42 protein-coding genes, 1 other RNA gene, 2 pseudogenes and 1 riboswitch (1 of these 46 running past the window's edge) are annotated in these 57,671 nt (G+C 44.4%); of the genes and pseudogenes, 25 read left to right on the forward strand and 20 right to left on the reverse strand.

Features of this window, described 5'->3' with window-relative positions; genetic code table 11:
- Positions 1-471 precede the first annotated feature (471 nt).
- The gene (locus AB6E52_RS07400; RefSeq protein WP_102320230.1) at positions 472-795 is read left to right on the forward strand and encodes a hypothetical protein; all 324 of its coding nucleotides are present in this window, start codon (positions 472-474) and stop codon (positions 793-795) included.
- Positions 796-836: 41 nt separating this feature from the next.
- On the opposite strand, the gene AB6E52_RS07405 is transcribed toward AB6E52_RS07400, so the two are convergent.
- From AB6E52_RS07405 to smpB, 6 genes are all read right to left on the reverse strand, one after another.
- Positions 837-1,997 (reverse strand): GIY-YIG nuclease family protein, encoded by a 1,161-nt coding sequence (locus AB6E52_RS07405; RefSeq protein ID WP_102320231.1) that lies wholly within the window; start codon positions 1,995-1,997, stop codon positions 837-839.
- On the reverse strand, positions 1,998-3,938 hold the full coding sequence (locus AB6E52_RS07410) for a DEAD/DEAH box helicase (RefSeq protein ID WP_102320232.1): 1,941 nt from the start codon (positions 3,936-3,938) through the stop codon (positions 1,998-2,000).
- 1 nt (position 3,939) lies between these two features.
- The gene (locus AB6E52_RS07415; protein WP_102320233.1) at positions 3,940-6,630 is read right to left on the reverse strand and encodes a DNA methyltransferase; all 2,691 of its coding nucleotides are present in this window, start codon (positions 6,628-6,630) and stop codon (positions 3,940-3,942) included.
- 83 nt (positions 6,631-6,713) lie between these two features.
- Complete coding sequence (locus AB6E52_RS07420) at positions 6,714-8,006, reverse strand: site-specific integrase (protein ID WP_102320234.1); 1,293 nt, start codon at positions 8,004-8,006, stop codon at positions 6,714-6,716.
- A 96-nt stretch (positions 8,007-8,102) separates the two neighbouring features.
- Positions 8,103-8,469, reverse strand: a transfer-messenger RNA (tmRNA) gene (gene ssrA, locus AB6E52_RS07425).
- Between the two features lie 66 nt (positions 8,470-8,535).
- Positions 8,536-9,021: an SsrA-binding protein SmpB gene (smpB, locus tag AB6E52_RS07430; protein WP_004735156.1), complete on the reverse strand. Its 486-nt coding sequence runs from the start codon at positions 9,019-9,021 to the stop codon at positions 8,536-8,538.
- Between the two features lie 119 nt (positions 9,022-9,140).
- Between smpB and AB6E52_RS07435 the strand changes: the two genes are divergently transcribed.
- Both AB6E52_RS07435 and AB6E52_RS07440 read left to right on the forward strand, forming a co-directional pair.
- Positions 9,141-9,569: an SRPBCC family protein gene (locus tag AB6E52_RS07435; protein WP_102320235.1), complete on the forward strand. Its 429-nt coding sequence runs from the start codon at positions 9,141-9,143 to the stop codon at positions 9,567-9,569.
- A 3-nt stretch (positions 9,570-9,572) separates the two neighbouring features.
- The gene (locus AB6E52_RS07440; RefSeq protein WP_016796754.1) at positions 9,573-9,881 is read left to right on the forward strand and encodes an RnfH family protein; all 309 of its coding nucleotides are present in this window, start codon (positions 9,573-9,575) and stop codon (positions 9,879-9,881) included.
- A 171-nt stretch (positions 9,882-10,052) separates the two neighbouring features.
- Here the strand turns inward: AB6E52_RS07440 and bamE are convergent, their stop codons facing one another.
- From bamE to nadK, 3 genes are all read right to left on the reverse strand, one after another.
- Positions 10,053-10,412 (reverse strand): outer membrane protein assembly factor BamE, encoded by a 360-nt coding sequence (bamE, locus tag AB6E52_RS07445; RefSeq protein ID WP_010438918.1) that lies wholly within the window; start codon positions 10,410-10,412, stop codon positions 10,053-10,055.
- A gap of 167 nt (positions 10,413-10,579) precedes the next feature.
- Positions 10,580-12,244 (reverse strand): DNA repair protein RecN, encoded by a 1,665-nt coding sequence (gene recN / locus AB6E52_RS07450; RefSeq protein ID WP_017059862.1) that lies wholly within the window; start codon positions 12,242-12,244, stop codon positions 10,580-10,582.
- 294 nt (positions 12,245-12,538) lie between these two features.
- A complete protein-coding gene (nadK, locus tag AB6E52_RS07455) occupies positions 12,539-13,423 on the reverse strand; it encodes an NAD(+) kinase (RefSeq protein WP_017066747.1) in 885 nt (294 codons plus the stop codon).
- 143 nt (positions 13,424-13,566) lie between these two features.
- Between nadK and grpE the strand changes: the two genes are divergently transcribed.
- The 5 genes from grpE (at position 13,567) to dnaJ (ending at position 20,845) form a co-directional block, all read left to right on the forward strand.
- On the forward strand, positions 13,567-14,148 hold the full coding sequence (grpE, locus tag AB6E52_RS07460) for a nucleotide exchange factor GrpE (RefSeq protein WP_102320236.1): 582 nt from the start codon (positions 13,567-13,569) through the stop codon (positions 14,146-14,148).
- A gap of 392 nt (positions 14,149-14,540) precedes the next feature.
- Positions 14,541-15,815, forward strand: coding sequence for a dicarboxylate/amino acid:cation symporter (locus tag AB6E52_RS07465; protein ID WP_017062791.1), 1,275 nt, complete (start codon positions 14,541-14,543; stop codon positions 15,813-15,815).
- 256 nt (positions 15,816-16,071) lie between these two features.
- The gene (locus AB6E52_RS07470) at positions 16,072-17,109 is read left to right on the forward strand and encodes a polysaccharide lyase family 7 protein (protein ID WP_102320237.1); all 1,038 of its coding nucleotides are present in this window, start codon (positions 16,072-16,074) and stop codon (positions 17,107-17,109) included.
- Between the two features lie 389 nt (positions 17,110-17,498).
- Entirely contained in the window at positions 17,499-19,412 is a 1,914-nt protein-coding gene (dnaK, locus tag AB6E52_RS07475) for a molecular chaperone DnaK (protein ID WP_017059868.1), read from the forward strand.
- Positions 19,413-19,696: 284 nt separating this feature from the next.
- On the forward strand, positions 19,697-20,845 hold the full coding sequence (dnaJ, locus tag AB6E52_RS07480; protein ID WP_017059869.1) for a molecular chaperone DnaJ: 1,149 nt from the start codon (positions 19,697-19,699) through the stop codon (positions 20,843-20,845).
- A gap of 186 nt (positions 20,846-21,031) precedes the next feature.
- On the opposite strand, the gene AB6E52_RS07485 is transcribed toward dnaJ, so the two are convergent.
- Complete coding sequence (locus AB6E52_RS07485; protein WP_102320238.1) at positions 21,032-21,463, reverse strand: type IV pilin protein; 432 nt, start codon at positions 21,461-21,463, stop codon at positions 21,032-21,034.
- Positions 21,464-21,565: 102 nt separating this feature from the next.
- Between AB6E52_RS07485 and AB6E52_RS07490 the strand changes: the two genes are divergently transcribed.
- The 7 genes and pseudogenes from AB6E52_RS07490 (at position 21,566) to tadA (ending at position 28,475) form a co-directional block, all read left to right on the forward strand.
- Entirely contained in the window at positions 21,566-22,072 is a 507-nt protein-coding gene (locus AB6E52_RS07490) for a GspH/FimT family pseudopilin (protein WP_102320239.1), read from the forward strand.
- Positions 22,053-22,685, forward strand: coding sequence for a PilW family protein (locus tag AB6E52_RS07495; RefSeq protein ID WP_102320240.1), 633 nt, complete (start codon positions 22,053-22,055; stop codon positions 22,683-22,685). Before AB6E52_RS07490 ends, AB6E52_RS07495 begins: the two co-directional genes overlap by 20 nt.
- Positions 22,682-23,986, forward strand: a complete 1,305-nt coding sequence (locus AB6E52_RS07500) for a hypothetical protein (protein ID WP_102320241.1) — start codon at positions 22,682-22,684, stop codon at positions 23,984-23,986. Before AB6E52_RS07495 ends, AB6E52_RS07500 begins: the two co-directional genes overlap by 4 nt.
- Positions 23,976-24,425, forward strand: coding sequence for a prepilin-type N-terminal cleavage/methylation domain-containing protein (locus AB6E52_RS07505; protein WP_017062783.1), 450 nt, complete (start codon positions 23,976-23,978; stop codon positions 24,423-24,425). The genes AB6E52_RS07500 and AB6E52_RS07505 overlap by 11 nt, the downstream gene beginning before the upstream one ends.
- A gap of 298 nt (positions 24,426-24,723) precedes the next feature.
- A complete protein-coding gene (locus AB6E52_RS07510; RefSeq protein WP_017059875.1) occupies positions 24,724-26,286 on the forward strand; it encodes an AbgT family transporter in 1,563 nt (520 codons plus the stop codon).
- Between the two features lie 215 nt (positions 26,287-26,501).
- On the forward strand, positions 26,502-27,791 hold the full coding sequence (locus AB6E52_RS07515) for a hemolysin family protein (RefSeq protein WP_017067641.1): 1,290 nt from the start codon (positions 26,502-26,504) through the stop codon (positions 27,789-27,791).
- 79 nt (positions 27,792-27,870) lie between these two features.
- Positions 27,871-28,475, forward strand: a pseudogene (tadA, locus tag AB6E52_RS07520) (tRNA adenosine(34) deaminase TadA).
- Positions 28,476-28,536: 61 nt separating this feature from the next.
- Here the strand turns inward: tadA and AB6E52_RS07525 are convergent.
- Both AB6E52_RS07525 and mltF read right to left on the reverse strand, forming a co-directional pair.
- Positions 28,537-28,668, reverse strand: a complete 132-nt coding sequence (locus tag AB6E52_RS07525) for a hypothetical protein (protein ID WP_017059878.1) — start codon at positions 28,666-28,668, stop codon at positions 28,537-28,539.
- Between the two features lie 316 nt (positions 28,669-28,984).
- Entirely contained in the window at positions 28,985-30,553 is a 1,569-nt protein-coding gene (mltF, locus tag AB6E52_RS07530) for a membrane-bound lytic murein transglycosylase MltF (RefSeq protein ID WP_017059879.1), read from the reverse strand.
- A gap of 329 nt (positions 30,554-30,882) precedes the next feature.
- On the opposite strand from mltF, the gene purL reads away from it, so the two are divergent.
- Positions 30,883-34,791: a phosphoribosylformylglycinamidine synthase gene (gene purL, locus AB6E52_RS07535; RefSeq protein WP_102320242.1), complete on the forward strand. Its 3,909-nt coding sequence runs from the start codon at positions 30,883-30,885 to the stop codon at positions 34,789-34,791.
- A gap of 811 nt (positions 34,792-35,602) precedes the next feature.
- A complete protein-coding gene (locus AB6E52_RS07540; protein WP_102320243.1) occupies positions 35,603-36,553 on the forward strand; it encodes a GGDEF domain-containing protein in 951 nt (316 codons plus the stop codon).
- A gap of 311 nt (positions 36,554-36,864) precedes the next feature.
- Here the strand turns inward: AB6E52_RS07540 and dapD are convergent, their stop codons facing one another.
- From dapD to AB6E52_RS07570, 6 genes and pseudogenes are all read right to left on the reverse strand, one after another.
- On the reverse strand, positions 36,865-37,896 hold the full coding sequence (gene dapD, locus AB6E52_RS07545; RefSeq protein WP_017059885.1) for a 2,3,4,5-tetrahydropyridine-2,6-dicarboxylate N-succinyltransferase: 1,032 nt from the start codon (positions 37,894-37,896) through the stop codon (positions 36,865-36,867).
- 258 nt (positions 37,897-38,154) lie between these two features.
- Positions 38,155-38,298, reverse strand: a pseudogene (locus AB6E52_RS07550) (MarC family protein); the annotation flags it as partial.
- 197 nt (positions 38,299-38,495) lie between these two features.
- Entirely contained in the window at positions 38,496-39,485 is a 990-nt protein-coding gene (locus AB6E52_RS07555; protein ID WP_102320244.1) for a GGGtGRT protein, read from the reverse strand.
- Positions 39,486-39,508: 23 nt separating this feature from the next.
- On the reverse strand, positions 39,509-40,201 hold the full coding sequence (locus AB6E52_RS07560) for an iron-sulfur cluster assembly scaffold protein (RefSeq protein WP_102320245.1): 693 nt from the start codon (positions 40,199-40,201) through the stop codon (positions 39,509-39,511).
- A gap of 194 nt (positions 40,202-40,395) precedes the next feature.
- A riboswitch (Fluoride riboswitch) is annotated at positions 40,396-40,479 on the reverse strand.
- A 155-nt stretch (positions 40,480-40,634) separates the two neighbouring features.
- Positions 40,635-40,928, reverse strand: a complete 294-nt coding sequence (locus AB6E52_RS07565; RefSeq protein ID WP_008223840.1) for a YebG family protein — start codon at positions 40,926-40,928, stop codon at positions 40,635-40,637.
- A gap of 88 nt (positions 40,929-41,016) precedes the next feature.
- Entirely contained in the window at positions 41,017-41,913 is an 897-nt protein-coding gene (locus AB6E52_RS07570; RefSeq protein WP_048657887.1) for a LysR family transcriptional regulator, read from the reverse strand.
- Positions 41,914-42,121: 208 nt separating this feature from the next.
- Between AB6E52_RS07570 and AB6E52_RS07575 the strand changes: the two genes are divergently transcribed.
- The 4 genes from AB6E52_RS07575 to recD all read left to right on the forward strand — a co-directional run bounded on the left by AB6E52_RS07575 (position 42,122) and on the right by recD (position 52,970).
- A complete protein-coding gene (locus AB6E52_RS07575) occupies positions 42,122-43,072 on the forward strand; it encodes a TDT family transporter (protein ID WP_017071043.1) in 951 nt (316 codons plus the stop codon).
- 127 nt (positions 43,073-43,199) lie between these two features.
- Positions 43,200-46,676, forward strand: a complete 3,477-nt coding sequence (gene recC / locus AB6E52_RS07580) for an exodeoxyribonuclease V subunit gamma (protein WP_102320246.1) — start codon at positions 43,200-43,202, stop codon at positions 46,674-46,676.
- 409 nt (positions 46,677-47,085) lie between these two features.
- Positions 47,086-50,760, forward strand: a complete 3,675-nt coding sequence (gene recB, locus AB6E52_RS07585; protein ID WP_102320247.1) for an exodeoxyribonuclease V subunit beta — start codon at positions 47,086-47,088, stop codon at positions 50,758-50,760.
- Entirely contained in the window at positions 50,760-52,970 is a 2,211-nt protein-coding gene (gene recD / locus AB6E52_RS07590) for an exodeoxyribonuclease V subunit alpha (RefSeq protein ID WP_102320248.1), read from the forward strand. The genes recB and recD overlap by 1 nt, the downstream gene beginning before the upstream one ends.
- A gap of 81 nt (positions 52,971-53,051) precedes the next feature.
- Here recD and AB6E52_RS07595 read toward each other — a convergent pair whose 3' ends face one another.
- Positions 53,052-53,243, reverse strand: a complete 192-nt coding sequence (locus AB6E52_RS07595) for a hypothetical protein (RefSeq protein ID WP_046224581.1) — start codon at positions 53,241-53,243, stop codon at positions 53,052-53,054.
- A 283-nt stretch (positions 53,244-53,526) separates the two neighbouring features.
- On the reverse strand, positions 53,527-54,864 hold the full coding sequence (argA, locus tag AB6E52_RS07600; RefSeq protein ID WP_017065782.1) for an amino-acid N-acetyltransferase: 1,338 nt from the start codon (positions 54,862-54,864) through the stop codon (positions 53,527-53,529).
- Between the two features lie 161 nt (positions 54,865-55,025).
- Here argA and AB6E52_RS07605 point away from each other — a divergent pair, with 161 nt between their 5' ends.
- From AB6E52_RS07605 to csdE, 4 genes are all read left to right on the forward strand, one after another.
- Complete coding sequence (locus AB6E52_RS07605) at positions 55,026-55,499, forward strand: DUF2850 domain-containing protein (protein WP_017064193.1); 474 nt, start codon at positions 55,026-55,028, stop codon at positions 55,497-55,499.
- Between the two features lie 81 nt (positions 55,500-55,580).
- Positions 55,581-56,693, forward strand: coding sequence for a murein transglycosylase A (mltA, locus tag AB6E52_RS07610; RefSeq protein ID WP_017059898.1), 1,113 nt, complete (start codon positions 55,581-55,583; stop codon positions 56,691-56,693).
- A 113-nt stretch (positions 56,694-56,806) separates the two neighbouring features.
- The gene (tcdA, locus tag AB6E52_RS07615) at positions 56,807-57,616 is read left to right on the forward strand and encodes a tRNA cyclic N6-threonylcarbamoyladenosine(37) synthase TcdA (protein ID WP_017059899.1); all 810 of its coding nucleotides are present in this window, start codon (positions 56,807-56,809) and stop codon (positions 57,614-57,616) included.
- 37 nt (positions 57,617-57,653) lie between these two features.
- On the forward strand, positions 57,654-57,671 hold the start of the coding sequence (gene csdE / locus AB6E52_RS07620; protein WP_017059900.1) for a cysteine desulfurase sulfur acceptor subunit CsdE. It continues 411 nt past the right edge of the window; the window shows 18 of its 429 coding nt (coding positions 1-18); it begins with the start codon at positions 57,654-57,656; the stop codon falls past the right edge of the window.

A 57,671-nucleotide genomic window follows, 5' to 3' on the forward strand; every position in this document is an offset into this window, starting at 1 on the left:
TTTATCGCCCAAACTGGTTAAATTTTAACAGTGACATCTACCCTGCCAGATAGGGGTAATGTAAGGCAGAACTCCATTGCATAGGATTCTAACCTGCGGCCTCTTGAATTATTAACAATTCGCCTGAGGTTAAATTGTTCACCCATCAAAGCAATTCTTTTTGTTGTTGTTTGGTTCCCACAAATACTAATAATTTTGTCAGTGTTTTTATGATTTGCGTGGGTTGTTGATGTCAAATATCTCTCTCGTAGAAATAGCCCTTTGCTTTGCCATTTAACTGACTGTGTTATTACCGTCCAATTGTTCATTTTTATTGAATGTTAATTAAATATAATCAATTCATCAAATATGTTTTGAGGTGGTAGGGTTCAAGATAGGACAAATCGCTTCGCTTTTTTTTTGTCCCTCTTGTTGGGGGTACCCCAAGCCCCTTTTCATGTGGTGAATATTTTACTAGTATTAAAATAAACTATGACTGTTATTGAACAAGCATTTGAACTGCAAAAAAAACATGATTTGGAAGAGCTTTTTGAAAGAAAATTTTTTGAAGGATGTATTAAATCTGGACTAATTACCGTTTCGGAAATAGAAGAAAAAAAAGGTAGATATAACTACTTGAATAAGTTCTTCAAAATTAATAACAGCTCAATAAATTTGTATCATATTAGTGAGTCTCAATCGGAAGAAGTTACGTCTGACGTAGAGCTTGAAGAGAGGCTGTCTAACATTTTCAAGATACTATCTAAAAAGTTGATTGAATCTATTCCTGTAGATGAGTTGTATCGTTCTAATTAGGGGAGAAAAAACGGGTATCTTGCAAGATACCCGTTTATCATTTATCGCTCGACAATATCCTGAGTAACGGCATCAAAGCGATAATTGACGATATCGCCAGTAATCAGCATTTGGATCGCTTGTTTAATAGAAGGTAAGGGAGCAATAAACCATTCCCTTGGAGTATGAGCAATTCCTTTGTGGTCAGCGACTTTTACATCCAAACATGAGTTACCGAAGAAAGTATGTAATAACCCTTCGAACTTGTTTGCCTTCATGTTGTAACACTCAAACTCTGAGACTAATTGAACAGCAGCCATTAAGTAAGTTGGTTCGTTTTCAGCATTCGCGATACGCTGCTTAACTGGCGTAGTTGAATAGCCAATTTTGAAGAGGTTATTGACCTCTCTTATTTCTGGTTCAGAGCTTAATGATTTTAGGATGTAGATGTATCCAGATTTTTGGTCATCTCGGGTAATGTTGAGCAATTCATCTAGTGCTTTATCAGATTTATCCAAAATACGGCGACCAGTTTCATCTTTGTATAACTCTGTCGCAAGAGAACGCAATAACATGTCAGACTCGGTACCGTTTTCAAAAATCAGGTGTAGTCGAGCATTTACCTTACCTTTGGTTTTTGTACGCTCTTCCATATCGGAAACATAGCAAGTCACACCATGAAGGATGAAGAACATACCTTTCTGTATTTGTTGTTCACCAGTAAACTGAACGGCTTCTTTTTCGCCTGTTTTTAAATCGTCATGGCATTGTTTAAACAGTGGTTCGTACTCTTCAAAGTCTTCACACTTTTTCCGCTTAGCAACACGACTAGGCATGTTGAGCGTTTTCTTGACGTGTTTCAAAGTGAAAATACTATCCTCTGGTTGATTTAGGATACCCAACACATCATCGGCAAGAACATCATCAATTGATTCGACTTTCGGTTCTTCATAGCGAGGAAGTAGATTGTGAACATCATGTTCTGCTAAAGCCCGACAATGCTGCTCGTTGGCACGTATTGACTCTAAACTCTTGCTACGCATCAGTTCTATTGGATTGCCTCGATTCGCTTTAGGCTCTCTGTGATGCTTATCAAAAAAGTCATTGATCTGTTTAAATTTGGTCAACAAATGGTCGTCAGCCGTTGGTGCTGACGACTTAGGTTTTGTTTTTAAAATACCCATCTCATCAGATGAAATAATATCTTTTAGCCAGTCTTCCATCTATGAAGCTCCCTGAGCTGCCGCTTGTTCTTGGGCAAGGCGACGTAGATAAATGATACACTGAGCTAGTTCACGCTCTCGACCATTTCTAGAGTTGATATCAGGGTGACGCCCGGCATTCGCCTTTACAAACTCTTGAACTTTAGGCCATAAAGCCATCGCTTCTTCTTTCGTCATCTGCATTCGAGTTGCTTCGATAGACTCTTGAATAAGCTTCAGTGAGTCGGTGTTTACTGACTTAGATAGAATTTCAAAAGCTCGTTGGAATGGATTTACTTGGTCGATCAGGTCAATATGTAATTCATCAATATTGATGAACTTATCAGCCATACGCACAAATTTCTTACCACCTTCTTCTTTGATCTCAGAGGTTGAAATAGCCGAGTCAACAACAACGCGTTGGCGGATCTCTTCAACTTCTTCTTTTGATAAGTCTGGGTACTTCTTCTCAATTAACTTCGGAATAAGTACAGTATTAATTACTTCAGGGTCATGTCCCGCAGCGGATGCTTTTACAATATTATCATCTTGTAAGATTGCAGCCTTGAGGTCATCTAAATCAGTTTCAACGATCTGCTTTGTACGCTTGCTGCTTGGCTCTTTCAAGCCTCCAATACTAATCACGCCCGGTGGATTAGGATCTTTGTCTTCTGGATTTTTAGCTTTAAACTTGAAGTTAGGTGCAAGTACCTGTTCCATCAAAAGTGAGCAGGTTATCGCTTTTAGCATGTTGTTGACGGCATAGTTGACTTGATCATTGCTAGCATCAGGTTCAGCGATTAAGTTGGTAAACTGAGCGTGGGTTTTGTTGCTGCTATCACGAGTGCATCGACCGATGATCTGTACTATCTCTGTTAGCGAGTTGCGATAGCCTACTGTTAATGCATGCTCACAGAATGCCCAGTCAAAGCCTTCTTTCGCCATACCTAAAGCGATGATGATATCAATGTCATCTTCATGCTTAATGTTACGTAGGAAAGCTTGCGTAAGCTCACGGTCTTTTTCATCCCAGACTAGGTCTGCAACCTTAATCGTTTTACCATCTTCTTTGCGCTTAAGATGGATTAGGCCTGTATCTGGGTCTGTGAATAAGTGATCACCAATGATATCGAGTATAGCTGCTACCTGTTCATACTTATCATCTTTTCCTGATTCCGCTGAGTTAACGTTAGGGATGTGTATGATGGTTTTCTTGTCGGTATCCAACACTTCTTCGATGGCGGTTAAGTAATGCCCTTTATAGAAGTGATAGCCCATTCCTAGTGATTTTAAGTATTGATAGCCGTTTAATTGCTCGTAATAGTTAAAAGAAACCTTATCAAATTTCGCTTCATCTTCAGGATTTAAGACGGGCACACTATCACCACGGAAGTATGAGCCTGTCATCGCGACAATATGAGCTGAGCTGTTCTCAATGAGTGCACGAAGAACGTCACCAAGAACATTATCACCGTCCGCTGATACATGATGAAATTCATCAATGGCTAGTAGAGTGTTATTGAACGCTGTGTCTTCAAGCTCTTGGTACGCAAAGCGAAGTGTCGCATGAGTACAGATCAGGATTCGCTCATCACTACCCAAAAATTCTTTGAAGATTTTCACCTTGCTTTGATTGCTTGATGAAGTACATAGATTGTAGTGAGGGTTGATGTCCCAATCAGCAAAAAAACCATATTCTGAAAGTTCTGTATGACTAAAGGAGCCACCAATCGAGCGCTCAGGAACAGCGACGATGACTTTCCCCACACCTTGATTCATGAGTTTATCTAAACCGATAAACATCAACGCACGAGATTTACCAGAGGCAGGTGGCGCTTTAATTAGCAAATATTGACTCGCACGCTGCTCAAACGCACGAGCCTGCATAGATCGCATTCCCATTTTGTTTGTGCTGGTACTTTTACCTGTCTGGGCGTAGGTAACGTGGACTAAATCAGGCATGTTAGTTCTCTTTTATTTTCTTAAAGTAGTGAGCAATTAGACATGACAGTCTTTGGTCGTTGTTATCAAAAGCGGTCTTTGAGTAAAGAGAATCAACTGTTTTATCTAAACTAATATGGGCTTCTCGTAGATCCATTGGCATATTGTCTGGGTCATATAATTCTGAAATGCTTAGTTCTGGGTAGCTCTCTCGTATATCGAGGACATTAAACGCAGCGTCAACTACTAGCTCTTTTTCACTGGCACTTAACTCAGGAATTGGGAATGTGTTGTATGACAAAGCACTCGAGTAGCGGATATCTGATTTTAGTCGACCGGATGTAGCAAGAGTCCAAGTCAAATGCATCTTAGATGACAAAATACCGAAGATATAAGGTTCAGGATCATATAATACCTGAACAGAATGAAGGGTTATATTGTCGGCGGATAGTAAACCTACCGGAATGTACTCCCTTCTTTCCGAGGAAGTACAAGGCATTATCATCATCATCTCTCGAGCTGTGTGTCTATACCTGAATTGATGACTTCGATTGACTAACGAGCGTGCGACCTCTCCTCCAGACTCTCGGAACTCCTTTACGGACTCTATTCTACTTTTAATTGGTGGGATCTTTTGTGCTATTTCTAAGTCTTCATCTTCAATCCAGAGACACCAACGGGTTTGTCCTTTTAAGAATTCACTCCCGCCAATAAGCTGACGGATATAAGGTTTAGATTCAGGGTAGTTAGTCTCTAAGTCCACTTTTTCTTTATCTTCCAATTTAAGAAATCCACCTTCAATAGGCTGATTACCGTACTCCATTTTGGGTATCTTAGATAATGGTTTGCTTCGCTTAGCAATAAAAACAGTCTCGCTATCTGTTAAGTATGGAGATATATTTTTAGCTTCACTTTGATGAACATTATGAAACAGATATTTTTTCGACGTACTTGTGTTTCTTAAACCAATGATGACGCAAATGACTGCTGCTTTTTGCTTTGCATTGTTCGTCCATTTAAATGAATCATATGCAAAATCAATTTCAATGTTGTCATTTAGAATGTGCGGCCATAGTAAAGGTACATGTTCACCTTGTACTATTGAGTTCGTAGTAACAAAACTACACTTGGCGTTTTTGCCTGTTATAAACAGTGATGCTTTGTAGAACCATAAGGCTATATAATCTAAGCTATTTACACCTTTAACAATGCTTAAAACGCTTCTCATATCCTCTTTTTGCGTCTTGGTTTGGTTTCTAGCCCCAAGGTAAGGGGGATTACCCAAAATATATACTTCATCATCGTGCGAAGTGGGACAAACTTGCTCCCACTCTATAACGGCCGCATTTCCAGCAAGAATACGCCCGCTTTGTTTCAACGGTAGAGTTGGAGCTGTATAGCCAAATTCAGTTTCAAAAACCATATTCATTTGGTGTTCAACCAGCCATAGAGAAAGAATTGCCATTTCATGAGCAAAATCATCAAGCTCGATACCATAGAACTGATCTAGTCGAATAGATGAGTGAGATTCATCAAATAAACCCATAGCTCCAGAGTCCGACTCGCCTTCCAATTCTCTAATTCGCTTAAGAATCTCGATCTCTAGTAAACGAATTTCTTTATAAGCGATGATAAGGAAGTTACCGGATCCACAGGCAGGGTCAAAAATCTTTATACGGCTTAGACGTACCTGAAGTTTACGTAGCTTATTGATGTTATCTGTGGACTTCTCAAATTCATCGTAAAAGTCATTAAGAAATAGTGGCTCTATCACTTTCATGATGTTGGTAACAGAAGTGTAGTGCATGCCCATTTTGCTGCGAGTATCTGGGTCGGCAACACCTTGGATCATTGAGCCAAATATATCAGGGTTGATGTCTGCCCAGTCTAACTGCCCTGAATCGAGTAGCATGCGACGGGCTTTTGCATCAAATGCTGGGATTACGAGTTCTTTTTTGAACAATCCACCATTTACGTATGGGAAGCGGCTAAGGTATTGAGGCAAGTCATTACGTTGATGGCCTGCTGTATTCAGCACTTCAAATAGACGTTGGAATGTAGTGGCGACGTCAGAGCCATCTTCACTGGTATGTTGATTAAGCAAATTTGTGAATTGGTTGTCACCGAAGATCTTTGTATCTTCAGCAAAAAAGCAGAATAGAAGTCGGTTTAGGAAAACAACGAGATCATGAAGCTGTTCTTTCGAAGCGTTTGGCGGGTAGTTTAGTTCTTTGATGTGATCAAAGAAGTCGGCCATTTTCTCTGCCGCTTTTACGTCGGCAGGATTTTCACCACGATACACCATCTTTTCCATACCGGCCCAAGGTAGGAAAAAATCGAAGTGTTTGGAAAGTTGGTTTAACTCGATATCGAGAGTGTCTTGAGTCTTAGTATCAACGGCAATGAGTTGATTGAAGTCGGTTACTACAACAAAACGAATTTTATTTGATGAGGTCGTTTTGCTGTTTTTAAGTTCATCAATTTCAGCGAATAAATTGGTAGTACAAGGCTTGAAGTAAAGGTGACGTTTGAGTATCACCTCACCTGAGTTTTTCGATAGGTTACGTTCACCGGATTTGACGCGGCTGACGACAGATTTACGATGCCCATAAGCTAAAAGCAACTCATAGACAAAATCATTGCGAGATACTGATTGGTTGGAGATGTTTTGGACTAAGTCCTTTACATTTTCTTCTATTTGGACGCTGTTCATATTTTATCTAACCTAAGTGACGTTAGTTGCATTCTAATATGAAATCGATATCAAATCTTTAATCTAGCTCCGTATTAATCTCATTATTTGTAAGGTGCAATATTTGATGCGACACTTGCATTAATCAACTCGACGGCTTGTGACATCGTAGATAGATTGATGCTTTTGCCATAGCGGTCATAAGTGATGTTGTTTTGCATATGTCCAAGCAATTCCCCAGCTACGATTGCTGAGACCTCCGCATTCTTCAGTTGCGTAGCCACTGTATGGCGAAATGAATGAAAATCATGTCCACGACCAAAATCAAGCTTACTCTTCAGGCGTCCAAACCACTTAGATGCAGCGGTGCCATACCCATCACGCTCTAGCTTCAGGGAAGGGAAGAGACGTTCATGCTGAACACTGTTGATGTACTCGATAAACCCTAAATCTAGTAATTTACTGTGTATTGGAATTAACCTTCGGCTGCTGTTGTTTTTGAGATGTTGCCCCTGAAGTTTATCGTCAATTCTGATTACCCAAATTTCGTCTTGTTTAAAAATATCTTGTCGATAAAGCTGGCAAAGTTCATTTAGCCGAGCACCAGTAAACAAACCTAGTAGAGGCAACCAGTAGTAGTGGGGATGTTTGTATTTGTTCTGAGTGTGGATGTCTGTGGAGAACAGCTTTTGTAGATTAGTATGGCTGTATGCATTCTTGGCTTCGTTATCCTTGCGATTTTTCCTAAATCTCATCCCTTTAAACGGATTAATATCAGTCAATTCCATTTGTAGACACCACTCAAAGAATGATGAGCATTTTTGGATGTAATCTTTGACGCTTTCAGTGCTGAGTGTGGGGAGGTTATGTTTTTTATTAGCTTCAATGACTTGTAATCCGTTTAGTCCAGCCAGTTGTTTATGCTTTTTTGCATTAACAGGGTACTGAGTTAATAGCTTACGAGCTTCTTCGGCTTGCAGACGGCGAATGTCTCTGATGTCTTCAATATCTAGTAAGGACAGAACAATACTGCACTTGGCATAGGCCATATTTAGACTCTTTTCGCTTACTAAATCTTTTTTTGAGTCTCGGTATTTTTTCAAGCAAGTAAATGGATTTTTAGAAAGGGAGGGGCTGTTTTCTTTTGTTTTTGCAGGTAATGCAGGCTTAGCAGGTGCTATTGATGAGTCAGCGGATGCAGAGAACGGTTGGTTTGAGTCTATTGCGAGGCGAATTTGAAGCTCTAACTTGAGAGACTCTATGATGGCTTTTTGTCGGTCGCAGCTTCCAAACGACTTTTTAACCTCAGAAAGGTCAGAAAACAAGTGGCGAGACTTCGGAGGAATCTGATATCTGAAGTGCCAGTTTCCATTCGGTGTGATTTTTAGATAGCGCATGTTTAGTACCAAGTTTTAGTACAAACAGCCAAGATTTTGCGACTTTAGATAAAAAAAGGGAGGTAAATCATTGATTTACCTCCCTTTCCAAACGTTTGGTGGAGCTGGCGGGAGTTGAACCCGCGTCCAAAAATCATTCATCATTGGTACTACATGCTTAGTCGATCTTTAATTTCACCAGCAACCTGCGAACCGACACGCTAGTTAAAGGCTAACCTGAATTATAATTCGCGCTTTTCCTCTCAGGTGGGAGAAGCCACGCTAGCTAGTTTGGGTTTGATCTCTTATTGGTCCCCGTCTTACGAGCGGAAGCTAGGGTAAGAGAGCTCTGAGCAGGTTATTAAGCTGCTAGTGCGTAGTTTTCGTCGTTTGCGACTATTTTTTTGCGGCTTTTAACGTGGCCAACCGCCCCACGGCATGCACCTCAGACTTCAAAATTCCTGTCGAATCCTAAATCAGCCCCAAGTGTTATTTGCATAGTACCAGAAAAGCTTACCCTGTCTAGCACTGTGCGTTTAAGTGCTTAAAATTAACGCAAATTACTCTTCATAATTCGTGCTTTATCTCTCGCCCAATCTTTTTCTTTCATATCAGTACGTTTATCGTGCAGCTTTTTACCTTTCGCTACGCCAACTTTAATCTTCGCCCAAGAGCGAGACCAGTAAAGTGCGGTTGCGACAAGCGTCATGCCTTCACGGTTAATACGACCGATAAGGTTGTCGAGTTCTTTTCTCGACATTAATAGTTTACGGATACGTGTTGGGTTCGCCACGATATGAGTACTCGCTTGAGTTAGCGGAGTAATCGTCATACCACTGATGAATGCTTCGCCATCTCGGATGTATACGTAGCTTTCTGCGATATTGGTTTTGCCTTCACGTAGGGATTTTACTTCCCAGCCTTGTAGCTCAAGCCCCGCTTCTATCTCATCATCGATGAAATATTCGTGGCGAGCTTTCTTATTAAGCGCAATGGTATTACTACCGGCTTTTGATTTTGATTTATTCTTTGCCATAATGGCCTCATTATACGGATTGCACCCTAGTTGGGGAATCCTTTTTATTTGCGCTCTGGCCCAATACAATTAAAATTGCAGTTTGTGTTAATGTAACGCTGTCTTTAACAGGAGTCTATATGCCAAAGGTTACTCGTTCAGCATTAGTGTCGTTTAGTGCCGACCAGATGTTCAACTTGGTCAATGATGTTGCTCGTTATCACGAGTTTTTGCCAGGGTGTTCTGGTTCACGTGTGATCGAATCTTCAGATTCAACTATGGTGGCTTCGGTTGATGTCTCTAAAGCTGGTATCAGCAAAACATTTACCACATCGAACCGCTTAGCGGATGGTGCTGAGATCTTGATGGAGCTGGTGGACGGCCCGTTCAAAAAATTGCAGGGCGGTTGGTATTTTACTCCGCTCGATGAGCAAGCGTGTAAGGTTGAGCTTAAGTTGGAGTTTGAATTTTCTAGCCGAATGATTGAAATGGCATTTGGCAAGATTTTCAATGAACTGACAAGCAATATGGTCAGTGCTTTTACTCAACGAGCGAAACAGGTTTACTAAGCCATGACTATTGAATCAGATATGATCCACGTAGAAGTTGTGTTTGCGCTTCCACATGAGCAGCGTGTATTTACCTTAGTGGTAAATAAGAACGCGACCGTTGAAGAGATTATTGCGCAGTCTGGTGTTTTAGAGTTGTATCCAGAAATCGACTTGGCGAAAAATAAAGTTGGCGTATACAGCCGCAACGTTAAGTTAGATGCAACCGTTCGAGATAAAGATCGTATCGAAATTTATCGAGCACTGTTAGCCGATCCAAAAGAAATTCGCCGTAAGCGTGCTGAACAAGCGAAAGCGGCGGCTAAATCGTAATACCAAACAAATTTGAATGATAAAGAAGCTCGCATTAGCGAGCTTTTTTTCATCTGTTTGTTAGACAATACAGTCTACAGTCTCATTTGTTAGCAGATATTAAAAAGCCTGCTCATATGAGCAGGCTTTTGCGATTCTTGCTTTTGACTGGAAAGCTTTGTTAGTTGAAAGCTAGCGAAGGCTTTCGAAGAATTCATCACTGGCTTCAAAATCACCATTGATCGTCACTAAGGTGCCCGTTGCATCAAAGTTAACAACAAGATTTTTTTGAATCGAGTCTTCATGGCCTTTTGTGTGGTGGTAAATGTAGTACCACGTATCTGGGTAGCCATTTTCGATAAGCATAGGTGAGCCCATAACGTAACGAACTTGTGTTTTTGTCATGCCAAACTTGAGCTGATCGACAGCTTCCTGTTCAACATAGTTACCCTGATTGATGTCAATTCGATAAACCAACTTCTCTAATAGAGAGCAACCGGTCAACATTGTTAGTGCAAGTGGAACTGCAACTAACCACTTTTTAATTCGCATAGTTTGAGATCTTTTTTCGCTAAAATACTGCCTGATAATAAACAAGCTCCAGCAAGAAGTAAAAAGCTCCTTGCGCTTTGAGCTTGTTATGACTGGCAATTTTGAATTAAGTTGCAAAATTGCCAAGATTTTTCGGTAAATTATCAGAAAGTTGCTGAATATGTAACCTAAGCTGCGATTAATAACTCTTTTGCGTTGGCAAGCGTCGATTCGGTAATCTGGCTGCCACCAAGCAGTCGAGCAAGCTCTGAAACGCGTTGTTGCTCATCAAGCGTGTGCATTTGAGTCTCGGTTTTACCTGATTTCGTGTTCTTCGCTACAAACAGTTGTTGGTGACCGCAACCGGCAACTTGAGGTAAGTGAGTCACGCACATAACTTGTGTCGATTCGCCCAGCTTACGTAGCATTTTTCCGACAACCGCAGCGGTTGGTCCACTGATACCCACATCGACTTCATCGAAAATCAGGCTTGGTGTATCCACTTTTTGCGCTGTGATCACCTGAATCGCTAATGAGATTCGTGATAACTCACCACCAGAGGCCACTTTCGCAATCGGCTGCATCGGTTGGCCTGGGTTGGTCGAAACAATGAAGGTCACGTTATCCATACCCAATGGAGAAGGGTGTGTGTTGGTGTTGTTCACTTCAATGGCAAACTGCGCTTTTTCCATGCTCAGTTCGTGCATGCTTTGCGTGATCAGCTTGTTGAGCTCTTTTGCGTAACGAGTTCGAGATTTATGAAGCTTCTCTGATTTAGCAACGAACGATTGGTATTGGTTTTCCACCTCGTTTGCCAGTTCTTCTAATTTTTCATCAGAGCAATCAAGCGCTTCAACTTGTTGTAGTAAGTCTTGATGGTGCTTATACAGCTCTTCAGGTAACACGTGGTGTTTACGAGACATCGACATCACTTTAGAGAAACGCTCCTCAACGTAAGCCATACGACCGGGATCAACATCAATGCTGTCTAGGTATGTTCTTAACTCGTTGTTGGTTTCTTCAATCTGAATAATGGCTTCAGAAAGCAAGTTCGGTAACTCGGCCAATCTTTCATCGAGCTCAGCTAACTGAATTAAGGAGTTATTGGCCGATTGCAGAATACCAAGCGCATTAACTTCTTCGCCTTCATAAATAAGCTCGATAGCTTGCTGACAGGTTGTGGCCAGTTCTCCGCTATTGGAGAGGCGCTTATGCTCTTGTTCGAGGTCTTCATATTCTTCCTCCCCAATAGACAGCTCATTTAACTCTTTGATTTGGTATTCAAGAAGTTGTTTTTGAGCTTGGTTTTGCTGGCTATTTTCACGTAACTCTTTTAAGTGGTTATCTGCTTGTCGCCACGCTTGGTAAGCATTACGTGTTGATTTCAATAGATTCAAGTGGCCTGCGTATTGATCAAGCATGGCCATTTGGTAATCGCTTTTCATCAACTGGTGATGCGCGTGTTGACCATGAATGTTGATCAATAGTTGCCCTAGCGATTTCAATTGTGAAAGAGGGACAGGGCTACCGTTGATGAATGCACGAGAACGACCTTCTTTTGAGATGGTTCTGCGCAGGATACACTCACTGCCATCAAGCAATTCGTTGTCTTCTAACCAGCGGGTAGCATGCAGATTGTTCTCAAGTAAAAAAGCGGCACTGACTTCGGTTTTTTCTTCACCTTGTCGAACCATTCCTGCATCGGATCTTCCTCCAAGGCACAAGCCTAAAGCATCGATAGCGATAGATTTACCCGCACCAGTTTCACCGGTGATTGTTGTCATGCCTTTAGAGAGTTCTAGCTGTAAAGACTTAACAATAGCGAAATTATTAACACTTAAATGAGCCAGCATTTTTATTTACCTGTATAACTGAACAATACTGTATATAAGCTCAGTATATACTGTTTCTTTATACAGTAAAGTCGGCAGGTGAAAATTTTTTGCGACAGCTCTCAGAATTAAGCTTGTCTGTAGATCACTGAAACCGCTATAGATTCCCAACTCGGTCGTTCCTTCCTCTTGGGAATGACGATGTGGTGGATTGGCGTAAAGACAGAGATGGTGGGCTTTTAATCGGTAATAAAAAAGGCTGACGAATGTCGTCAGCCTTTCAAATTTTCGGTTACCACTGGAGCGTTTATTCTTTTAGAACAGCTTACTCGACCAGCCTAGTTTGTTACGTAGAACATGGTAGTAGTTGTAGTCTTTAGGGTGGATCAGCTTGAGTACATTCGGGCTTTGGTAAATATGGATCTCATCGCCAGGAGAAACCGGTAGCGAGATTTGACCATCACAGCTCACTTCCTGAGTTCCACGGTTATCAGGCGATACGATCAGCTTGATACGACGCTTGCCATCCACCACAAGTGGGCGGCTTGAAAGGGTGTGCGGGAACATTGGCACGAGTGAGATAGCATTTAGGCTTGATGACAGGATAGGGCCGCCGCCAGAAAGCGAGTAGGCGGTAGAACCTGTCGGTGTTGAGACGATTAAGCCATCAGAGCGCTGTGAGAAGGCGAAGCTGTCATCGATATATACTTCGAACTCGATCATGTGAGCAACTTGGCCGGGGTGCAGTACAGCCTCATTAAGGGCTGCATTGTGGCTTTTTATCTGGCCGTGACGATGAATTTCCGTTTCAAGTAAGAAGCGCTCTTCTTCCATGAACTCGCCTTTGAGTACATCAGTAAGCGCACTCTGGAAGTTTTCAGGGTTGAGATCGGTTAGGAAACCAAGATTGCCTCGGTTAACACCAATCACTGAAATGTCGAAACGTGACAAGATTCTAGCGGCACCGAGCATATTTCCGTCACCACCGACCACAATAGCGAGATCGGCGCGTTTACCTAATTCAATCAGGCTAGAAAAATGTTCTTTTGGGATGTCGTCCAAAATAGTGGCGAGTCTGTCATCAACAAACACTTGATAACCCTCAGCACTTAACCACTGATAGAGCTCTCTATGAGTCTGAATTGCTTGCTGATCTCGAGGTTTACCGATAATGGCGATGACTTCAAATGGCTTTTTCATAACGTTTCCAAACGAATTAGGCTTGAATCAAAATTCTTCATCCCCATAATAAAGGCAAGTTGAACGTCTATGCGAGTGTTTTATATCAATTTGGGGCGCAAACACGCCTGTCACTTGCATTGAAAACGAATTCTGGAGATATCATGAGCAACGAAGAAAACAAAGTAACCGAAGCAGAGCTAGATCAGATCATCGCTGAAGCTGAGAAAGTTGAAGAAGCTGAACTGAATGAAGACGCTGCTGATGAGCAGGAAGCAAAAATCGCTCAACTGGAAGCTGCACTGCTTTCTAGCGAATCTAAAGTGAAAGAGCAGCAAGATTCTGTTCTTCGCGCGAAAGCTGAAGTTGAAAACATGCGTCGCCGTAGCGAACAAGAAATTGATAAAGCGCGTAAATTCGCTTTGAACAAGTTTGCTGAAGGTCTGCTTCCTGTAATCGACAACCTAGAGCGTGCAATGCAAGCGGCAGACGCTGAAAACGAAGTGGTTAAGCCACTGTATGAAGGTGTTGAGCTAACGCACAAAACGTTCGTAGACACAGTTGCTAAGTTTGGTCTCAAAGAGATCAACCCTGAAGGTGAAGCGTTCAACCCTGAATTCCACCAAGCGATGTCTATCCAAGAAAGCCCAGATCACGAATCAAACACGGTTATGTTTGTGATGCAGAAAGGCTACGAGCTTAACGGCCGTGTTATTCGCCCTGCAATGGTAATGGTTGCTAAGTAATTGAATGGCCGTTTGCCAAGCAGTTGATTATGGTAATTGTGAAGTAACAAAATAGCGGCGACAAAATAATTCACTGGTTAACGTGAAATGAAAAGAGAGGCATAGGCCTCTCTTTTTTTATGCCTGTAACTTGAGAGTCCACGTAAATAGTCACCAATATGGCATTAAGAATGTCGTTCTTTTTATTTTATCCAGAACAATGATTTAGAGTTTTATATTATGAAACTGGTTGTTATTGAAGAAATGTTTCAATGTCACACTTGTAATGTTTTTGTAAATAAATGCTTTTAATTGTTATCTTTGTATGTAAAATCCACTGCAATATAGCGATTCTGGTCGCATATATAACTATAAAAGTACAAATTTTAAACACAACAAACTGGAGAAGAACGATGGATAAATCGCTCTCAAGTAAGATTTTTGTAGGCTTGTTTGCTGGCCTAATTATAGGTACTGCTATTCAGTACCTATTCAGCGGCATTGCTATTTTTGATACGTACCTACTCGGCGCTGCTGAAGGTGCTGGTGGTATGTTCGTATCACTTATCAAGTTGCTTGTAGTACCTCTTGTATATGTATCTATTGTTTGCGGTATCGTTGAGCTAAAAGATATTCGTTCATTTGGTCGCCTTGGTGGTAAAACCTTTGGTCTTTACATTATTAACACCATCATCGCGATTTCAGCTGCTCTAACGATTGGTCTTATTTTCCAACCGGGTGCTGGTGCGAATCTAGCGGGTACAGTTTCTGAGACAATTGCGCTTACAACAACTGAAACACCAGATATCTTCTCTCTTGTTGTTAACATCGTTCCTAGCAACCCTGTAGAAGCGTTTGCAAGCGGCGACATGCTACAAATTATCTTCATGGCAATTTTGACAGGTCTTGCTATTCAAGCGCTTGATTCTCGTGGTGGCCCAGCCATCAAGACATTCAAGATGGCTAACGAAATCATGATGAAGCTTATCGGCCTAGTAATGAGCTTGGCGCCTTACGGTGTATTTGCTCTGATGATTCAACTGGGCGCAACACTGGATGCAGACACGCTAATGTCAGTTGCTGGCTATGTGGCGCTTGTGGTTGCAATGCTTGTGTTCTGGATTTTCTTCTTCTACCCAATGATGGTTGGTTCATTCACTGGTATTTCTCCAAAGCAGTTCCTACGTGCAACTCGTGAGCAAGTTCTATTCTCACTATCGACGGCAAGTTCGAACGCGACGATTCCAGTAACAATGCGCACTCTAACGGACAAACTGAACGTATCTAAGTCAGTGGCAGGTTTCGGTGTACCACTGGGTGCAACAATGAACATGTCTGGTGTATCTATCTACATCGCACTAGCAACTATGTTCGTAGCAAACGCATTCGGTCAGCCAATCAACACTGCTGACATCTTCACTCTAGGTCTAACTATCTTGCTACTGTCTATCGGTGCTGGTGGTGTTCCGGGCGGTGGTGTTGTAATGGTCGGTGTTTTATTGCACCAACTAGGTTTGCCACCAGAAGGTCTAGCGATTGTTGCTGCTGTTGACCGTATCTGTGACATGTTCTGTACTTCTTCTAACGTTGTTGGTGATACTGCGGTTAACACTATCGTTGCTAAGTCTGAAAACGAAATCGGCGTTGAAGCTAACGAAGAAGCTGAGCTAAAGAAAGCAGAAGCATAATTCTTAATTAAGATTCGATAATTAGAAGCCCCGCTCAATGAGAGCGGGGCTTTTTTGTTTCTGATGATAAGTGCTTTGGGCTATCTGATAACTTAGCTAAAAAGATCTTTGATTGGTGTTAAGTCTCATTTTTTCTTTTTACTCGTGCCGAATTGGCCATCAGTTTTCAATCTTTAATATAGATCACATATAATAATACAATATTATTTTATTGTTCTGACAACCTACATTATGACGACATAAAGGAAACCCAATAATGAAGCTGTCTTACCTTAGCCTACTGACTGCCAACCTTTTAGCCGCTCCCGCTCTTGCTTCTAATCACGATATTGGTCAACAGTTCAATCTTGACCCTGCAAAAGCACCAGCACAAAACTTCGATTTATCTAAATGGAAAATTAACTTACCGGAGCTGACGACTGAAGGGTCTAGAAAAGGTAAAACGCTGGAGATTGGTAAAAAGGAACTGTCGAATGTAGACACGCCTTACGTTCACCCTAAATGGTTCTACACGGATGCCGAGTCTGGTGCGATGGTGTTTGTGGCTCCGAATACAGCTCCAACGACGCCAAACAGTAAAAACACGCGCAGTGAGCTAAGAGCGATGCTAGCGGATAGCTACTCTGCGCCGAGCAACAACTTCGCGATTTCAAGCCATAAGAACGCGGAAGAGTTTGGCTCTATCGGTGGCCAGATGACGGCAACACTTTCTGTTGATCAGGTGAGCACCAGCGGTAACTATAAGAAAACCGGTGCATTCTCTGTGGTTATTGGTCAAATCCATGGGTCGGATAATGAACCTCTGAAAATTGTTTACCGCAAGTTGCCAGAACATGAGCATGGTTCGTTAACGTGGAACTATGAGTTAAACCCGCCGACAGAGATGAAAAACGCGAAGGATGAAAACGGAAAGAAACTTCGTAAAGACATTCGCCATGATGTATTTGGTCAATACAATCTGAAAAAAGGCAGCTCGGACCCTGCTGATGGCATCAAGCTAGGTGAAGTGTTCTCATACGATGTGAATATCAAAGATAACATCATGCACTTAACCTTTACTAAGAATCCAAACTCAGCCGATCCTATTGTGAAGACGTATGATGTTGATTTGGCTAAGGGTAAGTATCAGGGGCATGATATCGACCTTGGTTATGGGCAGGACTGGATGTACTTCAAGGCGGGCGCATACAATCAATGCAACACTAAGAAGTCGAGCTCAGCCTGTGAATGGCGTGGTATGGAAGCGGGTGATTACACTCAAGCGAGCTTCTACCAGTTAGTGCTCAACCAATAATATGGCTGAATCAGTCACCATTTGAACAATATTTAACTGATTAATATCTATTTGAAAAAGACCTTCCACATGAAGGTCTTTTTTTATGGCATCTGGAATAGGGTTGAGGTTTCAATGTGGCGACAAATGCGAGAGTTTCTCAACATTGGAGCCTTAATTGGCAAGGGATCGGTCACTTTTTACCTTTATGTAAAAAGATACGGGAAAAAATAGATTTTTTTTACTTATTCCCTTGAAAACCAGTTTGCAGCCCTTATCTATGGTGCATACGAAAGCAAATTACATTTGCACTTAAATTTTGTGTATTAGGGTTGAATCCCTGATTACCGCCCCCCACATATGTGGGTATAGCAAAAAACTAATATAGATTATATTTCGGAGATAGCCTGATGGGTCGAATCATTGGTATTGATTTAGGTACTACTAACTCTTGTGTTGCTGTTTTAGACGGCGACAAACCACGCGTACTAGAAAATGCTGAAGGCGAACGCACAACAGCATCGGTAATCGCATACACTGACGGCGAGACGCTAGTTGGTCAACCTGCGAAACGTCAAGCAGTTACTAACCCTCAAAACACGCTATACGCAATTAAGCGTCTAATCGGTCGTCGTTTTGAAGATGAAGAAGTTCAACGCGATATCGAAATCATGCCTTTCAACATTGTTAAGGCTGACAACGGTGATGCATGGGTTGAAGCGCAAGGCCAAAAAATGGCTGCTCCTCAAGTATCTGCTGAAGTTCTTAAGAAAATGAAGAAAACAGCTGAAGACTTCCTAGGCGAAGAAGTAACTGGCGCAGTAGTAACTGTTCCTGCTTACTTCAACGATGCTCAACGTCAAGCAACGAAAGATGCTGGCCGTATCGCTGGTCTAGATGTTAAACGTATCATCAACGAACCAACTGCTGCTGCTCTAGCTTACGGCCTAGACAAGCAAGGTGGTGATCGCACTATCGCTGTATACGACCTTGGTGGTGGTACATTCGATATCTCTATCATCGAAATCGATGAAGTAGAAGGCGAGAAGACTTTCGAAGTTCTTTCAACTAACGGTGACACTCACCTTGGTGGTGAAGATTTCGATAACCGCATGATCAACTACCTAGTAGATGAGTTCAAGAAAGAGCAAGGTATCGACCTTAAAGCTGATCCACTAGCAATGCAGCGTGTTAAAGAAGCAGCAGAAAAAGCGAAAATCGAGCTTTCTTCTACTACTCAAACTGACGTAAACCTACCTTACGTTACTGCTGATGCGACTGGTCCTAAGCACATGAACATCAAAGTGACTCGTGCGAAGCTTGAGTCTCTAGTTGAAGACCTAGTTCAACGTTCTCTTGAGCCACTAAAAGTTGCTCTAGCGGATGCTGACCTATCTGTAGGCGAAATCACTGACGTTATCCTAGTTGGTGGTCAAACTCGTATGCCTATGGTTCAAGCTAAAGTAACTGAATTCTTCGGTAAAGAGCCACGTAAAGACGTGAACCCTGACGAAGCTGTTGCAATGGGTGCTGCTGTTCAAGGTGGTGTACTAGCTGGTGACGTTAAAGACGTTCTACTACTAGACGTTACTCCTCTATCTTTCGGTATCGAAACGATGGGCGGCGTGATGACTAAGCTTATCGAGAAAAACACAACTATCCCTACTAAAGCGGATCAAGTGTTCTCTACAGCTGAAGACAACCAAAACGCAGTAACTATCCACGTTCTTCAAGGTGAGCGTAAGCAAGCGACTTACAACAAGTCTCTTGGTCAGTTCAACCTAGAAGGTATCCAACCAGCACCACGTGGCATGCCACAAATCGAAGTAACATTCGACCTAGATGCTGATGGTATCCTGAACGTATCTGCTAAAGATAAAGCAACAGGTAAAGAGCAGAAGATCACTATCCAAGCATCAGGCGGCCTGTCTGAGGAAGAGATCGAAGCAATGGTACAAGAAGCAGAAGCTAACAAAGAAGCGGACAAAAAGTTCGAAGAGCTAGTAACTGCACGTAACCAAGCTGACCAAATGATTCACGGCACTAAGAAGCAAGTAGAAGAAGCTGGTGAAGCTCTACCTGCAGACGAGAAAGCTAAAATCGAAGCGGCTATCACTGCACTAGAAGAAGTTAAGTCTGGTAACGATAAAGAAGCTATCGACGCTAAAGTTCAAGAACTTATGCAAGCAGCTCAAAAGCTAATGGAAATTGCTCAACAGAAAGCTCAAGCTGAACAAGCTGGTGCTGACGCTGGTGAACAACCTAAGCAAGACGACGATGTTGTAGACGCTGAGTTTGAAGAAGTTAAAGAAGACAAAAAATAATTTCGTCGCAGAGTAGCCTGATTTCGTTATCGGAAGTGTCCACCTACTAACGTAGGCTCCGCGCTTCCACTTAGGACTCAAGCTATCTGCTTAGAAATTTGTCTCAAAGACTTATTATTGCGGGCGTCAGAGGTAACTCTCACGCCCGTAAATTTGTATTTAGACTTGTCGATCTAGATAATAGCTTTATTCGGCATTTCAGCCGGCAGAACTTTTATCTAGATTGATACACAGACTACTGAAGTGATCATTCGGTAGTAGCAATTATTTTGGTGACCTAGAACATGTCAAAACGTGATTTTTACGAAGTATTAGGCGTAAGCCGCGATGCATCAGAGCGCGATATTAAAAAAGCGTACAAACGCTTAGCGATGAAATTCCACCCGGACCGTAACCAGGGTGATGAGACCGCAGCAGATAAGTTTAAAGAAGTAAAAGTAGCGTACGAGATCCTAACCGATTCTCAAAAGAAAGCAGCTTACGACCAATACGGTCATGCAGCCTTTGAACAAGGTGGCATGGGCGGCGGCGGTGGTTTCGGCGGCGGTGGTCAAGGTGACTTCGGCGATATCTTCGGTGACGTATTTGGCGACATCTTCGGCGGCGGTCGTCGTGGTGGCGGTCAACAGCGTGCACAACGTGGTTCAGATCTACGTTACAACATGGAACTTTCTCTAGAAGAAGCGGTTCGTGGTGTTTCTAAAGAAATCGAAGTACCAACACTTGTAGAGTGTGATACTTGTGACGGCAGCGGCGCGAAAGCGGGTTCTTCTGCACAAACGTGTGGCACTTGTCATGGCCACGGCCAAGTACAAATGCGCCAAGGTTTCTTTGCGGTTCAACAGACTTGTCCTACTTGTAACGGTAAAGGCAAGATCATCAAAGACCCATGTAACTCATGTCATGGTCAAGGTCGCAAACAGAAGACGAAAACACTTAACGTTAAGATCCCTGCTGGTGTTGATACTGGCGATCGTATTCGTCTATCTGGCGAAGGCGAAGCAGGGGAGCAAGGCGCTCCAGCTGGCGATCTGTACGTACAAGTACACGTAAAAGAGCACAACATCTTCGAACGTGACGGCAACAACCTTTACTGCGAAGTACCAGTAAGCTTCTCTATGGCTGCTCTAGGCGGTGAAGTTGAAGTTCCAACACTGGATGGTCGTGTAAACCTTAAGGTACCAGAAGAGACACAAACGGGCCGTATGTTCCGTATGCGTGGCAAGGGCGTGAAAGGCGTTCGTGGTGGCGGTGTGGGTGATCTAATCGTTAAGCTAGTGGTTGAGACTCCAGTTAAGCTAAGCGCTCGCCAGAAAGAATTACTGCGTGAATTCGAAGAAACCTGTGGTGGTGAAGCGGCAAGCAAGCATAAGCCAAAGTCTGAAGGTTTCTTTAGCGGCGTTAAAAACTTCTTCGATGACCTAACTAAGTAATCAATTTATTGATGTCTTAGGTTATTGATGCCTTGAGTTTTTAATGATTTAAGTTATTGATAAAGTTGGAAAAGCCTGCTCGTTTAGCAGGCTTTTTTGTATCTGTAGATCAGGGGAAAAGAAGCTCGAGAAGAAAGAGTCGAGATTTATCAGATAAATTCTAGAGCCCTTTGGTGGTTGCTCTTGTTACTTCCAACACGTTTCTGGCTCCGAAATACCCGAGTGGTGCAATTCCAACTTATCGGTATTCGAGTCAAAACATTCATCATTTACTTGTTGCGAAAGCGGTTCCGCTTGAATTGAATAGGTGGTGCTACTCGCAGAGATCGCTAGCGTGTATCGGCTAGTATCGGTATCGCAAAACAAGCATGTCCCTCCTGAAATAATATTCTCCGCTGCCGACGCATAGTTCCCTGTGTATAGAGTTTCTATCTCCAGTTGCATCTTGGTTAAGTCGGCCATCGCTGTAACTCGATGTGCCTTGATAACATGGTTGGTATAACTTGGATACGCAATGGCGCCGAGTATCCCCACGATGGCGACAGCGATCAATAATTCGATCAATGTCATTCCTCTAATGCTTAAGTTGTTGTTGTTGCATATATTTCTTCGAATCATCGCGAGTAGTTTCCTTTCATATCTCTGCCCATTTTTCTCTGGTGGTAGCATCGGTGCAAGATTAAATGCAGTTGCGCATTGAGTTACATAGGAATTTGGGAAATGACTCGCGGGTTTACTTTATTAGAGCTGTTAGTAACGGTATCGGTGCTGTCGATACTGATAGCTGCGGCTGCCCCGAGTTTTAGTTCGGTTACTGAAACCGTCAAGATGCAGCGACTCGCCGGAGAGTTGAATGGTTTTCTCATTCAAGCCAAGTCTGAATCGGTTAAAAGGAACCAAGATCTGTGGGTGCATTTCTCTATGGATAAAAATGAGGTGCAATCTACCGGAGAGTGGACTGTGCGGTTAAAGCCTACGGAGGATCTTTCTGGAGAAACATTACTGATGTTGTCAGGCGAACCGTTTCGAGATGTATCGTTTTCCCATAATTACACAGGTGCAAGAATCAGTTTTGAGAGTGTAAGGGGAAGGCCAGCCAGAGGGACGATTTATCTTTCTCCAAACACAGCGTCCACAGACAGATTGTTGGTTAAATTATCCAGCCCTCCTGGGCGAATTAAGGTGTGCGGTGAGTCGAGTGCGCAGTATGGCTATGATGCGTGTTAGACCGATTGTGGTAGCGCCTACTAAACAGCAAGGCACATCATTAATTGAGTTAATGGTGGCGTCTGTGATTGGTGTGTTTGCGATTTCGATTATTGGCAGTGTCTTTATAACAGGGCAGAGAATTGCCAAAGACAAAGGCATTGAATTACTACTGCTGCAAAATCTAACCAGTACCATGCAGGTCATGAAAGAAGATATTCAACGAGCGGGCTACGATGGATCTAATGGTTATTCAATCAAGTTGTCTGGCGCGAGTAACACCATCCAAGTGAGTGGCGGTGTGGCGGTGGGTTTTGTTTACTTCCGAGAGGGTTCGAGCGCAAGTAAAGATCACCGACATATCGTTTACCGTAAGAAAGGTACTCGACTACAAATATGTGAAAAAGGCACGCTTGTTAGCGAGGATCTCCTTTCTTTCAATGAAGTAACCGGATGTTATTCGCTGTTTGATGACAGCCTGATCGAGGTGGACGCATTTAGCGTTGATGCTCATCTGTTAGAGCAGAACTCTATTAAAACCACGCTTACCGATATCAGTATTACGGCCTCAATTCCAACCGCGGGTGTTTCTAAGTCGGTTTCGGTTTCCGTTAAACAGAGGAACTGGCAATGATGATGTTTAGAAAGCAGCGTGGTGTGGTGACTTTATTGATTACATCTGTGCTTTTAATTGGTGCGCTGGTGGTGACGCTAGGTTCATACCGCAGTGCTTTTCATCAGATCAAAGTGGCTCAAAATGAGGTCGAAGGTCGCAAAGCCCACTGGCGATCGGAAGGTGGCTTGGAGTGTGGCTTCACTTACATCGCTGAAAATGATCTGACAGCTATTCCCAATGATTTAATGGATTATTGTCAGCAGTCGAAAGTCGTTACGTTGGGATCAGAAGCACTCACGCCAAATATATTGGTGTCGAGTTCTGAGTCTTTATCGCTGAACAAAGAGATTAGTTTTGTAGACGCTTCGGGATTAGGAGTAATGCAAACCAATTCGAGTTTAGAATTTATTTCTGATCACAATATCGATATTAATCCTGATATTGCTCTTACTGCTGTTGATGGTATTAACGAGTGTGTATCGGTTCGATTTTTAGATAGTGTTATCTATAAGCAAAAGGGAGGAGGACGTTTGAAGACCATTACTCCAGAGTCACCTCCTTTTTCTACGTTTGAGTCTTGCCAACAAACCACCAATATTAGCAATGATGCAACCATCGACTCCGTTGGGGCGCTGCCTTCAAACTCTTTTCAATCAGATTTCAAATTCGATCCGGATATCGATACGTTCTCTAATTATTTTGGCGTGCCAAAGACGTCAGAGAACATTGACCAAATTAAGCTTGATTATCATGTTATAGACCTTATTGATCGGACAGTTGTCCCCCCTAAGCATATTGACTTGGTTGATGGTGAATATGAAGGAAATAAGTGTAGCAAAGCCATTAATGATGCCTTTTCAAGTGGGGAGAATAAGGTATGGGTTATAGGTGATTGCGTCGTTTATTCACCTGCGATTAATGTAGTTGAACCTATCCCAGGGGTTATTACGCCTCGCTCTTTAGTGATTCAGGACGGCATCGTTGCGAATGGTAACGCGAGCGTATTTGACGGGGCTTTTTATCATCTAAATGATATGACCGTATTCGATAACACTAACTCTCCCGATACTGATACCGACCTACTGAGTGGTTTGTGGGCTAAAGTTCCAGATACAATTCCTATTACTGATTTAGTACAGAGTAATTCGGTTTATATTGGATTTGCTTCTTTTTTCCCTAAAGGAGGGATGTTCTTTGATTCTGTTGGTGGGTTATCGACAATTCAGGGTTCAATCAATTTGGATTATACCGGTGAATACAACCCTCATAGCACTCCTTTAAAAGCGAAGTGGAAGCGAGGATCATGGAATGATTTCTAAGAACTCAGGTTTTAGCTTGATAGAGGTTCTTATCTCTTTTCTGTTGATTGGCGTTGCCTCACTAGGGCTGGTTAAATTACAGGTCTACGCTGAACAAAAATCGGATTTTGCGCTCCACAGCGTAGAGGCGCTGCATTTTGCTGAAAGGCAGATGGAGTATTATCGAACTCGGGCGTCTAATGCGAGTGGGGCGGTAGGTTTAATTCCTTTTTCAGAACTAAACCAGGCGAGTCATTGTCTCAACACAGCAAGTTCAGATCCTTTATCCGGTTTGTCGGGGTCTGCCTATGCCATGACTTGTGAAGTGACTAATGCAAACGGTGCTCTGTCTAGCGCATTAAAAAGCATTACTGTCACAATTGCATGGCAAGATCGTATGAACCACGCACAAAGTATTTACCTCGAAACTATGCTCTCCAAATACAGTGAGTTTGATTGACCCTCAAGCAAACGTTTACTGCATGCCAAGGCTCATGCTACCCCTTTTACTGATAATTTTCACTCCTCGGACATTGTTTACGTGCTAGTTAAAACTCTGTATATGGAATGGTGTTTTTTATGTTTTTATATTGTTGTGGTTGTATGGTATTTTTGCAAAATATTTCTCCATTTATGGAAAATTAGGTGGAATCTTGTGCTTTTTAACAACGACTTTAATAGAATATGTGCTGTACCAATAGGCCGTGGTCAAAACTTATATTAGGCCTAAACAAAACAACATCACATATGGAGTTACAATGAGTAACCAAGCCGTAAAAAAAGCACCATCGACTGAGAAGATCAGTGGTATGGACCGCTTTCTAAACTTCATTGAACGCGCCGGCAACAAAATTCCAGATCCAGCAATCCTGTTCTTCTGGGCTCTAGTTATTGTATGGGTAGCATCTGCACTTTTATCGAATCTTTCATTCGACTTAATCAACCCTCAAACGGGTGCTGCTCTTGAAGTAAACAACCTACTAACTGGTGAAGCGCTTGCTAGCTTCCTAGCGAATATGGTTACCACGTTCACAGGCTTCGCACCTCTAGGCATCGTACTTGTTGCTATGCTAGGTGTTGGCGTTGCAGACTCTTCAGGCTTCATTACGACTGGCCTTAAGAAGATGCTTAACTTCACGCCAGCTAAGCTACTAACGCCGATGCTAATCTTGGTTGCTATCGTGTCTCACACAGCAGCTGATGCAGGTTACGTTCTAGTAATCCCTCTTGGCGGTATCATCTTCCACGCTGCGGGTCGTCACCCTCTAGCGGGTATTGCAGCAGCGTTTGCTGGTGTATCAGGTGGTTTCTCAGCGAACTTTATCCCTTCAGGTATTGATCCGCTACTAGCTGGTTTCACTCAAACAGCGGCAAACGTTCTTGACCCTGCATATGTGATCAACCCTCTAGCGAACATCTTCTTTACTGGTTTGTCTTCAATTCTAATTGTGGCAATTGGTTGGTACGTTACAGAGAAAATTATCGAGCCTCGTCTTGCTAATACGCCTGTAGATGAAGATGCAGAACAAGCACCTGATCTAGGTACGTTCACAGCCATTGAATCTAAAGCATTCAAATTCGCTGGTTGGGCAATGGTTGCCGGTATTGGTCTGCTTATCGCGGCTCTAATGCCTGAAAACTCAGCACTTCGTTCACCTGAAGGCGAATTAACGGCGTTCTCAGCACCAGTAATGAAGTCTATCGTTCCTCTGATCTTCATCCTGTTTATTATTCCGGGTATCGTCTACGGCCGTGTAGCGGGTACATTCAAGAATAGTAATGATGTTATCAAAGCAATGTCTGAGACGATGGCAACGATGGGCGCATACATTGTAATGTCGTTCTTCTGTGCTCAGTTCCTATCTGCATTCGCTCAATCAAACATCGGTACTATGCTGGCACTTTACGGTGCTGAAGGCTTGAAAGCGATGGACCTTCCAGGTGAAGCAACGGTTGTTGGTATGATTCTACTAACGGCTGCAGTTAACCTTCTTGTTGGTTCAGCTTCAGCTAAGTGGGCACTGATTGGTCCTATCCTAGTTCCAATGCTAATGGTTGTGGGTATCTCTCCTGAGCTATCTCAAGCGGCTTACCGTGTAGGTGACTCAGTGTCTAACATCATCTCTCCACTAATGGTGTTCTTCCCACTGGTTGTTGTTTACTGTCAGCGCTACGTTAAGTCGACAGGTATCGGTACTCTAGCTTCTCTAATGATGCCATTCTCGATTGCGATGTTAATCGGTTGGTCTATCTTCTTGCTAGCTTACTGGGCTCTTGGTATCCCACTAGGTATCCAAGCACCTTACACTTACACAATGTAAGATTGAACTAAGCAAAACTAAGCTTTATTCATTGCTAAGCCCGCACCGAAATGTGCGGGCTTTTTTTCGCTATTTTTTCCGTTTTTTATATCCAAAACTTTCTATATCCAAAACTTTTTATATTCAAAACTTTCTATATCCCAAATAAACGCACTCAGCTTATACTCCGGATTACGGCTAATTGTTGGCCGGTAAATTTAGGAAATCCAAGCCACATGAAAATTCTGCTTTTAGTAGGGTTAATTGTTTTAAATGGTCTGTTTGCCATGTCTGAGATTGCATTGGTAGCAGCAAAAAATAGTCGGCTGAAACGCTTAGCCGAAAAACACCGCTCCGCTCAGGTTGCTCTTGATCTCAAAGAAAACCCAACCCGCTTCCTCTCTACAATCCAAATCGGTATCACGGTAATCGGCCTACTCAGCGGGATTGTGGGTGAGGCGACGCTATCGGCTCCACTAGCCGTTCAACTTGAACTGTGGGGACTAGACCCAACACAAGCGAACATCTTGTCTACTGCGGTTGTGGTGGTAGGTATTACTTATTTCGCTATCGTTGTCGGTGAGTTGGTACCAAAGCGTTTTGCTCAGTCTCAAGCTGAAAACATTGCTGTGTTAGTCGCGCTGCCAATCTTCTGGTTATCTAAAATCGCGACGCCGTTTGTGTTTGCGTTGTCGGCTTCAACGGAAGGTATTCTTAAGTTGATGGGCCGAGGCGGTGAAGAAGATAGCGTTACCGAAGATGATATCCATGCACTTGTGAAAGAGGGCTCAGAATCGGGTGTGATTGAACGCGGCGAACAAGAGATGATTCGTAATATCTTGCAGCTTGATGATCGTCTTGTGAGCTCATTGATGACTCCGCGTCGAGACATCGACTTTCTGGATGTCGACCAACCCGTTGAGCAGATATTAAAGAAACTGCGTTCATCAAAACACAGTGTGTTTCCATTGTGCCAAGATCACCTCAATAAAGTGGTGGGTACAGTGTCAGCCAAAGCCTTGTTGAATCAGGCGGGCAATCTAAGCATTCAAGTGATCATGGGGCTGTCTCGCTCGCCGATCTATGTTCCAGAATCGATGAAAGCTCTGCGTCTACTTGGCTACTTTAAAGAGTCGGGCACCGAGATGGCATTCATTGTCGACGAGTATGGCGATGTTCAAGGTCTTGTGACTCATTACGATATTCTTGAGGCGATTGCTGGCGAGCTATCGAATAATCCGAACGATCTTTGGACCGAGCAAGTGGAAGACGGTTTGTTGGTGGATGGATTGATTCCTATTAGTGAACTGAAAAACCGTTTAGAGCTATCGGATTTTGAGGGCGAAAGCGAGAGCTTCCAAACGCTGAATGGCCTTGTGACATGGTTAATAGGGCGCTTACCGGATGCAGGCGAAGTTGTTCAATACCAGCAGTGGCAGTTTGAAATTATCTCTGTTGAGAACAATCGCATTGTGAGTATCAAAGCGACGCCAATAGCCGATGACATAGAAGACGCTAATAGCTAACAGTTCGACCAACCAGCAATGGTTCATTGTCTGTTGTTGTCTATTACCTCTTTATTGTTCATTATCTCTAAGATTAGGTATGCTTCACCGCATACCTATTTTCGTTTTTATCCTTTGTTTCTGGAGTTCCCTTTGTCAGACCATCAATTCACCCCTCAAGATGAAATCTTCATGCGACGCGCCATCGAGGTGGCTACGCAAGCAGAGAGCGAGGGAGAGGTTCCTGTTGGTGCAGTATTAGTAAAAGATGGGGAGATTATCTCTGAAGGATGGAACCGTTCGATTGGCAGCCACGATGCTACGGCACACGCAGAAATTGAAACCTTGCGTAAAGCCGGTCAAACCTTAGAAAACTATCGGCTACTCGATACCACTTTATACGTTACGCTAGAGCCTTGCCCAATGTGCGCAGGTGCCTTGCTACACAGCCGAGTAAAGCGCATTGTGTTTGGTGCTCCAGACTTAAAAGCAGGCGCTGCAGGTACAGTGTTGAATTTGTTTGAAAGCCAGGCCTCATACCACTATGCCGACGTTGAACATGGTTTGTTAGAGGAAGAGTGCCGTGAGCAATTACAAGCGTTTTTCAAGCGTCGTAGAAAAGAGATAAAAGAGAAGCGAAAGCAAGAACGTCTGTTGGAAGAGCAGCGTTTAGAAGCAGAGATGAAGGCTGGCAATAAGAAATAGCAGCGTACTTTCGGCACTCTCTATCGCAAGAGTGCCAAGCAAACTGACTGAGTAACTACATTTACTCAGCAATCATCTGCATGAAAGCGCGATTGCGCCAAATGATCTTCTTCTTATTATTTGAAAGCATACGCTTACGACGGTTTGCAGCAACGGTCTTATCAAGGCGTTTCGATTTCAGTTTCTTCATCATTTCAATGATTTCCTATTTGTCGTCTGACTTTTTAGTTTGGACTAACGATTTAATTATAGTGTTATTCGTTTGTTTGGCCTGTCGCACGCTTGGCTTAAATAGAAGAGCAGTTCTAGTCTAAAGCCAGCATTGCAGTGCAACAGAGCATAATCTTGATTGTGGTGTGCCGTTATAAGGTTCGATTGTTACTGCAATATGACACTCTAGATCTCATCATCATTTTCTTGCCTGCTTCCCTTATCCCTTAGTGACGAAAGAAGAGTCGAAAAAAGACAATAAAAAAGAGCAATGCTAGATGGCATTGCTCTTTTGGGTTTTACTGTGAAGGCTCAGAACTGCTTACTGTCGACTGAGCTGCGCTGATACTCGATTCAGCACCTGAGGTTTCTAAAGGTGGGATCACCACCAAACCTTCAAGGGTCGCTTCTTGTTCTTTATTGCGCTTATTTACATGGCCAATAATGCTTTGGTAATAACGGCGAATGTTTTCAACGTAGTTTCTCGCTTCATCACCACGCGCATACCCATATCGAGTTTGGCTGTAGTACTTCTTCTGTCTTAACAGAGGTAATCTGTCTTTCACATCGCCCCAAGCATCAGGATCTCCTCCTTGTGCCTTCGTGAGGCGACGCGCGTCCATCATGTGCCCGTAACCGACATTGTATGAAGCAAGTGCAAACCAGATCTTTTCGTGTTGAGTGATTGAATCTGGTACTCGGTTCACGATACGACGCAGGTACTCAACACCGCCTTGTACCGACTGGTTCGGGTCGAGACGGTTGGTTACCCCAACACTCTTCGCGGTGGGCAGTGTCAACATCATCATGCCACGAACACCCGTTGGTGAGCGCGCAACAGGGTTCCAGTGTGATTCTTGGTAGGCCAAAGCGGCAATCAAGCGCCAATCAAATTCTTGAGAGTACCTTTGAAATAGCGGCGACCATTTTGGCAACTTGCTGTCCAGTGCGCGGATAAAGGCACGAGTATCAACGTAGTCAAAAGTGCCGATGTGGCCGATGTATTTCTCTTCTAGTGAAGCCAGTTCACCAGACTGTTTTAGGTTACCGAAGAACTCAATCAGCAAAGCATACAGGCTTTCATCTTCCGATCTATTTAGGTACCAAGAGATAGGTTGGTCTTCTGTCAGCTCAAATGCCAAGGCAACATCTGGGTACAAACGTTGCGCCAGTGATAGCTCGATAGAGTCGGCCACTGTGAATAAACGTTCGCCTGTTGATACTTCTTTTAGCAGGTCATTGATGTCTGCATTGCCAACCGCGTCATAGATGAAGTCATCGTGCGTTTTCTGCAGCAGTTTGAGTGTTGGTTCAAAGTGCGAGTCTTTCACCACAACCAAAGAGGGCGTCAGCGTCTCGCTTGATACCGCAGCTTCTGATTCAGCTTGTGCTTTTACAAACTCAGCCTGACGCTCATTCTCAAAATTGATCAATTGCTCAAGGTTTCTTGGGCGCCATTGGCCCTTTTTGTACACGACCTGTTGGCTTACATAGTAATAAGCAGGCGCGGCGCGGTAAGCGCGTGTCAGTTTGTTATTTTGCGTTAAGCCGGTCGCGATAAGGTCGATCTCGCCTTTCTTCAACGCAGGGAATAAGCCTGACAAACGGTAAGCGGGTTTAACCTCAAGCTTTACACCAAGCTCCTGCGCAAATTCACGAGCTAATTCGTAATCCAAGCCAGCAGGACCATCAGGACCGATGTAATAAGAGAGTTGGTTATTTAGGGTGCCGACACGAAGAACGCCACGATCTCGTATCTGCTCAAGGACACTTTTAGGTTCAGATTCAATCTGGCATCCAGCCAACCCAAATAGGGCGATGGCGAGCAGAAGGAACTTAGACGAAAAGATGAGCGTAAATTTAGGCATCAAAATGAAATCTCGAAAAGTGGAAGCTCCTTTATACCAAACCCCGCAAGGCTGGCAAAGCAGGTTTAATTAAACAGTTGTAAAAGTGGTGATAAATGCAGCAAAAGTACCATTTACGCAGAAAGATAAAAAAAATCACGCAAACGGTTGCTTTTGGTGTTACGTCACAAAAAGAAATGCTTTATAATGCGCTCGCATTGAAGAGGTGGGATCGGCATAGGTTTTTAAACCTTCGGGAATAGCTTCGAAGAAAACAGTTAGGTTTTTCCTTTAACCCACTGAATTTATTCCAATACTACCTTAATCAACTGCATAAGAGACGTAAGCACATGAGAATTTTGCGTGGCTCCCCAGCTCTATCTGAGTTTCGTGTTAACAAGCTTTTAGAGCTTTGTCGTGAATTAAGCTTACCTGTAACAGGTATTTACGCTGAGTTTGCCCACTTTGCTGATCTAACGGCAGACCTAGATGAGTCTGAAGTTGAGAAGCTAGAAAAGCTACTGACTTACGGTCCAACGATTGAAGAGCATGAACCTGAAGGTTTACTGCTGCTTGCAACGCCACGCCCAGGCACTATCTCGCCTTGGTCTTCAAAATCAACAGATATCGCACACAACTGCGGACTGGCTAAAGTGTCACGTCTAGAGCGCGGTACTGCTTTCTACATTGAAACCTCTGCTGAACTTTCTGAACTTCAACTTGTTGAGCTGAAAGCAATCCTGCACGACCGTATGATGGAAGTGGTTTTCACTGACTTCGAATCAGCGGCGGCACTATTTACCGTTGCTGAGCCTGCTCCTTATGCGGAAGTTGACCTACTAACTGGTGGACGTAAAGCGCTTGAAAAAGCAAACGTTACTCTAGGTCTTGCACTTGCAGAAGATGAGATTGATTACCTTCTTGAAAGCTTCACTGAGAAGCTAGGTCGTAACCCGACGGACATCGAGCTAATGATGTTTGCACAAGCGAACTCAGAGCACTGTCGTCATAAGATCTTTAACGCTGATTGGACTATCGATGGCGTTAAGCAAGAAAAATCATTGTTCAAGATGATTAAGAACACCTTTGAAACGACACCAGAACATGTTCTGTCTGCTTATAAAGATAACGCAGCGGTAATGACAGGTTCTGAAGTTGGTCGTTTCTTCCCAGATCCAGAAACTCGCCAGTACAGCTACCACCAAGAAAAAACACACATCTTGATGAAAGTTGAAACGCACAACCACCCAACGGCAATCTCACCGTGGCCAGGCGCATCGACAGGTTCAGGCGGTGAAATCCGTGATGAAGGCGCAACCGGTATTGGTGGTAAGCCAAAAGCGGGTCTTGTTGCTTTCTCTGTATCTAACCTTAAGATCCCGAACTTCGTTCAACCTTGGGAAACTGACTTTGGTAAGCCAAGCCGTATCGTTACTGCTCTGGATATCATGCTTGAAGGTCCTCTTGGTGGCGCGGCATTCAACAACGAATTTGGTCGTCCAAACCTACTTGGCTACTTCCGTACTTACGAAGAGAAAGTAAACTCTCACGCAGGTGAAGAAGTGCGTGGTTACCACAAACCAATCATGCTAGCTGGTGGTCTTGGCAACATCCGTGATGAGCACGTTCAGAAGAAAGAGATCCCGGTAGGTGCAAGCCTAATCGTTCTAGGTGGTCCTGCGATGAACATCGGCCTTGGCGGCGGTGCGGCATCTTCAATGGATTCTGGTTCTTCTTCTGAAGATCTTGATTTCGCTTCTGTACAACGTGAAAACCCAGAGATGGAGCGTCGTTGTCAGGAAGTTATCGACCGTTGTTGGCAGCTTGGTGATGCGAACCCAATCGCATTTATCCACGATGTGGGCGCGGGCGGTATCTCGAATGCTCTTCCTGAGCTAGTCGACGATGGCGAGCGTGGCGGTATCTTTAATCTACGTGACGTGCCAAACGATGAGCCGGGCATGAGCCCACTTGAGATCTGGTGTAACGAATCTCAAGAGCGTTACGTAATGGCGGTTGCTGATAAAGACTTAGCGACATTTGAAGCGATTTGTAAGCGTGAACGCGCTCCATTCGCGATTGTTGGTAAAGCAACTGAAGAGCGTGATCTTAAATTAGAAGATTCTCACTTCGACAACACGCCAATCGATATGCCAATGGACATCCTATTAGGTAAAACACCTAAGATGCACCGTGACGCGAAAACGCTAAAAGCTAACAACCCTGCGATTGACCGTTCTGGCATCGAGATGAACGAAGCGGTTGACCGTGTTCTTCGCTTGCCAACAGTCGCTGAGAAAACATTCCTTATCACCATCGGTGACCGCTCGGTAACAGGCCTTGTAGCTCGTGACCAAATGGTTGGTCCATGGCAGGTTCCTGTTGCTAACTGCGCAGTAACAGCGGCAAGCTACGACTCTTACCACGGTGAGGCTATGTCTCTTGGTGAGCGTACGCCAGTGGCACTTCTAGACTTCGGCGCATCGGCTCGTCTAGCGGTTGGTGAAGCAATTACTAACATCGCAGCGACCAACATCGGCGATATCAAACACATTAAACTGTCGGCTAACTGGATGTCTCCAGCAGGTCACCCAGGTGAAGATGCAGGTCTTTACGAAGCGGTTAAAGCGGTTGGTGAAGAACTATGTCCAGCTCTGGGTCTAACTATCCCAGTGGGTAAAGACTCAATGTCGATGAAGACTAAGTGGGAAGAGAATGGCGAGCAGAAAGAAGTAACGTCTCCGCTATCTCTTGTTATCACTGCGTTTGCACGTGTTGAAGATGTTCGTAAGACGATTACTCCTCAGCTTCGCACTGACAAAGGTAATACAAGCCTAGTTCTTATCGACCTAGGTAACGGCAAAAACCGTATGGGTGCAACAGCACTTGCACAGGTTTACAAGCAGCTTGGTGACAAGCCAGCAGACGTAGACAACGCAGCGCAACTAAAAGGTTTCTACGAAGGCGTTCAAGCACTTGTAGCGAACGACCAAGTTGTCGCTTACCACGATAAAGGCGATGGTGGTCTATTCGTAACGCTAGCAGAAATGGCATTCGCAGGTCACTGTGGTGTTAATGCAAACATTGAAGCGTTAGGTGAAGACACGCTAGCAGCACTGTTCAACGAAGAGCTAGGTGCAGTAATCCAAGTCCGTAACGACGACCTAGACGCAGTACTTTCTACTCTTGCAGCTAACGGTCTAGAAGCATGTTCTCATGTGATTGGCAGCGTTGTTGGTGAAGGGGAAGCATCAGATGAACTAGTGATTAAATCTGGCGAGTCTGTAGTGATTGAACGTAACCGTACTGAACTACGTACTATCTGGGCTGAGACAACGCACAAGATGCAAGGTCTGCGTGATAACCCAGTATGTGCTGACCAAGAACACGAAGCGAAGAAAGACAACTCGGACCCAGGTCTGAACGTGACACTGAGCTTTGACGTAAACGAAGACATCGCAGCACCGTTCATCAACACAGGTGCTAAGCCTAAGATGGCGATTCTACGTGAGCAGGGTGTTAACTCTCACGTTGAAATGGCAGCAGCATTCGACCGTGCAGGCTTCGAAGCAACTGATATTCACATGAGCGACATCCTAACAGGTCAAGCGGTACTAGAAGAATACAACGGCCTTGTGGCATGTGGTGGCTTCTCTTACGGTGATGTACTAGGTGCTGGTGAAGGTTGGGCGAAGTCGGTTTTGTTTAATGACTCTACTCGTGACCAGTTTGAAAACTTCTTCAAGCGTGAAGATACCTTCTCTCTAGGTGTGTGTAACGGTTGTCAGATGCTGTCGAATCTACGTGAACTTATCCCAGGTGCGGAGTATTGGCCACGTTTCGTTCGCAACGAATCTGAGCGCTTTGAAGCACGTTTCAGCCTAGTAGAAGTTCAGAAGTCAGATTCTGTATTCTTCAACGGCATGGAAGGTTCTCGTATGCCAATCGCTGTTTCTCACGGTGAAGGCCGCGTAGAAGTACGTGATAACGACCACCTAAACGCGATTGAAAACTCAGGTACGGTTGCTCTACGTTACGTTGATAACAACGGTAACCAAACGCAGCAATACCCGAATAACCCGAATGGTTCGCCAAACGCTATCACAGGTTTAACAACGACTGACGGCCGCGTGACAATTATGATGCCTCACCCAGAGCGTGTATTCCGTACGGTTGCAAACTCTTGGTCTCCGGAAGGTTGGGGCGAGAATGGCGCTTGGATGCGTATGTTCCAAAACGCACGTAAGAACGTGGGTTAATTGAAAACGATTTAAACAGTGTTATCGGGACAATAACCACAAGCGCAGATCGAAAGGTCTGCGCTTTTTTTGGTGGTGAGTGTGGTGTAGGGATCACCGTATAGTGGATGTGTGTATAACAAACTTTTGGACAAAAGCTTGCTAGAGTTATTGTACTAGTCGATAGTAATACACATTGGATTTTGTAGGGGTAGTGAAGGAATCTAACGAATGCCCTCACTCCATTGACCATCACATGTGTTACCCGCAGTGGTTTAACCTTTTAATTTGTAGCCAAATTAACTATTTCACTACACCACGTCACAGACTATTGTAATATTTACATCACACCGCCAAAAAGAAAGTAACACGATGATTTAAAAAGAAAATCAAACAAGACTCCATAATGATACCCTTCCTTATACCCTGTAATTACTAAGATGCATAATATACAGGGGAATAGCATATTAAATACCACTATTTTAGGAAGCTACACTCTAAAACTATTTATGGTTACTTTTGAAGGCAGAGAACTCCAAACAACTGGTGGAATGTGACCGTAACAATTTACTCGCTAAGTCGCAATGGGGCACATTGCGAGATAGAAAATGTTGTTGGTTCACTCTAAATTAGTGGCCAAATTCACTTAGCCACAACAACTTGCTTAATTATACATATATCCACTATCAGTAGACCTAAAATACCAACTTCGATTGGCTTAGGTAATGAAGGTAGTGACTTGGTTTAGGTGGCCAAGTCAGCTATCTTTCATATTGACGGACAATTTAACGCTGACATTTTGTGAGCCCCCGAAAAATAAGAGAGCAGATATATGCAAAGTAATTTCCTCAGTCACTTCATGTCCTTATTATCTATTACTAGCGATTACATCTACTTTAAGGATATGAATTATAGGTTCATATTGTGCAGTCAGAACTTTGCAGAGCTTGTCGGGAAAAACTCATGGAGGGAACTTCACGATAAAGATGACTTTGATCTGTTTCCTCATGAACATGCATTAATGTATCGTAAGGAAGATGAGAAAATAATCGAAGGTCGAATACAGAAAACAACCTCAATCGAACCTTATACAGATAATGAGGGAAATGAGGGCTGGGTATCTACCTGTAAATGGCCTCTTTACAAAGATGGAGGAAGTGAGTTGATAGGAATGTTCGGTATTAGTCGTGATATTACTGAGCAAGTAAAGCTTCAAAAACTTCTTGACCTTAAGGAAAAAGAATTAGTTGAGGCAAATATAAAATTAAAGGAGCTTAGCGAGATTGATCCTTTGACAGGGCTATATAATCGTCGTATTTATTCAGCATATTTAAAAAAAATTTCAGCCTTAGCAATGCGATCTGGTGAGCCCTTGTCACTTCTGATTATAGATATTGATAATTTCAAAAACTACAATGATAATTATGGTCATGCTGCGGGGGATACAACGCTAAAGATAATTTCTAGCCAATTAAGAAAAAATGTGTATAGAGATTCTGATCTACTAGTAAGGTATGGTGGAGAAGAGTTTGTGGCTGTATTGCCCAATACTAACCTCCGTGATGCAAAATATGTCGCAGAAAGAATAAGAAAAAATATACAAGCTGAAGCAATGACTCATGAATACTCTACCGATGCAGGTGTTGTCACGGTAAGTATTGGCATTTCTACTATCAAAGGAAAAGTTATTGATACCGATAACTTGTTTTTACAAGCTGACAATTCCCTTTATAAGGCTAAAACATCGGGAAGGAATAGGTGTGAAGCCTTTTGTTGTGGCTAAGTAATGTTGGCCACTAATTTATAGTTCCTAGGGCGCTTTGGGGCGAAAGCGATTTAGCTAATTACTATCACGTTAGGCTAAATAATCTCTTTAACTGATAGTGTAGTGGATTAGCAAATTTGGTTAGATAGTTAGAGTTCTAGGCATGAAAAAAAGTAAGTCAAATGATGCTTTAGTGAAGAGTTTGTTCAATCGGTCGAAACACACAATGGGGCAAATAATGATTCCCAGAACATACAAAAAAGCCGCTGGATTGAACCCCAGCGGCTTATTATTTTCTAGCATCTAGCATCTAGCATCTAGTGCTTAGATTAGTTGTTGCTGTGCAGCTCGCTGTTTAGCTCAACCGCAGACTTGTTCGCTAGGCACTCGATTTGGCCTGTGATTGAGTTGCGACGGAACAGAAGATCAGACACGCCAGCAAGATCGCGAGCTTTAATGATTTCTACTTCATTGCCTTCTTTATCTAGCATGCGAACCTTAGTACCCGCAGTCACGTAAAGACCAGACTCAACTGTACAACGGTCACCCATAGGGAAGCCAAGACCCGCGTTTGCGCCTAGTAGGCAGTTTTCGCCGATAGAGATAACCATCGTACCGCCACCAGACAGAGTACCCATGATAGAAGCGCCGCCGCCGATGTCTGAACCGTTACCTACAACAACACCCGCAGAGATACGACCTTCAACCATGCTCACGCCAGTTGTACCAGCATTGAAGTTGATGAAACCTTCGTGCATTACTGTTGTGCCTTCGCCTACGTGTGCGCCAAGACGAACACGAGAAGTGTCAGCAATACGAATACCTGTTGGTACTACGTAGTCCACCATTTTAGGGAACTTGTCTACGCAATCTACAGACAGAGCACGACCTGCAAGGCGAGCTTCGATTTGACGCTCAGCCAGCTCAGGTAGGTCGATAGGGCCTTCGTTTGTCCATGCGATGTTGTGCAGTAGACCGAAGATGCCGTCCAGTACCGTACCGTGTGGTTGTACTAGGCGGTTAGAGATAAGTTGTAGCTTTAGGAAGCCTTCAGCAACTGATGCTGGCTTCTCGTCAGTAGCAAGAACAACAAGAACAAGTGGCTGTTCAGACGCTGCCGCTTTTTCTGCGAAAGATGCGTTAGCTGCATCATCGTTTGCTGCGAATGCTTTCGCCAGTTCTGCGCTTTGTGCAGCAGAGATTTCGATAGCTTGGTTGCCTTCAGCGTAACCTGACACTTCAGCTACAGCTGCTACAAGAGCGTCGCTTGGGTTTAGAAGCGGGTTAGGGAAGAACGCTTCAATGATTTTATTGTCGCGATTTTTGGTTGCCGTACCGAAGGCTAGTGAAAAATAAGCCATGTTGAATCTCCATGTGTTGAGTCTTGATTTTGCTATTCCAAAACAACGGCTCGAATAACAAGCGCTGCCGTTAGCAAAGTTAATTTAATTGCGTTCATCATAAAGAGAGCGCCCTCGTTATGAAAGGGCGTATCGGGATAAAGTCTGTAAAATGATATTGCTTGTCTTTTGAGAGATAGTTTTCTGCAATGAGAAAACACTGCAGATCAACACAAATTGATTGGTGCGTTAATCAACATTCTCCTGTGAATCCCCTCTTTAGATAAACAGTGCCTTATAAGCTTGCTCAATCCCTTCAATCAACATCTGCATACCGATTACCGCGAGTATCAACCCCATCATTCGAGTAATCACGTTCAGTGCGCTTGGTCCAACGGCTTTAACGAAGCGCTCGCCAAATACGACAGCAGAATGTATTTAATCTTAGATACAAATAATTATTAGAAATAGATAGTAGAGCAAGTGTGAATAAAAAACAGCCAGCATAAGGCTGGCTGTTTGGTTTTAGTGATAGGTGTATAGTTTTAGTCGTCCGTTATTGCTTGATTCTCAACTAACAGACTCTACATAACAGGCAGATTGTGGGACTCACTTTGTCGTTATGCGTGTTGAGATTCACTCACTGCCACAGCCAATGCAACCGTCGCTCCGACCATTGGGTTGTTGCCCATGCCGATGAAGCCCATCATCGCCACGTGAGCCGGAACAGAAGAGCTACCAGCGAACTGAGCGTCAGCGTGCATTCTGCCCATGGTATCTGTCATGCCGTAAGACGCAGGGCCTGCTGCCACGTTATCTGGGTGCAATGTTCGACCTGTACCGCCGCCTGAAGCTACTGAGAAGTATGGCAAACCTTGGCGAGTACGTTCTGCTTTGTAGATACCCCCTACTGGGTGTTGGAAGCGAGTAGGGTTGGTTGAGTTACCCGTAATACTGACATCCACTTCTTCTCTGTGCATGATAGCCACACCTTCACGTACATCATCAGCGCCGTAACACAAGATGTCGCCGCGAGGGCCTTGTGAGAAACGGCGACGTTCAGTTTCAACAAGTTCACCTGTTTGGTAATCGTATTGAGTGCGTACGTAAGTGAAGCCGTTGATGCGCGAGATAAGATAAGCCGCATCTTTACCTAGGCCATTTAAGATCACTTTCAATGGGTTTTTGCGTGATTTGTTGACGTTTAGCGCAATTTTAATCGCACCTTCTGCTGCAGCAAAAGACTCGTGACCCGCAAGGAAGGCGAAGCAGTGGCTCTCTTCATTGAGAAGACGAGCGGCTAGCGCGCCATGGCCGATCCCGACTTGGCGTTGTTCAGCAACACTGCCGGGTTTGGTGAATGCTTGGAGGCCTTCACCAATAATATTAGCGGCTTGTTCTGCGCTGGTGGCTTTACGAAATAGCGCCAGTGCTGAGCCAAGGATATAGGCATCGGCAGCGCTTTCAAAAGCGATAGGTTGGGTATCCATCACTAGCGCTTTTGGATCAACGTTGTGGGCTTTACAGTATTGGTCAGCTTGCTCTAAAGAGTCGAAGTTCATTTCTGCCAATACGCGAGTTACTGATTCATTAAATTGAGTGTTCATCATATCTTTCCTCTAAATTGGCAAAATTACTGTTGGCGTGGGTTAATGGTGGCAACGGCTTCATCGAAGCGGCCATAGGTCCCTGTCGCAAGGTCGGCCGCTTCATTCGCTGGCACGCCTTGGTTAATCGCCTTCATCATTTTTCCGAGGTTGAGATATTCGTAGCCAATCACTTCGCTGTGATCATCAAGTGCAAGTTTGGTTACGTAACCTTCTGCAAGCTCTAGGTAACGTACGCCTTTTGCAGCGGTTGAGTAACTGGTACCCACTTGGCTGCGCTGTGTTTGACCTAAGTCTTCTAGTGCTGCGCCGATCTCTAGGCCACCTTCAGAGAAAGCCGACTGAGTTCGACCGTAAACAAACTGCAGGAAGATTTCGCGCATCGCGACGTTAATCGCGTCACATACCAAGTCAGTATTCAGCGCTTCTAGAATGGTTTTTCCGGTGAGGATTTCCGCAGCCATCGCGGCTGATTGAGTCATGCCTGAACAGCCAATCGTTTCGATTAGTGCTTCTTCGATGATGCCGTTTTTTACGTTCAGCGTTAGTTTTGCTGCACCTTGTTGTGGTGCACAAGTGCCGACGCCATGGCTTAAGCCAGAAATAGCGATAACGTCTTTTGGACTAACCATAGCGCCTTCAACTGGAATTGGCGCTGAAGTGTGCAGATCACCCCTTTGAATAGGGCACATTGATTGAATTTCTGAAGAATAGTGCATAATGTTTTCTCACAGTTAGAGTCATTGAAGACCTAGGGTGTTGAGAAAACAGGACGTGTTGGAAGAGGTGCGGCTAATTCACTACAGATCTTGAGTATCGATAATCCAAAGGTGTCATGAAGCTCGGTCTTAAGAGACTAAGTCCATTTCAAAATGGAGGAATAGCGATACATCCAACAGTATTACCTGTTTTCGATTCTGTAGGAGTCATTAGCACTGTTCGAAAGAACGGGCGGTTGAAGCAAAAGCTTAGGTGGAACCCCATCACCTGATGGCTATAGATTAGATCTTCCTCACACTTTCATGCAAGCGAATGTTTAGAGCGATTTCGACTATAAACAAGCTTCATTATATTTCGATAAGTATAAAAAAACGCCAATAACGAACTCTAATTCGAGGCGTCATTGACGTTTTTTAGAAAGCGATCAGCTAGTTATGCTGCATCTTCTTCTGCGTCTTCAACAGCTTCAAGCTTCTTAGCTTTTTTCGGAGCTGGTTTACGCTTAGCACCTAATGCGTAAAGAACTTCTTCTTTGTTCTTCGCTAGGTACATTGCAAGTTCTTCTTGCTTGCCTTCATCTTCAACTAAATCGCTTTTGCCTAACAGTTCAAAAAGCTCATCAGCCATATCCAGCATTTTGTCGTATGCGTCAGCTTCGGCTTTAGAGGTAAAAGTCATTTTCTCTTCTCCGTTGCGTTCCACCACGTACTTGACGATAACAGCCATGGTTAATCCTCTAAGTTTGATAAATTTTACTGGCTTTTTATACAGTTTCTGATGTTAAAAGTCCAGTTGGAGCCCCAACTATGCGGCCTCAATCTTGATGTGTAGCCCAGTCTTCACAATAACTCATGAAAGATTTCAGCAGCGGGCTCTGGTATTTGTCTTTATGTACCAGCATCCAGAAACGTCGTTTCATGTCCAGTGGCACATCGAGCGCTTTCACCCGGCCTGAATCAATCGCTCGTTGCGCCGCCAATCGTGATAAACACGCGAATCCAAGATTGGCAGAAACAGAGTTGATGATTGCTTCTGTGGTGTTGAGCTCAAAAGATTCATACCAGTGTTCGATACGTGGTGCGACGGCACGAAGGAAAAACTCGCGAGTCCCTGAGCCTGATTCACGTAGAATCCAATGGCTGCCTTCTAAATCGCTTAAAGTTACTTTTTCTTTTGAAACGAGAGGATGTTGATTACTAACAATAATACACATTTCATCGCTGCTAAACTGACTCGAAATGAGTTCAGGGTGTAATGTTTTTCCTTCAATTAGCGCGATATCAAGTTCATAATCCACCAACTTTTGACAGATCAGTGCACTGTTTGAAATGAACAAGCTTTGATCCTGGTGCTGAGTTCGTTCACGAAAACCTGACAAAATAAACGGTGCGACCTGATTACCAATCGTGTCACTCGCGCCGACCTTTAAATTGCCACTTAAAGGCTGGTCGTCACGGAACAAAACATCAATACCCGCAGCTCGGTGAAGTATTTCATCAGCCAAAGGAAGTAACTTATGTCCCTCTTGGTTGAGAATTAATCGGTTGTTGACCCGGTCAAATAGAGAGTGGCCGAGTTGTTTCTCCATTTCGCCTAGTGCCATGCTGACCGCAGCTTTAGACAGAAACAGAGCCTCAGAGGCAGCAGTCAATGTCGAGTGCTGAGTAATAGTGACGAACACTTTGAGCTGTTTTATTGAAATATTAGCCATCAGATTCCTAGTTTTACTCTGCTGGTGAAAATGGATTCTGTTCAGTATTGATGAACACTTGTTATATATAATTGGATATTGTTTAACGAAGCGCAAGCGTATTATGGCTTCAACAAGCTGATGAGTTCACAAGTTTAGTGAATTAGGTTTAAGAGAGGCTGACATGATTCAACGTATTAAATATAGATTAACAGGAGCTCCAACACCCATGGCAGGGTTAGCACTCGCAATTGCAAGCTTAGGCTGGTGTTGGGATGGTGTTCTAGTCGCACAAGGTATCTTACACACACCGGGTTTGGTGCAGTGGATCAGTGCTGGCATTGCGGCGGTATTACTTCTTGTTTTAGCTGTGAAATTTTTGATTCATGGTCACCTATTGCGTGAAGATCTTGCTCACCCTGTTGTCGGCAGTGTGGTACCAACATTTGCAATGGGGTGCATGGTGGTGTCAGCGTCTTTGGCGCCAATCTCTCAATTCTTACAAGAAGCTATGTGGTTGGCTTCTGTGGCTTTGCATGTTGTGTTTCTAACGAGCTTTTTGTACCACAGAGCTAAAAACTTTGAGATTCACCACATGGTGCCAAGCTGGTTTGTGCCACCGATCGGTATTATCGTCGCTGACGTCTCTTTCTCAGGTAATCCAGTTTTAGAGCCAGTAGCTAACGCGACTTTGGTATTCGGCTTATTGGTTTACGCAGTAATGCTACCAATCATGGTTTACCGTTTGATCTTCTCTCACGAAGTGCCAGATGCTGCAAAACCAACGATTGCGATTATGGCAGCACCGGCAAGCCTATCTTTGGCGGGTTACTTAACCGTTACTGCTAACCCTTCACCTGTGATCATTGGTTTACTATTTGGTATTGCAGTGTTGATGACGTTCATTATCTATATGGCGTTTTTCAAACTACTTCGTCTTCCATTTAGCCCTGGTTATGCAGCGTTTACCTTCCCAATCGTGATTGGTGCAACAGCCTTGTTCAAACTGGCTGCGTGGATGCAAGCACAAGGTATTGAAGCGCATTACATCAATCAAGTGTTTGGCCTAGCGTATCTAGAATTGATTGTGGCAACGTTTGTAGTGGGTTATGTGGCGGTTCGTTATTACATGAATTACAAACCTCACCGTGTTCTAAGCGCGGTAGGCAGTAGATTGTAAGAAGCAATAGTTCAAAAGATAAACGGAGCTTAAGTTTTCAGTATTTCATAAGCTTATATTCCTAATCCAAACTCAGCACTTATGCTAATCTGGCTTTATATTGTGGCAAGATTAGCGTGAGTGCACTTTGTTTACTGTTTACCATTCCAATAAAGTTGATACTTTAAAAATCCTCCTCGTTCACTTAATTAAAAGTGACCCTTTAGCCAATCCTTTCGAAAAAGAGCAGATCTTGGTTCAGAGCCCAGGCATGTCTCAATGGCTTAAGATGGAACTCGCCAAAGAGTTTGGTGTAGCAGCAAATATCGATTTTCCTCTTCCAGCAACTTTCATTTGGGATATGTTCACCCAAGTGCTTCCTGACGTACCGAAACGCAGTGCTTTTAATAAAGAAGCGATGACGTGGAAGTTGATGAGTTTGCTACCCGCTAAGCTTGACCACCCTGATTTCTTACCGCTGCAACGCTATCTTGAAAACGACGAAGATGATTCGAAGCTGTATCAATTGGCAGAGAAAATTGCCGATATCTTCGATGGATACTTAGTGTATCGACCGGAGTGGATGGCGATGTGGGAAGCGGGAGAGCCCGTTGCTGAATTGGTCGATGATGAAGGGCAGCAAGAGCACCCTTGGCAGCCAATTTTGTGGAAGGCACTCTACGAGCAAACGCTCTCTCAAGGCCAATCGAAATATCACCGTGGTAACTTGTATCACGACTTCATTGAAGCGTTAGCTAATCAACAAGGCCAGTTACAACACCTGCCGAAACGTCTGTTTGTGTTTGGTATTTCGTCACTGCCTCCTCGTTATATGGACGCATTGAAAGCGCTTGGCGAGCAGATTGATGTCCACCTGATGTTTACCAACCCTTGCCAACATTACTGGGGCGATATTCGTGACCGTAAATACTTGGCGAGAGTGGAAGCGCAGCGTCGTAAGCAGTTTGCTTTGGTTGATGGTTTACCTCAGCTAGAAGGCGAAGTCTCACCATTAAAAGATGGCATTGAAGCCAATATTGAAGACGAACTGCATACCAGCCAAGCGGTCGGTAATAGCTTACTGGCGTCTATGGGTAAACTGGGCAGAGATAACCTGTTCTTGCTGTCTCAATCAGACAGCGAAGAGCATGAGTTCTTTATTGATGTCGAGAGAGACAGCCTGCTGCATCAACTGCAAGCCGATATTCTTGAGTTAGAAGAGCACCAAGACGATCACATCTTAGACTCCAGCAACCACAAACAAGTGGTTGAGCTGGGCGATCGTTCGTTGACGGTACACGCTTGTCACAGCCCAATGCGCGAGGTGGAGGTTCTCCATGACCAGTTGTTAGCGATGTTTGATGCTGATCCAAGCTTAAAACCACGCGATATCATTGTGATGGTGGCAGACATCAATGCTTACAGCCCTGCTATTCAGGCGGTATTTGGTAATGCTCCGGGTGAGCGTTATATCCCTTACTCGATCTCTGATAGAACTGCAGACCAAGAAAGCCCAATTCTGACCGCTTTCATGCAATTGGTCGCGCTACCGAACACGCGCTGTTTAGCCTCTGAGTTGCTAGAGCTGTTAGAAATTCCTGCGATGATGGCACGCTTTGGTATTGACGAGTTTCAATTCGAGCAAGCCAAGCAATGGGTTGAAGAGGCGGGCATTCGTTGGGGGGTTGATGCTTCAACTGCAACAGAATTTGATCTACCTGCGACTGAGCAAAATACCTGGCTATTTGGTATTCAGCGTATGTTACTGGGCTATGCGATGTCAGACTCTGCGGGCTTGTTTGAAACTGAACATTCTCCGATTGCGGCTTATAACGAAGTTCAGGGTATTAACGCCGAACTTGCGGGTAAGTTAGCGCACTTTATTGACCGTATTGCCCATTACCGTCAACGCCTTGCTGAGACGCAATCCATCGATATGTGGCGTGAAACCTTGCTGCAAATGATTGATGATTTCTTCGCCGTTGAGCTAGAAGGCGAGGTGGTGATTAAGTCGATTCGTGATGCACTTTCTCAACTGAATGAACAGCTTGATGATGCCTTGTACGAACAAGAGCTATCGCCAAGCATCATTTATCAGTACTTAAACAATAAACTGTCGGGCGCGCGTATCAGTCAGCGTTTCTTAGCGGGGCAAGTGAACTTTTGTACCCTGATGCCGATGCGTTCTATCCCGTTCAAAACTGTTTGTCTATTAGGCATGAATGACGGTGTTTACCCACGCTCAATGCCGCCGGAAGGTTTTGATTTGATGAACGGACGCACTCGTCCGGGAGATCGTTCTCGTCGTGATGATGACCGTTACCTATTCTTAGAAGCGATGTTGTCGGCGCAAGAGTGTTTATACATCAGTTATGTTGGGCGTTCGATTCAAGATAATACCGAGCGAGTGCCGTCGGTGTTGGTATCTGAATTGATTGAGTATTGTCAGCAAAACTACTGCCTTAGTGAAGACCAAGCACTACCAAGTGATGATTCAGGCATCAAGTTGACTCAAGCGATCAGCTTTGAGCACACCATGACACCATTTAGCCCTGCAGCCTTTACCCAAGGTGATGCAAGCCATGTGCTGAGTTACGCCAAAGAATGGCTTCCTGCGGCTAACCGTTCTGGTGAACGCAGTGGTGAATTCAATCGTGCATTGGATGACTATTTGTTGGGGGCAACGTACCCGTTGGAATTGGACCTGGTTGAGTTACAGCGTTTTTGGCGTTTGCCAGTGCAGTACTTCTTTAATCGCCGTCTCAAAGTGGTGTTTGAACCGCCACTTCCTGTAATGGAAGACGATGAGCCATTCGTACTCAATGGACTAGAGAGCTTCCAGCTTAAAGATGCGCTGCTGCAAGTGTTGCTGGACCACCCAGAAGGTGCAGACGAAGCGGTGCGACTGTTTGTCTCTGAGCAAAAAGCCCAAGGTCGATTACCGGTCGGCGCCTTTGGTGACATCGAATTTGAAACCAATCGTGTTCAAGCGGAAGACTTAGACAAAGAGATTAGATTTGTGAGCGGATCACCGCAGCAAGATCTCGAAGTGAATATCGAGTTTGACGTGTTAGGCGAAGGCAAGCCTGTTCGCTTGATGGGGTGGTTAACTCAAAACTATCAATCAGGTCTAGTGCGTTTCCGTAGCGGCAAAATACGCTCTCAAGATTACTTGGCTGCGTGGATTGATCATCTATCCTGCGCTGTTATGGGACACGGAAAAACGACCCATATTATTGGCTATGACAGAAAAGAGGGCGTGGTTCACCAAACGCTACAACCTATCGGCGATGCGCAGCAAGCGAAGAGTATATTAGCTGAGTTAGTACGACTGTTTTATCAAGGTATGACTGCACCATTGCCATACTTCCCGAAAACGGCATTAGCTGGTGTTGAAGCGGGCTTTAGCCGTGGTAAGTGGGTCGATGATGAAGAAAAGTCACTCAAGAAAATGGCCGATACCTTTAATGACAGCTTCGCCTTCACGGGCGAGGGTAGAGATACCTACATCTCACGAATCTGGTCTAAATGGGACGATGAATTGGCTACTGAGTCGCGTATGTATTCAACGCTTGTGCTACAGGCGGCAAGGTTGGCTACTGCCGATCTGGAAGATCAGGAGTAGGTGGCTGTGATCGACAAGATCAATAGCGAGTGCGCTGAATTAATGAAAGACAAAAGAGAGTCGCTGGTAAGCGTTTGGTACGCTTGCTTTCAAGATGAAGGGAATCAAGGTGAATAGAAGCAAGGTACAGGAAATAAAGTGGCCGCCAGTAAATCATTATTAGTGTAGGGCGTTCGCTGTACGGCCACAGGTCAGAGGGACCATTATTCTGTGGTTCAAAGTAACGCCGTAAAGTACAAAACTCGTACGTGCTCCTGAACTCGTGGGCGCATAGTAGCGAGGCGATCCGAATTGATCCGTGAGAGAGATCGCACTAACTATTAACAAATTAGCGTAGGACGTAAATTGAATGACGTTTTCCACGCTAGGTCACATTTGTAACAACACATTTATCAGAAGGCAGTAAGGCATGACGACCACAAGCAGTGTTCAGGTAATCGCTCCACAGACACTCGATACCATGACGTTTCCACTTCATGGCGCGCGTTTAATTGAAGCATCAGCGGGTACAGGTAAAACATTTACCATCGCTGGCTTGTACTTACGCCTACTGCTCGGACACGGCACGGCAGCACCAACAGGAGAGCTTACAGAAGCTACCCGACATCATGAGCCACTTACCGTAGATCAAATTCTGGTGGTGACTTTTACCGAAGCGGCAACCGCAGAGCTGCGAGATCGTATCCGTGCACGAATCCATGATGCACGCATTGCGTTTGCTCGCGGGCAAAGTGATGACCCAGTGATTGCGCCTCTGTTGCAAGAGATCGAAGACCACGCAGGCGCTGCGAAAGCACTGCTCAATGCCGAAAGGCAAATGGATGAAGCGGCGGTCTACACCATTCACGGCTTCTGTCAGCGAATGTTGACTCAAAATGCTTTTGAGTCTGGAAGCCGCTTTGATAACGAATTTGTGACCGATGAAAGCCACCTAAAAGCACAAGTAGTTGCTGACTATTGGCGTAAACAGTTTTACCCGCTGCCCATTCAATTGGCTGGTGAGGTTCGTAATATCTGGGGTTCACCGGCTGCGTTATTAGCAGACGTAAATCGTTATCTGACAGGATCTCCGCTGAAATTGACGGTAGATGCGATGTCGGGCGACCTGCAAACTCTGCACAACCAAAACCTAGATAAAGTGAAGCAACTTAAAGCGCTATGGTGTGAATCCGAAGCGGACTTTTTGGCTTTGATCTCTGCTTCGGATGTGAACAAACGTAGCTACACCAAGAAGTCTCTGCCGACATGGTTAGAAGCTGTGACAGCATGGGCGCAGAGCGACACTCATGATTACCAGTTTCCAGATAAACTAGAGAAGTTCTCACAAGCAACGTTAATTGAAAAAACACCAAAAGGCGTCGCACCTCAGCATGCCGTTTTCGAAGCGATTGAAGATTTCTTAAATCACCCAGCCGACTTGAAAGCTCCATTGCTGGCACATGCGATTACCCATTGTCGAACTATGCTAGCAAAGGCGAAACAGCAAAAGCAGTGGTTATCATTTGATGATTTGTTGACTCAGTTATCTGCGTCGATTGATGTCGATGAGCAGTCCTTGCTGGTGGAAAGAATTCGCACGCTCTACCCGGTGGCGATGATCGATGAATTCCAAGATACCGATCCGCTGCAATACAGTATTTTTAGCCGAATCTACCTCGATAATCCGCAGTGCGGCTTGTTTATGATCGGTGACCCGAAGCAGGCTATCTATGGTTTCCGCGGTGCAGATATCTTTACCTACATTAAGGCAAGAAACCAAGTTAGTGCTCACTATACGTTAGGCACTAACTGGCGTTCGAGTGCTGATATGGTCAGCGCGGTAAACCAAGTGTTTATGAATTCGGATAGCCCGTTTATCTACGACCAAGACATTCCATTTCTGCCCGTCGCTGCCAGTCCATCGGCTAACAACCGCCAATGGGTGATGAACGGAGAAACTCAACACGCACTGACCTTTTGGTTACAAGAAGCAGAAGATAAGCCACTACCTAAAGGCGAATATCACAAAGCCATGGCCGAGGCGACGGCGAGTCAAATTCAAACCATTCTGACCGCTTCTCAAAATCAACAAGCCTATTTTGATAACGGCAAAAAACAACATGCCGTGAATGCGGGTGATATTGCTGTTTTGGTTCGAACCGGTAGTGAAGGTCGTCTGATTAAGAACGCGTTGTCGGAACAAGGCATTGCGAGCGTGTATTTATCCAACCGAGACAGTGTGTTCACCAGCTTGGTCGCACAAGATATTCAACGTTTGTTGCAGGCGGTGCTGACACCTGAAAATGACCGAGCATTACGCGCCAGTTTAGCGTCGGAGTTGTTTGCTCTGGATGCCGCATCATTGGATGAACTCAACAACGATGAAGTGGTGTGGGAAAACGTCGTTAACGAGTTTAGAGAATATCGTAAGTTGTGGCTTCAGCGCGGCGTGTTGCCAATGCTTCGCAGCGTGATCAGTAAACGACATCTCGCGGAACGCTTACTGGAAGAAGAAAATGGTGAGCGCTCACTCACTGATTTAATGCACATTGGCGAATTGTTGCAACAAGCAAGACAAGAACTCGACAGTGACTATGGCTTGTTGCGTTGGCTGGCTGAAGCAATCTCAGATGCACAAAATGGTTTAGGTGGCAGTGACGACGACATTCAACGCCTTGAATCAGAAAGAAACTTGGTTCAAATCGTTACCATTCATAAATCGAAAGGCTTGGAATATGACCTTGTATTCCTCCCATTTGTCGCGAGTTACCGAGAAGCGAGCGAAGGCAAATTCTACGACCATGATTCAGACACCACAGTACTCGATATTACTGGCAGCGACAGTGCCTTAGCGCAAGCCGATAAAGAACGACTAGCGGAAGATTTGCGCCTGGTTTATGTAGCGCTGACTCGTGCGGTTTATGGCTGTTTTATTGGTATAGCGCCACTGCGTAAAGGGCGTTCAACCAAAGAACCGACAGGCGTGCATTTGAGTGCGATGGGCTACTTGGTTCAAAACGGACAAGAGCAGGGTATTGCCGAATTGCATCAAGCTCTATCGGCTATTGAGGGTAAGAATTCCAGTGTGCTGTTAGCCGAAACACCTACCGCTCACGAACAAATTTTTGTGCAAACAGAGCAAGTGAGTGACGACTTACAGGCCAGTGAACTTAAGGCTTCAATTGACCGAGCTTGGCGTATCACCAGTTACTCGGGGCTTGTAAAGCAAGGCAGTCACGGTGCGAGTCATGACGCGACCATTGAGGTGTCTGGCTTTGATATTGATTCGGCTGATGAGCAGGATGAGTCTGAGTTGATTGAGCCTGAACGCTCTATCTTTACGTTCCCTCGTGGTGCTCGCCCAGGTACTTTCTTACACACCTTGTTTGAGGAGGTTGAATTTACCGAGCCAGCAACCAGTGAACATAACACGCAAGTAATCACTCACTTATTAGAATCAGAGCAATATGAATTAGAGTGGCTACCTGTGCTTCAGCAACTGGTCGATACAGTGCTGAACACCGCATTAGATGGTAAGAGCTTAAAACTAAGCGAGAAAGACTCGACGCAACGTTTAGTTGAGATGGAATTCTTACTGCCGATCGAAGTATTGGCTGCATCTGAACTGAATCAAACCATTCAATATCACGATCCATTGTCAGCCAAAGCGGGCGATCTAGGTTTCCAAACCGTGCAAGGTATGTTGAAAGGCTTCATCGATTTGGTGTTTGAGCACCAAGGTAAATACTATGTACTCGACTGGAAATCGAATCACTTAGGAGATGATGTTGCTGTCTACCATGGCGAGGCATTGAAATCGGCGATGGCCGACCATCGCTATGATTTGCAATATCAAATCTATGCATTGGCGTTGCACCGTTTCTTACGCAGCCGCGTTGCCAATTACAGCTACGAACAACATTTTGGTGGCGTGTACTACTTGTTCTTACGAGGAATGGACGGCCAATCTCAGCAAGGTATTTTCTCGGCGAAACCAACACTGGTTTTACTTGATGAAATGGATCAATTGATTGACGGTAAAGTGATAGACAGACGTTCGGCACAATTGAATGACGATGAAACTGGACAGATGGGGCTTTTATAATGACAACAACGACCACTAATACCGGCATAGATACTGCGAACACAGCAAAGCCAGTTTCACTTATTCCTGAGCAACTGATGGATGTACTCCAGTTTCTTGCGGATAAGGGTTCTATTCGTCAGTTGGATTATCAATTTGCCCGTTTTCTTGCTCAGCAAGCCACGAGCTACCCTCAAGAGATCGGCTTTCTCGCGGGGGTAGTGAGCCATGAATTAGGCAAAGGACACATTTGTACTCAGCTTATACTGCAGCATACGACAGGCCCTGAACTAGCGGCAGATCTTGCTCAGTTACTTGGGTTATACGGTGAAACTGCACTGCAATTGAACCAAAAACTGTTGGGTATTGATTGGGTGGCTGTGCTTCAATCATCAAACTTAGTGGGAACGACCAACGATTGTGTTAAGCCTCTAATGTTCGATGGGCAGCGTGTCTATTTACAGCGTTATTGGAACTACGAAGTTGTGTTGGCTGAGACCTTAAACCGTTTAAGTAAGCCGGTAGAGTTCAATACTGAGCAGAAAAAAGCGCTGACTGAAACGCTCAATCTGCTTTTTGCACGTAGCTATCATTTTCTGTTTAACGCCTTAGCCAAGGCTGAAGCAAGCCAACAAACGTCTCAGGTATTACGCCAACAATTGGTGTGTGACCATCTTGATATTGTGAATGAGCAGGCTTTAGATTGGGGATCAATCGACCAAGCGATTGTACAAGCTAAGCAGGTAACGGACTTAGATGTGTTGGACGACTTGGTGCCGTTATCGGCATGTTTGAACTGGCAAAAAGTGGCAGCCGCGGTGGCGCTGAGTCGTCGCTTTGCGGTGATTTCCGGTGGGCCGGGTACCGGTAAAACGACCACAGTAACCAAATTACTGTCGGCGATGATCGAGCTATCGCTCAGCCAAGGTAAAACGCCAACGATTAAGCTGGTGGCACCGACAGGTAAAGCGGCGGCGCGTTTAACCGAGTCGATTGGTAAAGCGATTGAGCAGCTGCCATTAGCGCCTGAAGTGAAGGCCAACATACCAACTGAATCGAGCACGTTACATCGATTACTCGGCGCGATTCCTAACCGTGCTGAGTTTAGACATAACCGACGCAATCCACTCCACCTTGATATCTTGGTAGTGGATGAAGCTTCAATGGTTGATCTGTCGATGATGTATAAGCTGGTGGATGCACTTCCTGAGCACGCAAGGCTCATCTTATTGGGTGATAAAGACCAACTCGCTTCAGTAGAGGCAGGTGCTGTGCTCGGTGATATCTGTTCATTCAACTCTGCAGGGTACAGCACAGCGCAAGGCAATTTGATTGCAGAGATGACAGGTTTTGATGCGATAGCTAAACCAAGACAAGACAAAGCTGGAGCGGTGAATCCGCCTGCGATTGCGGATAGCTTGTGTATGCTGCAGAAGAGTTATCGTTTCGATGCGCGCTCCGGTATCGGTCAGCTGGCAAAAGCAATCAATAATGGTTCTGCGAATCAAGTAGACCAAGTGTTTGCCAAAGGTTTTGGCGATATCGAAAACCACCCTCTGTCGAGTGACAGCTATAACCTGATGCTGCGTACTTTGGTTAACGAGTATGGTGCGTACCTCAATAGAATGAATGTGCCGTTGGAAGAGTTAGAAACTCAAGAAGCGAGAGCGAAATCGGTACTCGATTTGTTCAGCCAATGCCGACTGTTGTGTTCCATTCGTGAAGGGGATTTTGGTGTTAAAGGCCTCAACCACAGAATTGAAAGAGCACTGGCCGCAAGGCGTTTGGTGAGCCCTCATAATGATGAGCTGTGGTATCACGGACGTCCTGTTATGGTGACGCGAAATGATCATGGCTTGGGTTTGTACAATGGTGATATTGGTATCTGTATGCTTGAGGCGGGTTCTAGTCAACCTGACTTAACCCCTCGTTTGAAGGTCTATTTTGAGTTGCCCGATGGCAGCGTAAAAGCTGTGCTACCAAGCCGAGTGCCCGATCATGAAACGGCTTATGCAATGACAATACACAAATCTCAGGGTAGTGAATTTGATCTGACCTTAATGATCTTGCCGCCAGATTTCAGCCCTATTTTAACGCGGGAGCTTATCTATACAGGTATTACACGTGCGAAGAAACGACTGATGATGTTCAGCGATACAAATGTGTTGAAGCGTGGGATTAAGGTGAAAACAGAGCGAGTGAGTGGTTTAGGCAGTCGCTTAACGAATTAGTCGTTATGGACGGCTAGAGAAGGTTTTGAACTTAGGGCTAGATAAACACAAAGCAACCATCCTTGGTTGCTTTGAGCGTTATTAGGAATCAGAGCCTAAAAACGCTCGAGTAAACGATATGTGGTTTATCTTGTACTTTGCTTGGCAATTCAAAATAAACTCTTTTAGATTCTCGCTAACAGGGAACACGCAGTGTACGTCTAGCCCTTCTAAGAATTGGTTATCAGCCATATCCCAAAAACTTTGCAGCGAGTTACAAACAATGGTTCTCATATCAATATTGCTCTTTTTGCTGTTTATATTAACGAGCAGAGCTAATGTTAGCGTGCTGGCCGTCAACGGGTATAGCAATCCGTGCAGTGACCACCTCAATGAGTTCGACATGACTATCGAGATGGCAATTCCAATAAAAACATTTGTTAAGATTATTAAAGCGTCTAAATTCTATACAATTATACGTGTGAGTGAAAGTGCATAGTTAATAAATCTCATATAGAAAACGATTACATTTGCAATTATTTTTCTGTCGAAGTGAGATTGTGCTCCAAAACTTTATTTATACGTTGAGCGCCAAGATCTTTGAGTTTCTCTGATAGTTGTATAACCCTTGTTTTTCCATCGGTAATTCATCAACCGCTATCTCGTAAAAACCCTGTTCACGGAACCAGTGAAGGCTGTGCGTAGTAAGGACAAAAATCTGGTCGATATCACGAGATTTTGATTGGTGACGCATGTAATCCAGCAACAATTGCCCACGGTTTCCATCGCGATAGTCAGGGTGAATCGCCACACACGCCATCTCTGCCATGTGATCTTCCGGATACGCATATAGTGCAGCGCAACCAATAATCAGTCCGTCTTTTTCGATAATCGTAAAGCGGTGAATCTCTTGTTCCAATTGTTCTCTTGAGCGACGAACGAGAATGCCTTGTTCTTCCAAAGGACGAATAAGGTCAAATATGCCACCAATATCGTCAATCTGAGCTTGTCTTACTTGCTCGGCACTAGCCATGACCACTTGGGTTCCAATACCGTCAAAAGAGAACAACTCTTGGATTAATGCGCCATCTACCTTGTAGCTGATTAGATGACAACGAGGCACACCAGCTCGACAAGCGGAGATCGCTCCTTTCAAGAAGCGCAGTGTTCCTGTGCTCATGTCTTCGGCAGGATTTTGAGATTCCGTTAATCGTTCTAGAATTTGCTTGGCATCTTTAGGGAAGAGTTCGGCGAGCACGTTACCGCGTTCATCTGTTACCCCTTGTTCGGAGCAGAAGCCAATCAGCTTGTCGGCCTTTAGACGAATAGCAACTTGGGTAGCGACCTCTTCAGAAAGTAGGTTAAAGCTTTCGCCTGTCACGGAGCTGGCAATAGGGCCAAGCAGTACAATTGAACCTTGGTCAAGCGTGCGATTGATCCCTTCGATATCGATTCGACGAATACGCCCGCTGTGGCAATAATCCGTACCGTCATCCACGCCAAGCGGTTGAGCCGTAATGAAGTTACCACTCATAACATTGAGTTGAGTGCCTGCCATCGGCGTGTTGTTTAAGCTCATTGAGAGGCGTGCGGTGATGGCAAGTTGAAGCTGTCCAGCAGCCTGCATAGCGACGCCCAAAGAATATTCATCAGTGACCCTAATATTCTTGTGATAAGGCGTATGGCAATCTTGCTTGGCGAGCAATTGGTTGATCTGCGGTCTTGCCCCGTGAACGAGAACAATCTTTACTCCAAGGCTGTGGAGCAAGGCTATATCACTAATAATGTTACCAAAGTTCCTGTCGGCAACGGCTTCGCCTCCCAGCATAATGACCATGGTTTTGCCACGGTGAGCATTTACGTAAGGGGTTGATTGTCTGAAACCTTTTACTAGCGCTGTACTTCTTAATTTCACAGAACAAGTCCATTTTGTTTATTTATTCGATAATTTAGCATTTAAATTCAAATGTAAACAACACCTTTTTGGAATAAAGCGCAAACTATTCTTATCTAGGCTTCAATATATAAACTGTCTCAGTGTAGAATGCGCATAGCTTCCTTATGAGTAGTCACCGAATGCAACAAGCTCCAGCAACAAAGAACAAAATCGATGAGATAACCAAAGGTCTCTACAGCGAAGCTGATCAGCGCAATCAATCTAAGTTGAAGCGTAAGATCATTGAACGCTGTTTAATGGTTCTAGCCTTAGTGGGTTCGTTTGCGGTGGTTTCTTTGTTCGGCGATGTGCTTTCCCGAGTGCAAAATGCGGCGACGCCCGACAATCTGATATACGGCACTTGGATAGAGCAAGATGTTGCACATTATGCGACCGATGAGTTTGTTCTGAATGCTAATGGTGTGTCAGTTCGTGGGTCTGTTGTTTCGACGAGCTTTGACTTTGATGGAAACTACTTTGAATACAAGGCGGGTGATAAAACCTATCGCTTCCGCATGACCAATTCTGACAATACAGAAATGGTGCTCGATTCTGACAGTCACTACAATCCCATCTTCCGCCTTAAGGGCCATATCGATAACTCCGTCCGATAGGTTATCTTCTTGTAAACTCTTACAATCTAAGATTGTGTTATCTGACTGTTTTTGTCATCCTCGATGCATAGAATTTTTAGGATGACTCTTGTGATTAAAAAATGGCTTCCCCTTGTCGCTGCCTCTTTGTTATTTGGCTGTGCTCAACCCACTGATCTTGCTCAGCAACACCTTGATGACGAATTTCCTCGCACCTTGAATAAGGTCGATCAGGTTGAATCCAATAAACCAAGAGACTACACCGCATTTGCAGAACAAGCTGAGATGGTGGTTTCTAAATCCCCTTCGATGGCTAAAATCTATGAGCCGCTTTATCAACAACTCAATGAGTGGGCGATGCTGAGTGGAGATCCAAGCGAGCTAGCGAATTTTGGCGTTCAAACCGCTCAACTAGGTGGTGGTGATAAACAAGGCAATGTTTTGTTCACGGGCTACTTTTCTCCTGTGATGGAGCTGCGCCACGAAGCGAATGAAGAATATCGTTACCCTGTTTACGGGCTTCCTGAGTGTGGTAAAGAGTGTCCAACACGCGAAGAGATTTACAACGGCGCACTAGAAGGTCAGGGTCTTGAGTTAGGTTACTCAGCAAACCGTATCGACCCATTTATGATGGAAGTACAGGGCAGTGGATTTGTACACTTCGGTGATGATGACACGCTGCAGTATTTCGCCTACGCGGGTAAGAACAATAAAGCTTATGTGAGCATTGGCCGTGTTCTGATTGAACGAGGCTTAGTTCCACGCGAAAAAATGTCGCTAAAAGCAATCAAAGAGTGGGTATTGGCAAACGATCCTGAAGTAGTGAAAGAGCTGCTTGAGCAAAACCCTTCTTTCGTTTTCTTTGAAGCGAGAGACGACCTATCGGTAATGGGCAGCGCGGGCATTCCTCTATTACCGATGGCGGCGGTAGCGGGCGATCGCTCTATCTTACCTATGGGAACACCGATTCTTGCTGAGGTTCCACTACTGAATGCTGATGGTACTTGGAGCGGCGCTCATCAACTAAGACTGCTATTGGTTTTGGATACGGGCGGCGCGGTTAAGCAAAACCATTTGGACCTTTACCACGGCATGGGCCCTCGAGCGGGTACAGAAGCGGGCCATTACAAGCATTTTGGTCGTGTGTGGAAGCTCGGTTTAGATGGCAGCGCAACTGAAGCGCCTTGGGCTTTGCCTCCTGAAAAGGTTGAGTAAGCTACAATAAAATAGGGCATTGAAAGCGAATCGCTAATCCCCTAGACTTTTTATTCAAGAGTGCGTATAAAACGCACTCTTTTCTTTTTCTCAGAAATAAATTGGCGGCAACAATGCGTGAATTGACCACTCCAGCTTCAGAAAACTATGACCAACGATTTGGTGGCACCCGTCGCCTATATGGCAATAGTGAAGTCGACATACTTAGAGCAGCACACGTGTGTGTGATCGGTATTGGTGGTGTCGGTTCATGGGCGGTTGAAGCGCTTGCTCGTACTGGTTTAGGTGAGCTGACTTTGATCGATATGGATGATGTGTGTGTGACCAACATCAACCGTCAGATCCACGCAATGTCGGGTACCGTTGGTAAAAGCAAAATTGAAGTGATGGCAGAGCGCGTTAAGCTGATTAACCCTGAGTGTAAAGTTAACCTGATTGACGACTTCATCGGCCCAGACAATCAGGCTGAATACCTGTCGAAAGAGTTCGACTTTGTATTAGATGCGATTGATAGCATGAAAGCTAAGGCTTCACTGTTGGCATATTGTCGTAGCAACAAAATTAAGGTGATCACCACTGGTGGTGCGGGTGGTCAAATCGATCCGACTCAAATCAAAGTGGCTGATCTGACGAAGACGATTCAAGATCCGCTCGCGAAGAAGCTAAAAGATACCCTTCGTCGTCATCATAATTTCCCTAAGAATCCAGCACGTAAGTTTGGTATCGATTGTGTGTTCTCAACTGAACAGCTGAAATACCCTCAAGCTGACGGCAGTGTCTGTGCTGCGAAAGCGACAGCAGAAGGTCCAAAACGTATGGATTGTGCGACGGGTTTTGGTGCGGCAACAGTTGTAACGGCGACGTTTGGTTTTGTAGCTGTTTCGCGTATCGTTGAAAAGCTGATTCAAAAGCACGCTAAGTAACGTCTTTTACTCAATTAACAATCGACTGGATATTAAAATGACCACATTCCCAAGC

It is taken from the genome of Vibrio sp. 10N.247.311.13, assembly GCF_041467595.1.
Classification (GTDB): domain Bacteria; phylum Pseudomonadota; class Gammaproteobacteria; order Enterobacterales; family Vibrionaceae; genus Vibrio; species Vibrio crassostreae_C.

Bases quoted from the DNA above. Each gene is read 5' to 3' on its own strand.
- mltA (WP_017059898.1), top strand. From the start codon at position 55,581: ATGACTCTTGTGATTAAAAAATGGCTTCCCCTTGTCGCTGCCTCTTTG.
- recN (WP_017059862.1), bottom strand. From the start codon at position 12,244: ATGCTGGCTCATTTAAGTGTTAATAATTTCGCTATTGTTAAGTCTTTA.
- AB6E52_RS07595 (WP_046224581.1), bottom strand. From the start codon at position 53,243: ATGAGAACCATTGTTTGTAACTCGCTGCAAAGTTTTTGGGATATGGCT.
- dapD (WP_017059885.1), bottom strand. From the start codon at position 37,896: ATGGCTTATTTTTCACTAGCCTTCGGTACGGCAACCAAAAATCGCGAC.
- nadK (WP_017066747.1), bottom strand. From the start codon at position 13,423: ATGAAAAAGCCATTTGAAGTCATCGCCATTATCGGTAAACCTCGAGAT.
- AB6E52_RS07415 (WP_102320233.1), bottom strand. From the start codon at position 6,630: ATGAACAGCGTCCAAATAGAAGAAAATGTAAAGGACTTAGTCCAAAAC.
- AB6E52_RS07605 (WP_017064193.1), top strand. From the start codon at position 55,026: ATGCAACAAGCTCCAGCAACAAAGAACAAAATCGATGAGATAACCAAA.
- AB6E52_RS07465 (WP_017062791.1), top strand. From the start codon at position 14,541: ATGGATAAATCGCTCTCAAGTAAGATTTTTGTAGGCTTGTTTGCTGGC.
- AB6E52_RS07410 (WP_102320232.1), bottom strand. From the start codon at position 3,938: ATGCCTGATTTAGTCCACGTTACCTACGCCCAGACAGGTAAAAGTACC.
- AB6E52_RS07525 (WP_017059878.1), bottom strand. From the start codon at position 28,668: ATGATGAAGAAACTGAAATCGAAACGCCTTGATAAGACCGTTGCTGCA.
- AB6E52_RS07440 (WP_016796754.1), top strand. From the start codon at position 9,573: ATGACTATTGAATCAGATATGATCCACGTAGAAGTTGTGTTTGCGCTT.
- AB6E52_RS07515 (WP_017067641.1), top strand. From the start codon at position 26,502: ATGAAAATTCTGCTTTTAGTAGGGTTAATTGTTTTAAATGGTCTGTTT.
- AB6E52_RS07490 (WP_102320239.1), top strand. From the start codon at position 21,566: ATGACTCGCGGGTTTACTTTATTAGAGCTGTTAGTAACGGTATCGGTG.
- mltF (WP_017059879.1), bottom strand. From the start codon at position 30,553: ATGCCTAAATTTACGCTCATCTTTTCGTCTAAGTTCCTTCTGCTCGCC.
- grpE (WP_102320236.1), top strand. From the start codon at position 13,567: ATGAGCAACGAAGAAAACAAAGTAACCGAAGCAGAGCTAGATCAGATC.
- smpB (WP_004735156.1), bottom strand. From the start codon at position 9,021: ATGGCAAAGAATAAATCAAAATCAAAAGCCGGTAGTAATACCATTGCG.
- AB6E52_RS07485 (WP_102320238.1), bottom strand. From the start codon at position 21,463: ATGATTCGAAGAAATATATGCAACAACAACAACTTAAGCATTAGAGGA.
- AB6E52_RS07575 (WP_017071043.1), top strand. From the start codon at position 42,122: ATGGCAGGGTTAGCACTCGCAATTGCAAGCTTAGGCTGGTGTTGGGAT.
- recB (WP_102320247.1), top strand. From the start codon at position 47,086: ATGACGACCACAAGCAGTGTTCAGGTAATCGCTCCACAGACACTCGAT.
- purL (WP_102320242.1), top strand. From the start codon at position 30,883: ATGAGAATTTTGCGTGGCTCCCCAGCTCTATCTGAGTTTCGTGTTAAC.
- AB6E52_RS07570 (WP_048657887.1), bottom strand. From the start codon at position 41,913: ATGGCTAATATTTCAATAAAACAGCTCAAAGTGTTCGTCACTATTACT.
- AB6E52_RS07560 (WP_102320245.1), bottom strand. From the start codon at position 40,201: ATGCACTATTCTTCAGAAATTCAATCAATGTGCCCTATTCAAAGGGGT.
- AB6E52_RS07500 (WP_102320241.1), top strand. From the start codon at position 22,682: ATGATGATGTTTAGAAAGCAGCGTGGTGTGGTGACTTTATTGATTACA.
- AB6E52_RS07555 (WP_102320244.1), bottom strand. From the start codon at position 39,485: ATGATGAACACTCAATTTAATGAATCAGTAACTCGCGTATTGGCAGAA.
- AB6E52_RS07400 (WP_102320230.1), top strand. From the start codon at position 472: ATGACTGTTATTGAACAAGCATTTGAACTGCAAAAAAAACATGATTTG.
- AB6E52_RS07495 (WP_102320240.1), top strand. From the start codon at position 22,053: ATGGCTATGATGCGTGTTAGACCGATTGTGGTAGCGCCTACTAAACAG.
- bamE (WP_010438918.1), bottom strand. From the start codon at position 10,412: ATGCGAATTAAAAAGTGGTTAGTTGCAGTTCCACTTGCACTAACAATG.
- AB6E52_RS07565 (WP_008223840.1), bottom strand. From the start codon at position 40,928: ATGGCTGTTATCGTCAAGTACGTGGTGGAACGCAACGGAGAAGAGAAA.
- AB6E52_RS07540 (WP_102320243.1), top strand. From the start codon at position 35,603: ATGCAAAGTAATTTCCTCAGTCACTTCATGTCCTTATTATCTATTACT.
- recD (WP_102320248.1), top strand. From the start codon at position 50,760: ATGACAACAACGACCACTAATACCGGCATAGATACTGCGAACACAGCA.
- AB6E52_RS07420 (WP_102320234.1), bottom strand. From the start codon at position 8,006: ATGCGCTATCTAAAAATCACACCGAATGGAAACTGGCACTTCAGATAT.
- AB6E52_RS07510 (WP_017059875.1), top strand. From the start codon at position 24,724: ATGAGTAACCAAGCCGTAAAAAAAGCACCATCGACTGAGAAGATCAGT.
- AB6E52_RS07470 (WP_102320237.1), top strand. From the start codon at position 16,072: ATGAAGCTGTCTTACCTTAGCCTACTGACTGCCAACCTTTTAGCCGCT.
- dnaJ (WP_017059869.1), top strand. From the start codon at position 19,697: ATGTCAAAACGTGATTTTTACGAAGTATTAGGCGTAAGCCGCGATGCA.
- tcdA (WP_017059899.1), top strand. From the start codon at position 56,807: ATGCGTGAATTGACCACTCCAGCTTCAGAAAACTATGACCAACGATTT.
- AB6E52_RS07435 (WP_102320235.1), top strand. From the start codon at position 9,141: ATGCCAAAGGTTACTCGTTCAGCATTAGTGTCGTTTAGTGCCGACCAG.
- AB6E52_RS07405 (WP_102320231.1), bottom strand. From the start codon at position 1,997: ATGGAAGACTGGCTAAAAGATATTATTTCATCTGATGAGATGGGTATT.
- AB6E52_RS07505 (WP_017062783.1), top strand. From the start codon at position 23,976: ATGATTTCTAAGAACTCAGGTTTTAGCTTGATAGAGGTTCTTATCTCT.
- dnaK (WP_017059868.1), top strand. From the start codon at position 17,499: ATGGGTCGAATCATTGGTATTGATTTAGGTACTACTAACTCTTGTGTT.